The organism is Pontibacter qinzhouensis (genome assembly GCF_008017455.1).
Classification (GTDB): Bacteria; Bacteroidota; Bacteroidia; order Cytophagales; family Hymenobacteraceae; genus Pontibacter; species Pontibacter qinzhouensis.
The window spans coordinates 1-52,381 of the sequence record NZ_VRTY01000003.1 but is presented as its reverse complement, the minus strand read 5'-3'; the positions used below and the strand labels follow the sequence as shown (position 1 = coordinate 52,381).

Genomic DNA, 52,381 nt, shown 5'->3' with positions numbered 1-52,381 from the left:
TGTAGCCGATGGAAGATCGTAGGTTAAAAGTGATGTTGCCGAAGCTGCCCTGGCTTTTGGTCTTTAGCTTTGCTCTTTCCTGCCAGGCATTGCCAGCGTCCGTAAAAGCCTGTATGACGTGCAGTTCGTATTCTCGCACCTGCTCGGCAATGTACTTGCGAACGGCTGAAAGATTGAAGTCTGCTTTTATCATACTTTTAAGCTTATGTTTAGCTGTCCTGCCGGCCGTGAATGAACAATGCCCTTGAACACGTTGGTAATCTCTACCGGTGTGCCTGGTGCCGGAACGATGGACCCTAACGGCATGTAAATGGTGCCTCGTTGTTGGTGCATCTGATTGTCCACCCCTTCAAACTCGCTAGTCTCGCGCGTGTCTTCATACCTGCAGGGCTGCTCTACCATATTACCAGGTAAGCCCGGTATCAGGTGCCCGTTGGCATTTTTGGTACTGTCGGTGCCAGGGGTGTAGAATCGGAGCTTATGCGGATACTGAAGAACCATTACCACATGTAAGTAGGGTTCGCGTTGATCGTCGGCTTTGTGTGGTCTGGTACGCCATGACTGGCAAGAATGGCACTCCTGATACTCAGAAGGACGCTCTTCTCGCTGATGGATACCTGATAACCACCCTCCCGTATGTCAGCAGAAGTAATGAGCGTTAGAATCAAGGCAGCAGCGCAAAGGTCCACAGACTTTCTATTTGCGATGGTGTATTCTCCTTCAGGAGACAAACCCGCATCTATCAAGGCTTTGGTGTAGGCTGTTTCCCGTAAAGGATAATTAGCGCCTACCACGCTCTGTACTGCTTCTAAATTCGTCATTACTCTTTGATCCTGCGTTCTACAAGGCCTCTCTTCACCAGGTCGTTAAGCCTGTCTTCTCCGAAGCGGTTTACACTTTGGCCTACCTCGTAAACCTTTGTGCTGTCGCTCTTATCCTTGAACCTTCCGGAAACGATGTAATCATATTGAACCTCGGTTGATTCGTTAGCTACTTTAGCCTCAGAATCTTCTTTCTTTGACTTAGCCATGATGCTTAACCTGCTGGAGTGTCAGTAGTAGTGTCGAATGTGTAGATTGCCTCTACGCCTGAGATAACAGGGACAACGCGAGCCTGTGCGTTGATGAATTCGGCCAGTGATGGACGGTTCACGCGGAATTGGCTTGCCAGGATGAAACCGTCTGCCGTAGTGTAAGTAACACCTTCTACCGGGCGGGTCATTTCAGCGAGTCTAGCCCATACATAAGCGCCTAACTGGTTTGTGGTAACTGCTACCATTGTTCCGGCTTTCCAAGGCTTAACAGGCGTGTTAATGCCGTTTCTCTGGAGCCTAATGCTACGGTCAACCGCTACAAACTGGAATCCGAAACGACGCTGCATTACCTGGTTTACCTGGTCACTGTCCAGAACCGGGACATTGCCACCTGTGAAGCCAGAGAGGAAAGCAAAGTATTGCTTCACCTGATTGCTCTTAGCAATGTTGGCCAGGGTGGTAGGATCGGTGTAAATGGTAGTGATGCGGTTGCCATCCAAAGAAGCCTTATCAAGCATTACTTTGATCTGGTCCATCGGTAATGAATCCGGATCATCGAATGAAGTCGTTGCTTCAAACTTGTTAGCAGCCAGATAGCCGTAATCCATGCGTATGCCGGTGCCTACGTTGTTAACGTCAGTGGCAACGGTTACACCAGTTGAAAGACCTTCCAGGAACATGAACTCCAGACGCTCATAAATACCAGTGATAGCATTTGGCAGGTCTTGGAACAGGTAGCGAACAATCGCCGCTTCCGGTGTGTTCATGGCAATCATGGTGTCAATCTCCGTGAGCTGTGTTTCGTTTAGCTGAAACTCCATACCCATCTTAGCGATTTCACCAGTGGCAGAGCCTAAAGAGCCACGCTTTTTCAGGGGCAAAGGTGAATCCATTGCCACGATGTCAGCCGCTACCAGGTTGTTGTTCATGGAAAGAGACTTCCAGGTGCCGGAAACAGAGAACTCAGGCCGTAACAACTGCCGGTGTAGATAGGTTAGCGGGTTGGTGGTGTCATTGACACGGGCCACCTGTGCAAGTACTAATGCTGCAAAGTACTTGTTAACCCATTGTATGTATGCCGATGTTGTCATTGTTAGTCTGCTCTAAAAGTGATATATAAGCCCTCTGTTGCATCTATGGCTGTTTTCATAGCTGAAGTAACCGGGTAAGGGCCAGCCACGTCATTCACAGTACCATTGGTCATAATACCCGCGAAAGGCTTAGACTTCAGGACAGTGTTGATTAGCACACCTGCGTAAGTGTGTCCTGCCGGTAGGGATGCGTAAGCAGAGCCTGAAATAGGCATAGGCTTGTACTCCCCGTTGGAGGTTTGCTTGATGATGAGGTGCCCGGCCTGGATAACTTCGGGCGTAAATCCCGTTACATCTAAGGTACGGCCGCCTCTAACTGCATCCAGGTTGCGAACGATAACGATTGAGTCGTTGCCTGTGTCAACCTGGTTTGGTTCGTTAGTTAAATCAGCTATTGCCATTGTTAAATTTTAGTTTAAAGTCCTACTGCCTCTATTTCGGCTTTGGAGGCTACTTTGCCGGTTGGCGAACCAGAGCCGGAAGGTGGCGTGTCATTGCCGAAGTTTTGCAGCTTCATTTCCTGTGCAAACTCTTTGTAATCTGTTGTGGTGGCCTCTATCCAGCTATCAACTTCATCTTCTGAGGTTGGGAGCGGTCGGCCTTTCAGGTAAGATTTAGGAACCGTTTTAAGACGCTCGTCAGAGAGTACCTTTTGCTGAACCGTTTGCGCTTGCTTCTCGGCTTTCAGGGTTTGTACTTCCTGCATCAGGGCTTTGGCCCATGCTGGCGTGTCGTCTGTTTTTGGTGGTTCCGGTGCAGGGACTGTAGGAGGCGTATCAGGGTCTTTCTTGGTGGTATCCCCTTTAGCTTTGGTTGCGGCCTCTGTGGCTCTGCGGTCTGCTTCTGAACTTGCCTCTATTAGAATGTCCTCACGATCTTCGATGTAAGCATCAATGTTTTCGTCAGTGTCAATCTTTTCGGCCCATTTAGTAGCGATGTTCTCTTTGAAGTTCTTAGAAAGGCTTTTGCCCTTGAGTCTTGCCTCAATTGCTGCCAATACTTTAGCCCTATCTGCCATTATGAACGGATGTGTAAGTTTACATATATTTTAACAGAAAGATATAACATTGGTTGCAAACATAGGGCGTAGTATACTAAAATTTGCATTTTACGTATAATTTAGCTATTCTTGTATTACAAGGTGTTACACTAGTCAAAGGATATAATTATGGAAAGAAATGAAGGCTCAGAGCCAATGGTAGTTTATCCGCTGCGTGTGCGGGTAGATCAGAAAGATGATTTAGATTATCTAGAAACGCTGGGCTATAAGCCTGCTCAACTTATCAGGATAGGTATTGATAGGGAAATCGAGAAGGCAAAGGCCAAAGAGGAACTGTATAAAAAAGCCTCCTAACTTGGAATAACACACCTACGGACTATGTTATTTATACACCTAAAAAGTGAGAAAATGAGCATGAAGAAGCGTATCGGTATACTCTTAATAATCATCATATACCTAGTGCCTGCTGCTTTTGCTTTTTATGCAGGTGTTACTTTACCTGTAATAGTCATTACCTATGTTGTTGCAGCTGTTTTTATGGCAATATTGGCTTTTGCAGCGTGGTTAATTGGTAGTTAAAAAGCGATAAAATGAAGGTTATTTTCTTAGATATAGACGGAGTACTTAACACAACCTCGCATTTGGAGCTTCTAAGAAAGAAGGCTATTAAGTGCCGGGATGAGTTCGGGCACCTGTTCTGTCCTGATGCTGTGGAGAACCTGGAATATCTTTCGCATGTATCCGGTGCAAAAGTGGTGATTAGCTCCACTTGGAGGGCAAGCGGTTTGAAGGTGATTAAAGACCTGTTCAAGTACCGCATGATTGAAGTAGACATTCTTTCTGTTACTCCCTTCCTGAACACTCCCAGAGGCGAAGAAATAGCGGCTTGGTTATCAGAGAATGATTATGTAACTAACTATGTAATTATTGATGATGATGCGGATATGACACCGGAGCAGGCACCGTTCTTTGTGCAGACCGGAGTAAAGAAAGGGCTTACAAGAGAGCTTGCCAATAAAGCCCTCACTATTCTAAATTCCTAACGGCTCTGTAAGGGCTATTACATTCTAAAAACAAGAAGATGATAGAAAAGATAATAGATATCGCCTTCAGTGGCTTCTGGAATTTTATAGGCATGACTGTTCTGTTGAATGGTTTTGCCTACTTCGTAGTTAATGCACTGCTAAGGATGTGGACTAGGTTAATGCGCTGCATCATGGTGTTGCGCAAAGGTTGGCCACCTGCTCATTTAGATGCAGATGGTGATTGGAAAAACAGTTAAACCAATAAAGGATGAAGCGCGCCAAAAGAGTATATTTAACTAACAAGTCTGGACAGAAGATAGGCTTGAACTCTAAACTAAGAAGGTATGAGTTAAAGCTTATCAAAGAGGCGAATTTATTCCTTGAAAATTTATCTAATCCAAGTGTTTGCGTTCAAGTTGAGTTCTCTCCTAATGTTGGCAAGAGTTATACTAAAGAAGAACTAGCCAAGATTGTCGTGTTTCCCCAATAGAACAGTTAAACCAATAGATAAGATGGCAGAAATTGATTCAAACTATGCCTGCACCTTTGTTGGATGTATTATAGGCTATTTAATAGGGTTTGTGTACGGGAAATATAACGAACGCTTTAAATGGAATGACTTAATAAGAAAAGGTATATTACCTAAACCAAAGAAAAGATGAAACAAGCAACCACTATTTTAAAAGGGCTAACAATGTTCCTTTTGCCGTTTATCTATATTGCTACATGCATCATACTCCTGCTGACTATTCGACAGGTAACAGATAGCCTTTGGATGCTGGCTTTTGCTTACCTAGTGGCTGGCTTGGTTATATTATTGTGCCTTTCTTTCCCCTGTTGGATTGCTTGGGAGGTTTGGAAGCCGTACAAAACTAGGAATGATTAATTTCCCCAATAGAGAAACAACCCCAATAATTGTAAGAAAGATGAAACGTGACATTCTGTTCAAGATCACGAACCCCGGCAAAGTCAGCATAAACACCGTTACTCTATTGGCAAAGTCTGATGAAATGGCAATAGTAGAAGCTGACCTGAATATAAAAGGCTGCGAGTTTCTTTTCGATGAGAACACGGAATCCGGCTTAGAGATAACCATTATGCACCCTGACGAAACAGGTGCTACTACCTTTCTGTTGCCTGAATTGAAAGGCTATACCGTTTACCTAGCTGCTACTGGAAGATACACATTAAGAATATGCCTGACTTCACTTTCCCTGAGTTCATGATCTCCGACGGGCCGCTCTGGTTTACGGTCCACTGCCGGTTTCAGCCTAACGATGCGCTTATAGCTATCATAGAGGCTATTCCCGGGGTAGAATGGGTAAGCATCAACGGTAAGTACGCTTTGAACATAGCCCACGGCAAGATGTTCCCTGCTGATGAGATGAAGCAGGAGGTGGCAAGTAGGATATTAGAGTTTATTGGAGAACCTAAACAGTAAAACTATGATAGGATCATTCACATTACAGATAGGCGTTAAAAGACTAGGGCAACCTTGGGAGAATATACGCTTCATTGATTACGAGACAGCAGATAGCCTAGAAGGCATTGTTGATCTTCTGTGTGAGGCTATGTGCTGGGAAGAAAGCGACAAATGGCCGGAAAGCAACAGAGAGTTTTTTACTAAGTTCTACTCCGACCCTGACAATTCAAAAGGCAACAACATCTTCCTCTTTACAGAATGGCCAAAGGATTCAGAGCATGATTCTAAAGCATCCGGTATCCGGGTACGAGTCGTAAGAAATTAATGCAAATTGTAAAGAATATAAAAATGGAAGATACCGACCAAATACAGAAAAATCTACAGGAGGCTTATTATCAAGGTTATAATGATGCTGTAAATCATGCCCAAATTCAGGACAAAATATTGAAACCTGAAACAAGAAGCCTCTTTGTTAGCTATAACGTCTACTCAGAAAGGTTAGCTAAAAACCACATTCTGAATACTGTCCTCAAAGAAACTAAGGCACCTGGTACGATTGAGGAAATCCATACAATAGAAAGGCAGCTAGAGACTCTGCATGTATCATTTCAGGCAAAAGTTTCAATTATCAACTTTATACAGCTATAACAGGAATGCAAAAAGCCCCCGATTACTCAGGAGGCTTTCACTTTATCCTTACTATTAGTACGGAATTGGTTTGCTCAATGCAAATTTAGCAAATTTATTCACTGATGCAATAACATACACCACAATATGTTTAATCGTCCAGTTCTTCTTTTGGCGGTCCCGGCGGCGTGTTCCCTATCACATTAGCCTGTGCCTCTTTAGCCTCCTTCCGGATGCGTTCTATCATCTCATCCGGGTAATCAGAAGTACCGGCCATCTCAATACTTCCTTGTTGATCTATTACCGGCTTGCCTCCGTTGGCTTTTAAGGCCAGTTCTATCCGCTCTGCTGCATCATCTATTCTGAATAGGCTGAATACCGGCTCTGCCTCTACATTGTCCTGTATGCCCAGGATGTCGCTGTACACGGCCAGTAGAAAGTTCATACACCTTTGTACCCCACGGCCAAACTCCCCATCCTGCATATCCCTTGCGGCCATGTGTGGGGAAATAAGCATCCGGTCCATTGCTGCGGCTGAAAGATCGCCTAAGCCTTTCATGGACTCCGCATCGAGCTTTGCAGAACGGGTAAGGGTGAAGATGTTCATGTCCAGCATGTCGAACTCCAGCTTACGGGCAGCGGTGTAATCGCCTGGGGAAAGGATTTTAGCGTCTGCATCGGCAGAACCTTCCATTACCTTTCCTGCAACGCCTTTGGCTGGCATGTTAAGAGCGGTGCCCTTCAGAAACATAATAGGGTCCCCGAAGTACTGGTTGTTGTCGAAGAAGTCAGACTGATTGAACTCCCTGGCTCTTATCAAATCCTTCACGTCGTCGCATTCTGGCAACTCCTGCCGCCAATAGATAACCGGTATCTTACCGTAGGGCAGTTCTTCTATAATACCTATCTCGTTGCCTTCTTCGTCCTTGCCTACCTTTGTGAAGTATTCCTCCATGCCTTTCTCGCCCTTTTTGAAGCGGCGAAGGGTTTCGGCTGTGTAGAGGTCGAAGTACTCCACATCGTCCACTTTATAGCCTCTACCGAAGGCAATCATGTCGTTGTACTTGTCGAACACCGGGTAAAGGTCGTCGCCAGTGCTTGGGCTTACGATCCTGTTCCTGAACTTCACCTTGCCTGGGGACTTCTCATCAACCTTGCCGTACCAGATCAAGGCCACCTCCGTTTCGGCCATCATCTTAATGGCTATCTCTTTGAGCTGATACTGCATCTTTGCCTTGCGCCAGGTCTGAAGGGCCGCTTCAAACACGGGAGATTCGGGCACATCTGACTTGAACGTAATCTTATTCCCTACTGCAAAGGATGCTCTTTGGTGGATAATGTACTTCTGCAGGGGAATGGCAATCTTGGCCGGTTCGGTGCTTTCCTTCTTCACAATGGGCGTTACACCGTCCTCTTCAAACTTATCGGTGGGGGTAAGCTTTAGCTTGTTGGGCCTATGGGTGGCACTTTTAACGTCGTGCAGGTTCGGGTCGTACTGCTTTTTGCCCTCTTCGTACTTATTTTCTTTCTTAGTGGCTGTTACTGCCTCAATGAGCTTATCGGCCTTTAGGCTGGCCAGTTCTTCTAATGTCATAATCTTAGTTCAGTAGGTGCATAAAATTGGACTTCATGCCAACAGGTTTTAGATCAAAGTAGGAACGCATAGCAAAGTTGTCTGCAAAGTCAGGAGAGCGGCCCAAGATGTTTTTCTGTTCTTCCTTGGAGTTAATCTTCTTCTTCCCGTCCATATCTTGCGCCCCCTTTTTGATAGCGCGTAACTCTTCGTTTATGTACTCCCTTAATCGCTTTTGAGAGCCTTTGTTGCTGATAACCCGCTCGGCCACTTCTGGCACTACATAAACCTCTGCCTTGTTGATCTTATCGGCCACGTAGTAATAGCACTGCGTTTTAAGGTTAAAGAAATTTGGCTTTACTTTCTTGCCGCCTATCTCTACCTCCAAGGGAGTACCATTGTTAATAAAACTGTGCATGCCCGGCAACTGGTCCACTACCCCGCCGCCTATGCCGTCAGCATCGCAAACAGTCTGGGAGCGGGGCACGGCATACCGCTTTTCAAAGACCTTCACCTGTTCGGCTATCTCTGCTGTGCTGGAAATAGGGAACCAGGCCACATCCACTAGGCGCCATCCGTCCCAAACCTTAATAACGGCCAAATCAGAGCCGAAACGGGCCGCATCGACGGTGATATACTTCTTCCCTAATGGGATGTGTGTATTCGTGTACAGGTCGTTTATACGGTCGTTCAGGATCAAGGAATCACCACTAAGCTTAACCTTCCAGTTACCGCGTAACAGAGCCGCTTGTGTCGCTTCATCCAGCGTCATTAAGTTACCCAGATAGCCAGGGTCTGACTTTAACAGGATCTTATTGTCATAGATTGAACCAGGAATAAAGGTTACACTTTTCGGGTCCGTGTCTGCCAGTTCTGCGGTATAAATATGGGGGCATCTATCCTTTACCTCTTGGGCTGTGTCTCCCCAAACATACGCGTTACCATCTCTGGTGAAATACCGTAGCTTTCCTACTCTCTCCTTTATGGGATAACCAAAGTTAGGGTTTGGGGTGCCATCTTCTAATATCTCATCCTGATCGATCCACCATGAAATAAAATTAGCAACCCATGAATCAGGGTCAGGGTTGCAGGTTGCTCGAATGTAGGGTTTAATACCGGAAGTGGAACGGTTACGGGAAAGCATGTAAAAGAACATACTCTCTGAGAAGTGCGTTAGCTCATCAAAGCCAATAAAGACTATCTCAGAGCCTTGGTAATTAAGCTTATCACTTTCATACTGCAGGTGCTCAAAGTCTATCTTGGCCCCACTTGGGAACGCCCAATCTAAAAAGGTTTCCCTTGGTGCGCCTCCTGCATGGTAGTATAGATCCTGCGAAGCATCCCATAAACCACCGGACATTCTAATCTGTGGAGATGTTCTTCTGAATATTACGCCTGTAAACTTTGGATTTTGAACATGCCTCAATGGTTCTACTAAAAGAGAAAAGGTCTTGCCAACGCCGGCAGCAGCTCCACCGATGGCGATATCTGCTTTGGTTGATAAGACCTGCATTTGATAACCAGGTTGTGGACCGATTACCCTAGTCTCTGCCATTGTCCGGTAACTGGAATATGGTTACGTTGCTCTCTGGCTTCACCTGCTTATTATCCTTCTCAAACAGCCCATGGATACGGGCAAGGTTCGTTAAGGCAGCATCGGCTGCGTACATCTCTACTTTCGTGCCGTTCGGTGTAGGTGAAACGGATTTAATCCTTCCGGCTTCTTTATCCTTCACCAGTTTCGCAAGGTCCAGTTCTGCCTGTTCAATCAGATAAGGCTCACCATCTACTAATCGGGTTGCATCTGGGTTGCGCTCAAGTTCTATTTCATACTTCAGGATTTGGAGTCTTCGCCGGTGCTGGCTGGCAAGGTGATCTTTCGTGAATTCTTCTTCATTAATCCCGGCTCTCTGAAAGAACTTCTCAGCATCTTCTATCTCTGCTTCGATTTCGCTTATAAGAACAGATAGGTGCTTTTGTACTTGTGGCGTGTGGTATACCTGCTTTACTTCGAAGTAATCATTCAGGGAGCTTCTGGCAATGTCAGATATGCCTTTTAGGGTTTCATCGGCTGTAAGTGAAAGAGTTTTAAGCCTTTCGTCTATAGCGGCCCTTATGTTGGGTTTTGTAAGGTTCTCACAAGCAATGTCTCTAGCTGAATCTTCACTATAGCCAGCAATACGGGCTGCTTCAGAGGCATTGTATCCGTTGATGCAATACTCTTCTACAAACCGATGTTGTTTTACTGTTAGTTTGTTCTCTGGCTTTGCTTCCTTCTTGCTTGCCATTCTTAAAATTGTTATATGATTTTTGTCTCCACCCGTGACGTTTTACGGGATAATTATATTTTAAGTGTTAGAGTTATTCTATTCCGCATGAACACCGCACACTGGCAAGCTATTTATCGGACTTCTGTATTCTGCTATTGCAGGCCGTTTTAAGACTTTACGAACAACTTTGGGTCATTCAGCACCTCCATCTGATTTTCCCAGATTAACGCTTATCTCTTTCTCCACTCCTGTAATGGGTAATATCAGCAGGAACCACTACTCCTGCTGATCTAAAATACCTAAAAACTGATCGAAGCAATTAATTGGTAGTACGAATATACAAATAAAATGGTACAAATAAGAATACTGCATACTATGACCTGTGTTATTTATATACTTTTTTAACCTGTTTTTGGGCAACGGCCGTGCTATTCGTGGCTACGCTTCGCTTCGGTGCTGCGCACTAAACCACTACTATCACTGTTGCGTTCCAGGTAGCCAAGGCACTATAATGTTTCAAAATAAAAACGCACTTCAGTATTTGTTTCATCCACCAGGCCATACTTTTTGGCAAACTTATATTGTGTGCTGTACTGGTTAAGGGAGTTAACAAACTGCTGTATGTTGCGCCTGAATTGCTCTAAGGTGAGCGAGTTCTTCTGAATGTTACAGCTTGCACAGGAAGGGTTGCAGTTGTTTATGTTCTCATTCTCCGGTTTTTCACATGTGCCGTTAACCCAATCTCGTACAATTGGCTCTATGTGGTCTACATGCCAGCCTTTTGGTAATAAGCCTCCGCAATAAGCACACCTGCCATTGTATTTGTTGTAAATGGTTTCTCTGTCTACTTTCTTCATTGGTTATACTCTCCTGGCTTTTAATAAATCTTGAATAGCTTCTATGCACATTTCAACCTCTGTGATCTCAATTATCTTTTTAATTCTCAATTCTACAGTAGGGCAAAACATTCTTTTCTCCCTTTTTAGCTCCTTCAGATGCTCCTTTAACAACTTTAAGGCTTTCTTCATTGTCTTTAGTCTTTAGGTGGGGTTAATCTAAAATCTCAAAACCTAAATCAATGTAGTTGTTGGCCCATTGTTCAGCAGCTTCTCCGGCTTCCATTTCTATTTGTTCAGGAGTGGCCTCGTCTTCTACTTCTATCTCTAATTTTTCTTCTCTTCTGGCTGCATATCCTATGCCTAACGATACTTCTATTTTTATCTTTCTCATACTAAATTCTTTTCACTGGTTATAGAGTCTTTATCAATCTCAATTTGGCAATCTATGAATTGCTCAGTTTCTTCGTCAGGAGCATAAATGCGAACCTTTGCATTCTCTGCTGCTCTCTCCAGTGCGGCTTTTTGCTTGATTAGGGCGTATTCTTCCATTGCCTTATGAACTGTTTCTAGGGTGTCGTATCCTTCCGCCATTGCAGCCATAAAGGATAGCCCTAATTCTTCTCTAGAAGCTTTATTTAAGCATTTTATTTGGAGCTCAGTATCTTCTGCTTTCATTTCTTAGGGGTTAAAGGGTTCTATGAGAGTAAAATCTTCTGGCCTATTACCGCATATCCTTGCAAATTCAGATTCTGTTATCTTGTACACATCATCCACCTCTGTGGCTTTTGCTGAAAAAACAGGCCATCCGGATTCTAAGCTAATAAGTAGAGCGGAACCGCCATCAGTAGTAGACAAAACAAAGTCATTGCCTCCTTCAGCCTTAAACTTCTGCCCTACAGAGTAGGTTCTTTTCGGCTTAAATACTTCTGCATCAGGGAACCACTCTTGTATTTTCTTAAAGAACCCCCACCCTTCCTTTTTGTAATTGTCAGAGTCTATTAACAAGTCAGCAATCCCGCTTAATTCCTTAATCTGCTGGTCTGATATCGGGTACACTCCCTTTCCCTTTTCTACCCATCTCTTAGATAGGCTACCCTGGCTTAGAAGGGCTTTTTCAGAACCGATGGTGTGATACTCTAAAACCCATTCTACGCCTGCTTTAAAGCCAGCATAACATGAATCAATTAAATGAGCGCTATCGCTATATCTATCGTTAGCGTAATTACCGGCTGCTTGTTGAATCTTTGTATATTCCATGTTCTATTTCTCCTAAAATACTAATGTTAAATGATTGATTATTAGGGCTACTGCCTAGGGAAGTTCAGATGCATGTAGCGTTTAGCAATACCGTAGGCATCACCTAAAGCTAATCTCTCTGGAACTTGTCTAATGTGGGCTGCATGGAGGTCTTTATTGATAAAATACAAGGTCTGCCAGATACCATCGCTGCCTGTCAGCATTTTACCAAACAACTCTCTGTTGTATTCCTCTTGAAAGGCTTTATGCTTGCCCATTATAGCCCAGAACTTATAAATGTGTGTTCTGTGCTGATAAGCAGAGTATGTTTTGATTATAGCCATAGCTGTAGGGGTATCCATTATTAACCGTAGATCACGCTTTAATACCTTCCTGTTCTTTTGCCATTTTTTGTGTTTCCAACTCATTCTGTTATTTCTCCTGTGGTAAAAGGGCTAATAATCTACGCTCTATTTCTCTCTGAATAATACCCTCTATTTCAGCTTGCGGGCCGCCATTAAAGAAAAGTTTCATAGCTTCATCTCTCATTGAAAGAAGTCTTTCCCAACTGAAACTACTGGCATTGCTTAGCAGTGATTGGTCGCCTGAAGGGTGGTGTTCCTGGGAGGCTATCTTTTGAATGCTCTTGAATTCTTCTGATTCTTCCAGCCACTCTACGCCGGTGGCAAATCTTTTCTTATCAAGAAGATCCAGTAGCCTAAGTATTTCTTCTCTGTCTGTTTTACAAAGGGTGGTTTGCATATAATAATGGGTTATAAATGGTTGTGAATTTAATTAGGGCGATGGCCGCGCTTTCGGGACTCGTTCTTTTTGCAGAAAAAGCAAAAAGGAACTCAAACATATCCCTCAATCGACTATCGCGGTGGTTATTAATCTACTTTGCAGACTCTTTATCTTATCAAGAATCAACTTATTGTGCTGCTCTACATCTATTAAAATAGCATCCATATGATCCCTAAGTGAACATCCTTTTACTTCTCTTACTGCCTCCTGAATCGTGTAAACACCTGCATCTGCCTGCCTTTCTGTATAACCGCAAAAGCCTGAGCAATAGTAGTAACCGCCTTTCCTGATATAAGCTTTTGCATCTGGATTTGAAATTAAAAGCTGCTCTAGCCTTTCATCCCTTTCTTCCCGCCTGTTATCTTCTTCAATCCTAATGAGGGTCTTTAGCTCACCATTGACTAAATATTTATCATATTCTTTGCAACGCACCAGAGGCATGTTCAAATAGGTGATTTCATCGCCTAGAAAGTTTTTAAGCCCATCATCCTTAATGCTGTCCCATGCCTGTTTTTTGGCCTTACCTTTTGTTTCGCCATAAAATGCATCGTCTGGTACAAACCAAGGCTCACCGAAGTTTTGTTTGTTCAATACCCATGCTTTCTCTTTTAATTCCATTATGCTGCTTTATTTATTGATTTCAACTGTAACTTATTAAAATAGGCTGGCTCATACTTCAGGATAAAGGCCAGCTTCTTAGGCCATGTGTGCTGCATCATCTTTGGTAGGGTGCCAGGATGTTTTGCCTCTCCTTTTCGCTATCCATATTTCTGCATGGTTCTTTAACCCGCAAAACTCGCAACAGTGGTTGGCCCTATCTAAAACCGCTGGCCTGATCTCTGTTTTCCAGTTGGGCGGGTATCGCTTATAATCTATTGGCATGTCTGGTGTCTATTAAAATTAATTTCGTGGCTTCTTATATAGCCGTGGTTGAACTATCTATTGTTAATGGTAGCGGAATAGGTCTGATACCTGAAAGTGTCTTATTCGAGCTTATTTGAGCCTCTCTTGTTTTGCTGACTTCTGATGGCTTCTCTTAATCCTTCCATCTTTTTATATTCTTCAGGGTATCGGGTTCTTTGCCAGTGGTTTTTATCAGACTCAAACTGTTCATACTCTTCTAAATCAAGCTTTCGTAACCCATAAGGCGGCCTGTGGTCAGGCTCAAAAGGTGCGGTGTTAGGTATACCAGCATGCGGCATGTTAGGCCAGCCGCCTTTAGATAGCTTATGCGCTCCTATCCCGGCATGATTGGAAATGTAAAAGACCTCTCCTGATTTGGTTGTAACTTGAATGGATGGTATACATGCACCTCGTGTTGCGTCTGTGCAAAGGAAGTTATACCAGTACAGCGGCTTTTCTTCGTTAAAATCTACAAAGCTGTGCCCGAATACTGTTTTTACTGGTTCTCCCTGCCATTGATATTTGTTGCTCATAATTTCTTAATCTTAAAACTGATTGTTACCTCGTATCCTTTGTGATGGCAGACGATTGTATTATCTCCGTATTCCAAGTACTGCGGCACCTTTAGGAGAAATCCATCAATCATATTTGAAACTTCGCTGCTCGTAAGGTCTAATAACTCCTTGCCTGATTTACTCTTTGTCTGTGGGGCTGCTCTGGTAGGCTTCTTGTGCAAAGCCTGATAATCTGATGCTTTCATGGGTTTCGTGCTTTTCAATTACTTGATGTATCTTCAGGGCTATGCCTGGGTGTAGGTCGGGACACTCTCTTTCTAGCATGTCCCTAATTTGGAAAGTGAGTGTCCAGGCTTTCATGCTGCTATTCTTGAATGTGGTTGCATCGTATGGCAGTTGCTGAACCTCTCCCATACTTCTGAAAGCTCAAATACGATCTGGTCTATGTGTACCCGCTCGTCAAAGGCTGCCAGCTGCCAGTGCCTGAGCAAATCTTCGTAGTCTGCCCGGATGCCATAGCCTGCCAGGTAGAGGGCATAGAACCGGCGTATCTCCACGCTGCTGTACTTCTGCTCTATCGTGTCCTTGTGGGATTTGAGTTTCCCGTACACCTCCTGAACGATCTGCTTTGCCTGCTGTGCGCTTATCCCGTACTTGTTGCAGGTGGCTCTTTGGGTGTTCCTCTGGTAGTAGAGGGCAACCGCTTGTTTCTCTTTTTGGGTCATGCCTGTAATCTCTTATGGTTGAACTGGTCTGGTAGTTCCTCCTCTCTGAGGTCTCCGCTGGCAACCAGGCGCATAGCCTCTAGGGTTACTTTTGAGGAGTGTATTACCTGTGAGGCTATGGATGAAATAGCCTTTGCCCTTCCGATTTCTTTTTCTACCTGATCTGCTGTTAAGTCGTCATCATTGAGCCTTTCCAGTTGTGCGAAAAGGTGGTTGTTAAGGTCTGATAATTTATTCTTTGCCATTTCTCTGTTTTATTAGGGTTTTAACTTTTCGTTTTAGTAGCAGCCTTGCCCTTATTGCCTGTATCAGCTCAGGGTGCTGCTTAATCTCATTTCTTAGGTGCTTGTCCTTCATGGTGCTGATAGCTGCCACGTAGTTGTCGGTAAGCCTTATGGCCGCGCTGTTCCTGATTGCGTTCTCCGCTCTGCTGATGCATTCCAAGTTTTCAATGTCGCAATTCAGCGGGTTTCGGTCTTTGAACCATATCACGAATCCTTCCGGTATCTCCCCCTTTTCCTGCCTCCAAACATAAGGCGCCATAGGCACAAAGGATTTTTCAGTTTTGATATGCTTTCTTAAAACTCCGTCCTGGTCTGGCCACTCCCTTGTGTCTCCTGGCTTAGAAACACCCCTTGTTTGCCACATCCACTTATGGGCGTTGTCCCAGCTGCCGTTGCGTTTGTTGCGCCAGTGTATCTCGTATAACTCCTGCTTTGTCCGGTGCAGGTGCAGGTAATTGCGCTTTTTCTCTATATGCTTCAGCGTCCAGGGCTTGCTTTTGGGCCATCGCTGCTCAAACACGGTGGCTATCTCTTTATCTCCCATCAGTCTGAAATTCTCTTTCAAAAAGGCTGTCTGCTCCTCTGTCCAGTAATCAAGCTTCATTCTTGTCAGTCCCATAGAATACAGGGCATAACGCACATGGTACAGCTTCACGCCTAACTCCTGCGCCATCTCCTTGTTGCTCTTTTGGCTAAAGTTGTCTTTTAGGTATTGGGTTTGCTGCTCTGTCAGATAGTTTTTGTATTTCATCCTGCCTGTGCTTTAAAAGTTTCTGTATTCTAATCAACCCCTCAAAATTCCCTGTTCTGGCTAAGTCTTGGGATATCCTGGTATGATCGTAAGGGGTAAGGTTCTCACGCGCTAATCTGGTTTCGTTGGTCTATAATCGGTAGTATCCATTCCCAAAACTGTTCTTCTGTTCTAATCACCACATAAGGAATGTTTTGCCTTTCGCACTGCTCCCTAAATTTAATCTGTGCATCTCGGAGTTTGCCTTTGAGTGTCTTAAACTCCGCTGCATAGGCTTTGCCATTCCAGAGTAAGATTGTATCTGCTACCCCTGGCACCAGGCCGGAGGCTTTGAGCTGCATTGCCTCGATGGGGTTTCGGGTGCCTCCGTTCGGGACCGCAAAGAAAGAGTAACGGGTTTCGGGGTATTCATTCCAAAGCTTCTGAAAGACGCTTGCCTGTAATTGTATTTCTGATGGATTATTTTTCATAATTACTATTCATTTAGTGAGGTTGCAAAATTTTTGCGTTTTGAAATTGCAACCCGTAAGAGATTGATAATCATAGTGTTTAGAGACTATTTTAGCAGGTTGCAATTTCAAGTTCACATAAAGCACCAGAGTATATAATACATTATAAAAGGGGGTGTATATGTCTGTGTGTGCTATATAAAATGACTGCTTATGTTTATTAGAATATTATTTGCAACTTTTGCAACTTTAGTATAACTATCTAATAGTTAGTTGTTTCAGGTTGCAAAATCGGTTGCAAAATCGGTTGCAAAAACTAAGAAGTTGCATTTTGTTTAATCTTAAACTCGAAACCTCTCAATGTCTGACCGCCGACCTTATATGCTTTATACTGATAGCCTAATTGCTCCATTGCTAGTTTAAGTTTGCGCTTGTCTATCCTGTGTTTGGAGCGTTCATAAAGCCAGCTTGCAATCCATGAAATTGATCTTCTTGTTTTGTCTACAAGGCCTGGTAGTCCTGGTTCGTCTGCTCTCTCGAAATATTCAATCACCAATTCTTTTTCAGCAAAGACCTCTTCAAACTCAGAAGAACCACAATTCAAAGCCTGAACCTCTTCTTTGGTAAGCTGCCAGTCAAACCCACGCGTGTAAAACTGGTATGCCTCAGCAAAGAGTGCGGTTTTATCTATGCTATTGTATAATTCGTGATTGATCGAAAGCACGTTAATAGGAATAATGCGCCTGTTTCCGGTAGGGTCTGATAGCACCTGTATATCATTGGTGGTACCGCACAGCACAGCCAGCCTTTGCAGGTCAACGTTATTCCTGCCGTATGGCTCCCTCAAAGAAAACGTCTGTTTAGATGTAAGTTCTTTCAGCCGTTTGGCCTCCTGCTTTGACTTGCCGCCCATCTCATCATCCATAATTAGAAGCTTCTGTGTCATTAGCAATTCATCATCTTTGCCAGCATCCAACTTTGATTCAGCATAGTATTTTCTGAGTTCAGGCGGTAGGAGCCTGCGGAAAAACTCTGTCTTGCCGGATCCCTGCCCCCCTGTCAGCACTAAAAGCAAAGGGCTATGCTTACCATGCGCTGCACTTACAATTCCTACCAGCCACTTTAAAATGTAAATGCCGACATCGTAGGAGTTATCAGTTCGGATGCAGGTAATCAGCTTTTGAATCAACCCTTCCTGGTAATCGTAGGCATGACGCTGGAAAAACTCTGTCAATGGGTTATAATCCGGTGTCATATCCGAATTAATAAGCCTGTCGCAAAGGTCAAAGGTCAGGCTATCACCTACCGCTTTTCGGGCTTGGAGGTAAATAGAGTTGAAATCTTTGGCCGTTAACTCTAACCCGTTCAATTCAATATACCTGCTGATAACATTGCGCCTGAAGGAGTAGTTAGTTTTCAGGAAAAGTTCAGCTTGTTCTACTATGGGTAAATCTGATTCATCCCTAGTATCTATGTTCTGACTGAAAACCTGCTTAACTATTGGCTCTGATTCCGCTGCCGGAATGCCATCGAATTGCTCTAGTAGGTTTATGGCACTGGCTTCATCTCTCCTGCTTCTTTTGGCCTGCTTTGCGGCTGTGGCAATTATCCTGGTACGGTCGGATACAATCTGTAACCCTGCCAGCTTTGCATAATAAAAGAACGTGGAAATACTGATACCTTGCCCTCTGGACTTGACACAGTACCCGTACTGCTTCACGGCTATATCATAGTCATACTTTGCATGAAACTGACTGATGGCTACAAAATAATCCTGCCCTGCTTCCTTGTACGCTGATGCTATAGCAAATCCTAAATTGCGCCACTGCTGATAATCTCCTGTAATATCAATGTTGTTATCAACAATCTGCGCTATGACGTTTTCAAAGTCTGAATCCGAATAAATGAATGTTGTAAGTTTTGGCTGCGCCTTCTTTGGTAGATAGGCTGTAAACTTCTGGCTGTTCGGGTTCAGGTACGCGTTCGGGTCGTATGTGACATAGCGCGGCCTGGAAACATCTTTACAAGCCGGATCACAGATTAAAGCGAACTTGTTATAGTAGTAACTTTCAAGTGCTAAAAATGCGTCTGCATGTTTTTTAGGGTCTATCTTAACAATAGCTGCAAGTCCGTTACCAGAAGCCGAAACCATACAAGCAAACGTGTAAGGGTCGTTTTGTATGTTCTGCTGTGTCTGTGGCAGGTTGGCAACTTTGTCAAAATCTATGCAGAGTAAACCTGAATGCTCTTCTAATCCATCGTTGGTCCGTTGTGAAAAAGTGCCGGATATTGTAACATAGGGTAGGTATCGCTGCTTTAATTTCTGTCTTTCGTCATGGTCGGCTTCTAACCTGATACGATGAATTATATCTTCCCACTCCCCATTTTTTACGGCATCAAAGAACTCTGCAAAAGCTATATTGTCAGGATTCTTTGTGTCGAATAGTGTTTTGAATTTAGATATTTTCATGCTCCTGATCTATTTGATAATCAACCCATCCCTCTTTATAACCTTTCAACACTGCGTACTCTTCAAGAGCGGGTCGGCCTCTCGGTTTAAGCTGATGTACAGCCCATCCGATTTTATAATTTTTGAGTATTCTGGTGGCTTCAATCTCCTTTACAGACATTTTATCCCACGCTTTGCTAAGATGCTCAGGACTGATTTCTACAAAGCCGGCTGATCTCAACAGTTCTTTTTCTTCATGCTCCTTTGTGTAGGTGAAACCGCAATAGGAACATGTTTTAACGCCTGCGGGTATGATGGCAGAGCATTTGTGGCATTCTTTAACGGGAGCCACACCCCCTCCTTTACCTGGTTTTTTAGGATTGAGAAACCTGTCGCGCCAGTTGATAGGCTCATTCCAAAGGCCGTGCTCTTTGAAGTTTGCGCCCATATCAATAATGATGAAGTCCTTTTTGCCTGGAGCCATACGGCTGCCCCTTCCGCAACACTGGAAATAAAGCGATGTGCTTTTAGTTGCCCTGTTGATAATGATGCAGGAAATAGAAGGTTCATCGAATCCGGTTGTAAGTACCCCCACATTGCACAAAACATTGAATTCGCCTCGGTTGAATGCCTTTAGAATACGTTTCCTCTCGGCATCCGGCGTAGTGCCATCTAAATGCTCGGCTGAAATTCCGGCATCCAGGAAGGCGTTCTTCATTTTAATGCTATGCTCGATGTTGATATTAAAGCAAATTGTTTTCCTGCCTGCTGCAAGCTGCTTATAGTGGGTAATGGCATCGTCGTACATCGTTTTCTTATCAAAGACATTCATCAGTGATTCATCGGTGTACTCTCCCATCTTTGTTTTCAGTCCGGTAATTTCCTCTTTTGCACCATATGTTATAGGCGGTGCCAGAAAGCCCATCTGAATGAGGCTCGGAATATCGATAGGCTCCACAATGTCACTGTAGAAGTCCTTTAGCGGAAATTCTTTTTTAGAGGAAATAGGAGTAGCAGTTGCCCCGATAATAAAGGCATCCTGAAAGTATTCTATAATCTTAAAGAAGTTACCTAAATGACACTCGTCTATAATGACTAAGGATATATTGCCTAAAGCAGAAACAAAGGATTCCTTTTTTACGCGTCTGTAAAAGGTTTCAACCATTGCCACGTAACACTCTGCTGTATAGAGGTGCTTTGTGTTGGCACTGATTACAAACGGGTTCAGCCCTACTTTCGTAAGTGCGCCGTCGGCCTGGGTCAATAACTCGATTCTATGAGTCAGAATTAATACCCTGCCGCCCTTCTCAACTGTCCGTTTTGCTAGATCACTAAAGGTAAATGTTTTTCCGGCACCAGTTGGTAAACAGAGGATTACTTTTTTCTTCTGCTGCCTAAATGCCTGCCTTAAGAGCGATATAGCTTCGGTTTGGTATGGTCTTAACTGCATAGTTTTATTGCTGAATGGTTTACCCCGTTACATTTAATCCGTATGCAAATGTACGCAATTGTATGCAATAGTTTCAAATATTTTGCATATATTTGCATACGGATGTATAATTGTTAATTTTGTGTCAGTTATAACTAAAAACTCAATATTGTGGCAAAGTCAATTACATATCCTGTTCGATTTCCTTCTGACATTTATGATTCACTAATGTCTGATTGTAAAGCTGAAAAGCGTTCTCTGTCAGCTTTGATGAATAAATTGGCAGAAGAGTATCTTAAAAGCATTGGCAAGTTTCCACCACCTAAAGAATAATTATTATGTATTATGTGTATTCCCTTTCAGACCCTAGAGATCAAGCCATTAGGTATATTGGCGTAACCATCAATCCTAAAGAGCGTCTTATGTCTCATTATGGCGATACATATGGTAGCAGAGCAAAGCTTGACTGGATAAGGGATTTAAGAGCCAATGAACTGTTACCCGTAATGGATATTATAGAAGAATGCTCTTGTAATATTGATGCTGCTCAAAAAGAGAAATACTATTATGATCTTCATAACAAGGGTAATTTAGTTTGTAATGATCCGGCTAACAGTCCGTATGTTTTCAATTTGGCAGAGAGCAAGAGGGCTGAAAACCTTGTTACTACTAAGTTTTCTAATGAATCCCTTAAAATTCTCCGCTTAATCGCTGCCATGACTGATGAAAAACAGTATGAGGTAATTGATAGACTTACTCAGCAGGAGCTGGACCGCCTAACCAAAAAATAGGTTTTAGGCATTACAGTAGACTAACCCTCTCCTTTCCTTTTTACTCCTGCTGCTACAATCATTGCGACTAAGCCGAAGTGTGTAGCGGTTTCAAGCAGCGAACTAGTAGAGGCTATGTAATAGGCCCAAAGTGCTGTTAGAGGGTAAACTACATACCACTTATAGAGCATCTTCATACTAATCCTCTCCTTTCTCAAATTTTCCGCAAGCAGGCCAGTTCACTCTGTGGTCTGTGCCTGGTCCGTTGGTGTTGCCTCTAAGCTCACATTTGTAGTAGGTGCCTGCGTATTGCTTCCTGTAGATGTGCTTGCAATTCTTGCATCGTTCGCCTTCCGGACCTTTGCCAAAGGATTTTAAAAGCGGGTTGCCCTTCTTGTTAGATACGGTTATGACCTCTCCAAAAAGGTTTTCATAGGTGGTCTGTTTTTTCATATCTTATGCTGCTCTTTTAAGTTGTTCTTCTCCTAATAACATTCTTCTTTCACCCCCTAAATACTGCCTTCGTTTCTTACTATTGTACTTACCTGGCTGATAAGGCTGCGAGTAGTCGGAATACACCGGTAGTGTTCTTTCTTCTTCTTCTGCCAGTATCCTAGCTTCCTGATCTGTTAAGAAGCTGAAGGGGTTGTAGAAAGGCTCAGAACTCATAGCTGTTATATTCCTCGGCTATCTTCTCGTGGTGGTTCCGGTCTACATCCGAAGTGTGCACTGTGTACCCTTCTCCGGCTATTTCCACGCTGTAGAAGCCATGTTCGAACTTCAGGACCGGCAAAGGCTTATCTTTCACATGCGCGTCAAACAGGGGCTTAGAAATGCCGAATTGGGTGTGTGTTAGCTTCTCGTTTATCTTTATGGTTCTTGGTGTCATAGTAGTCGCTTAAAGGGGTTTCACTATCTCGTCATATTGCGCCATGCTTGTTTCAGCATACTTTTTATTAGGCTGCTTAATGGCATGCAAGGAGGTTGGTACAGTTGCACCGCTTGCTGGCCATCCTTTTTCTACCAGCATCTTTCGCCATAATGCAGAGGCTAAATGCATCATGTGTCCGTAACCTATTCTATCTCCAAGCTCTTTTACCTGGGCTGCTTCTCTTTCAATTTGTGTCATAAGCTTTTCAGTTTTTCTTTTGGTACTTCTTTCTCGCATTCTCTGCATATAGGATTGCTCTCTTTCACTAAGGGAAACTTGCAGGTGCAGGTGTCTTTACTTTTTTTGGTCATTTTTAAGCTGGTAGTAGCGTTCTAGCTTCTCGGTGTGGGTTTGTTTCGCGTATTTGGTCATGTGTTCGCTGTAGCTCTTGTTTCGGGCTACAAACTTACTTTCGTCTAGTATGCGTTCTCCTGGATTAAGATGGATCATCAGGGCTATAGTATTTTGATTACTGGATAATCCCCTGTAGACGATACAGGCATTATTCCTACATCGTATTGGCCTGCTTTGAAGACAATGGCTTGCGTTTTGCTTGTATATTTTATTAAAGCGATAGGCTCATTTAACTGCACAAGCTTGTAGAACAGCTTTACATCAAGCGGAGTATCGTAGATTGTAACATAGGCAGTGCCGAATGTTGTATTGCCTGTTAACTCCTTATGTTCTGCCTCCGCAATTCCTGAACCATAGCAAACAGGGCAATCATCTTCCCTTTCGTGGTGCTCAAACTCCCACGTCACCTCACCAAAACCTTCGCATGTGCCGCACTCCTGCGACTTCTTTAAAACTCTGTATTCAGGTTCTGTTTTAAGGGCTTCTATCTCTGAAACGTTAAAGTCAATAGCAATACTTTTGTTAGCACCATCAAACACAAAACTAGAAATTGGCTTTTCTAGGGTCGCTGCTTGGCTGCAATACAGGTCTTTTGGCGTTCTAATAATGATGTGGCCATTTGTAGCGTATACATAGCCGTTTTGCTCAAATGGGGCTTCTGTGTACTCCCTGAAAATTCCAGGGGCACAGAAGCTTTGGAATAGTTTCTCTTGCGTTATTTCTTTAGTTTCCATTGTTGTTTTTTTTGCATTAGTGATGTGAAAGGTTTAGCCCTTCAGGACCGGAGCGAAGCGGAGCACGAAGGAGCCTGGCCCTTTAGGGATCGCCCAGATATTGATTTTGAATACACAATCCCCCCATCCGGCAACTCTATAACTTCCCCATACTTCCATAGGTCATAGAAGAAGATAGCTATAAGGGTAATGATGCAAATAATGGACATTGCGAGTAATAGGATGAATGCTGTCATGGGGTTATTTGATTAAGGTTGATAAGATATTAGCTACAAGTTGTTTCCTTTCTGCTGCTGTAAGCGTGTTTGGAGCAATACTATTAGAATTTATATACTTCATTATTTGCATCTCCTCCAGTGGTGTGACCTGCACTCCATAACAGTCTATGGTTTTCATATTGAGTATATTGGTAGTTCTATTATATAACCATCAATCTCCAAATCATCTCTTTCATCCGCTGCTGCATCAAATGAAGGAAATACTTTCAATGCACCATCGTCATCTGTGTGCGCAATGTCTGCTGTGTAGTAGAAGCGCATATCAGCGTTTGGCTCCTGCGTCAGAAGGATTATATGTGGGGTCATGGGGTTATTTGGTTATAATGGTTAACAATACATCTAAATAAATAGGATGCCACTATTGGCATTATTGCGTTTCCGTGGGCCTTAGTTCGCTCCATCCCGTTGGGAATGTCATTAAGGCTTCGGAAAGCGCGGGGTTTGGGTATATCGGATCGTGTTCGCCATCCCGGATGTACTCCCTGAAATTGCCGTGATAGTTCTGGCTCTGAAAATATCGGCTTTTGCCGCTCCCCTTGCTGTCCGATACCGTTGGTGTGGGCAATACAATAAACTCTTTCCCTACCCTGTTGCACTCCAAATGTGGTGCCCGATAAACATTGCCATTCTGCATCGTACCCGATTTCGGAAAGCGGATATAAGACATTTTCAAATCCTTTTTTGAGAAGCTCTGGGGAATTTTCAATGACCACGTAAGCAGGTCGGCCTTCGTCAATAATGCGGAGCATCTCTGACCATAAGCCGCTTCGCTCTCCTGTGATTCCCCTGCCTCTGCCTGCAATGGACAGGTCTTGGCAGGGGAAACCCCCTGAAATAATGTCAACTGCTGACGGGTGTCGTAATTCTCTGATGTCTTCATGTTGAATTGTGTTAGGGAAATGTTGTTTTAAGATTTTTCTGTTATAGCTATCTATCTCACAATTCCATATCGTAGATATATTATTTGCTGCTGCCCCAATTTCAAAACCTCCGATGCCAGAGAACAGGGAGCCATGAGTTAATGACATAGGTTTCTTGCTTTCTTCTGGTTAATAATTTCCTGAATAGTTTTCGTTAAGTCTGCCAGTTTGCAGCAGGTGGTAAGGCGTGGTACTTTCATGCTTGCTCCCTCCTCCCTTCTACCCACAGATACCCACCCGTACCTACCAGCGTAGCACCTACCACTAACAGTATGATTGTTTCGTGTGGCTCTTGTACAATTTGGGATAGTATAAGCATCAGTGCCCCTATCAGAGAATAGCTTTTAGAAGTGGTTTTGTTATCTTTTACTTGCATGGCTTTGTATTTTTGAGTTCTACGGCCTGTGTTGCGGTGGCTTTATTTTTCGCTGCCTCTCTTAACTTTTGGAGGTTGCTTAGGAAGGTCTGGTAATCTGTGCTGGTTCTCATGCTGCTTTTCTTTTCGGGTATAACATTTCTTTCCTGTATCTGCCATTATCAATACACTACCTTAATGGTCTCTCCTTGAATCTTGACAGGTGGGTAGAGTTTGGTAGCGTCTCCTGATTCCTCGTCTACTAGTACCAACCCTGTAACCGGAATACCTTGCAGGAACTTCTGGCGCGCCTCTAGTGCTACTTTGGCTTCTTTCAGATTAGCATCTAAGGTTGCCAGCTCCTCATCATTACAGTTAGAGTAATCGTACCGGCTTGGGGTAGATACTATCTGTGCTTTGGCTCCCCACATTTCAGCACCTTTGGTACCATGCTTTGCGGCTTCATCTTGTGCAGGTTTGGCAAGGCCTTTATTTACCTCAGCGAAATACTCATTTATCTTTTTTGTCTCGATGTAGACTTTAAGCGGATCTTCTTTGCCGCCTTCCACTATGTCAGTTACTAGCTCTTTTGCTAATTGAGTAGCCTCTTTCTTGCTGAGTTTCAGCAGTTCTTCGATTTTAATATCCATGTTGTGAAATTATTTTGATGTGTGTAACTTGATAATGTAGTAGCCCCTGTCCTGCTCAAAGGTGGCTTTATGCTGCATTTGATTTGGCTTTAGATCGTTCTTCAATCAGGCCTTCTAATTGCTTAATCCTCTTATTTGCCTGGGCAATGGTGTATCCCTTTGCAAGTTTGGCTTTACCGGCTTTGGCTTCTTCTTCCTTAAAGGCGGTGTTCGCTAGGTGTATTTCAATCAATTCAATTTGATCGGATGTAGCTGGTGTTTCTGCTTCGTGTTTTGTGCCCCATGCAATCAATTCCTGCAACTCTTTATAGATAGTTTCAAAGTCTGCTAAAGGAATGTAGCCTTCATAGTTCGATTCAATATCCTGAACTCTATCCCTGAATGAAATAGGCACATGATGTGAGTTCAGAAGGTTACGGATAAGGTCTTTTTGCTTCTCTGTGGCTACCGGTGTTGGCTCATTTGCAGGCCGCTCAGGAGCTTTTGCCTCAACAGCGGTAAATGACTTGCCTTTTTCGGCTACTGCGCTTTTAAACGATTCTACTTCCTTTAATTGGGGGTATTTGTTCCAAACCTGCACAGTACACTCCTTATCAGTACACGCTTTTACCTCTTTAATAGCTCCATTCAATACCTTTTCGGCTGCAATCTCAGCTTGCTTTTTCAGTTCAGGATTATCTATGTCGTCCTCGTCTGTGGCTATGTGAAAGAATTTAAGCAGGAAATAGCGTTCAGCATAAGTTAAAGCAGAACCTATGCCCTTATCCCAATCATTCTGACCGTTTGCCCCGAACTCGTTTACATCTTTCTCCCCTGTCTCACAATCAATCCAGGTAAAGCGAATCACTACCTTAGTTAGTATCTCTGATTTCGCTCCTTTGGCGGTATTATAATCCTGTCGGGTATTATCAAAGCTTACGATTTCCTGTTTCAGTAGCAGCCCGTATTCGTTCATCAGGGGCTTGATATGCTCCAGCACCTTTGCGCCTGTCACATATTCGAAACTGAAAGATTTCTTATCCTTGCCTAAGCCTACGACACGTTTCTGTATCTCCAGGAGCTTCTGATATAGGTTTAATTTCGGTGTATCCATTATTCTGATTTTTGTGCGTAAAATTCTAAGTCAGTAGTGTACTCTATACCAGTTGTTCTACTGGTATAACAGGTAGTGCAGGAAGAGGTAAGGAGTAGAAGGAATAGGAGTAGCTTCATTTATAATAGCTTTATGCCTTTGACACAATTCTTGGCATCTTGCTGGATATTCTCGTAAGCCATTTCTAAGGCTTCTTCATAATCCAATCCGTAATCTCTTTCGCTATTCTTTCTGATTTGAGCGGTTGTTCCGTAACCTTTTGCAATCATTTTCAGGGTCAGGAGCATTTTGTTGTAATTTTCTTTCTGTTTTGGTGTCATAATTACTTTCCAAACTGGCTGTTAAAGGTTCTGGTGCTATGCTTCACATGATCTGGCTTAGGCTTTTCATGGCAGCTCTTATCAAAGGCGCTCTTACTTGTTAGAGACTTAGGGTTACAGCCAGCAAAAGCAAGGGCTGTTAATAGAAGTGTGAAGAATGATTTCATGTGTTTGGTTAATCATTAGTTTATTCTGTAACCACCGAAGAATTCAGGCTGATCGCGGTCTAAATCAGGATCACGCTCTGGCACCTCCTGAAGTATAATGGCATCGTGAATCCCATAGCAGTTGTTATCTTCAAACCTTTGCTCCGGGAAATCTTCATTCTTTTTAAAGGCTTTCTTGAACTGCTTTCGGAGTTCAGTTAAGTGCTGGTAAACCTCCTCTTCTGAGCAGCACCCAATATGAATTGTTACATTTATGCCAAAGTCTGAATGAACAATAGGCTCAATTTTTTCTGTAGTAAGCGGATTGATATTTTTCATGTGCTTGATTAATCATTAGTTTATGCTGCTACTAAGTTTCTATGTTCTGTAAGAATGGAAGTAAGTAATCCATGTAGTTTCTGATAATCTGCTAGTTCAGGGTGGTAATGGCTTTCAAGTACACATTCCTTACCGCTGAACACCTCTACAGCAATTCCTACATCCTTGCTGTAGTACCACATCCTGGCAGATAGGCCGGTTTCCTCGTTGATACCCTGCACACTGTCCAGAATATCGTTAATTACTTGTCGCTTCGTTATCATTTCACGAACACATTTTGAGCTGCACAATAAGCTACCAGGGCTATGACCCCTACCATTAAGATTACTGCTATCCAATAACCTGTATTGTCTTTTTGTTGATTTGTCATTTTAGGCTGCTGATATGGTGAACACTAGTATTTCTGTTTTAGGTAATAACCCCGCTCTACTCATGGCGGCAAGGGCTGCATTCTCCGGGCTGTCTCCGGCTCTGATGAATTGAAGCGTCTGACTCAGGGGCTGGTTGTAATCCCGGCCTTCTTTGTAATGGGCCGGGTCTGCTACTACTGGCATGCCGAGACTTCCTTTTTTGGGGTATAAGATTATTTCGCTCATGCTGCTTTTGTTAAGGTATAAGTATCTCTTTTGCCTATTCTGCGCTTTCTCTTGTGGTTCACCAGGTCCTGCCGTGAGAAAGTGACCGTTTTGCCGTTTTTGTTGAAGGGTATCTTCCTTTCCCTAACCCATACATGCAAGCTTGAAACTGAACACCCTAAAAACTTGCTTGCTGCCTCGTATCCCTTAATCTCATCATCTACCTGCGATATGTAGTCAGAGACAAATTCTTTGAACTCCCGAAGCTCCTGCCGAAGCTCTTTGTTCTCTTGCTGTAGTTGCTCTATGATACCCATTGTTATTCTCTTTCAACTTTAAGGTGGGACAACTGTACCGTAGATGGGATATTGAAAAGGCTGTTAATCTTATTATGTATCAACTCTCTGCCTTTTTGAGTCCAGCACATTTGAAGGGTAGTTCTATTTGGGTCTGATTCACTAGGGATGTTAACAGTCCTCATTTCTGTGTATCCCAAGCCTGAATACTTTTGAGTAAGAACCCAAACGCCGCCTACTTTATACTGCACTCCTTTTTCTTTAAGCTTGGCATTTAGGGACTGTGCAGATATCCCTAATTCTTTTGCGATTAAGGTAATAGGCATGCTATTCTTCGCATCAAGAACCTTGTCATAAAATGCGGCTTTAGGGGCTTGTGATTTAATTAGTTGCTCTTGCTCTGTGGTTTGCTGCAACAGCTTTTCGTTATCAGCTTCTAACAGGAATGTCTTTTGCTCAAGCTTCTGCAACTTCTCAGCAGACATTATAAGAGCCTTAGCTAAAAACTCATCATCTGTGAGCGTAGCGGTAACACTATGAACAAGCCTTTTAGCCGCTTGGAATGACTGAACCAAACTAGTCTTGAATTGAACTACCCGTTCTGAATTTCTGGAAAGAGTAGAAATAAAAATCGACTGATCTTCGGTTAAGTAGGCTAAAGTCAAAGGTTTGCCTCCGTTGGGCAACGGTCGCGTTTGAAACGCGATTGCTCCAAATGCTTCCTCAATCTCGGGTTGATACTTGGTAATTGTTTCAAGCAAATTTTTATGCTTGATGCCTAGTTCGTTTGCCATTATTGTGCTTTCTATTACCTGCACATCGTTGATTGTTTGAATCTGTAAAAGGCTCATAGTTAGGCAGCATTAGAGGTTATCATTTTCATTGCTTCATCTAGCAAGGCTTTTACAGGAGAAGCAGCTTTTGCCTTTCTGATTACCAGGGTTAAAAAAGCCTGCATTACAACTTCATTATCTGATCTTCCATGTGCCACGGCATAAACTTCACGCTTCACCTCTTTTTCGTCCTGAACATCATACTTGTGTTCATCTCTTAGAATGTCAATCACCGCAGGAGCATAACCGTGTCCGGCTGTTTTCCTAAGTTTTTCTAATGTTTCTTTGTCAGGCTTGTACATGTTGTTCTAATTTTGCTTATGTTTGTAATACTTCTGTAAATATATGTTCAAATACTGAACATTGCAAGCAAAAGTTTCAAAATTAGAACAAATAATTTCTAATATATTTCATTTTTAGAACATTGAAAAGTAAAAGCACTATAGGCCAAAGGCTTATAAAAACAAGGGAATATGTAAATCTTAAGCAGACTGATGTAGCAGAACTGGCGCATATAGCCCGCTCTTCTATTTCAAAACTTGAAAGTGATAAAGCCGAAAAGTATTTAGACTTAGCAATGTTCTATAGTAGAACATATAACATATCCTTGGACTGGCTTATTGATGGGATTGGAGGGGATGAGGTGATTTTAAAAGAAAATTCTAGCCTTAAAATTTTGGGAACAGAGCAATATAAAGAAAAGGGAGTGCCAGAAAACGCCATACCTCTTTATGATATTGATATCAATGCAGGAAATGTGCAGCGGCTAATTGACGATAATAACAGCATTCCTTTGGTTGGATGGATACACTTGGAGGAAATGAGTTCTACAGAAGGTTTACTAGGTGTTCGAGCGAAAGGTGATAGTATGGCCACATTTATAAATAGTGGAGATGTGCTATTGATTAGGAGAATTCAAGACAGAAGCTTTATCCCATTGGGGCTTACCTATGTATTAATAGGAGCAGAAATGTCTGCTGTTAAATACATCCATGATGAGCTACCTGGGGAAAAATGGTTGCTTACTAGCCATAATGTTGAACACAAGCCATTCCCTGTAAAGAAAGAAGCCATTAAACATTTATTTGTAGTAGTAAAAGTATTAAAGGATTTAACTTATTAATTATGGATACACCTATACAAAACAAGTGGTATAATAAAACATGGTTAGTAATATTGCTCCTGCTGTTTATTTTTCCTGTTGGTATATACGCCCTCTGGAAATCAGAGAGAATAGGACAGCTTTGGAAGATTGGTATTACAGTATTATTAGTCCTTGGTATAATAGCTAATCTTAGCAAAGACAAAGACAAAAGCTCCAGCTATGGTGAACCTGAAGAAATTATTATAGCAGCACCCGACACAGTAAAAGAAGAACCCCTTACACAGGAGCAATTAGAAGCCGCTCTCGATGCCAACAAAGAGGAAATGCGCCGGCGGAGACTGAATGTTGCTGAAATGGATAAGAGAATAATGCAGGCAAGGGTAGATTTTCAACAGGAGTTAAGAAATCACTTTTTAGATGCCGGATTAGATATAGAGGTTTCGGTAAAAGGGAAAGAACAAGACGAGCTACACCTGAAGTACGCCTTATTTAATGCAGTCTGGAAAAGAAGATTTGAAAAAGAAGGCGTATTCAGCAAGTGGCATAACATGGGATTTCAAAAAATTGTCTTGACTGATGGCTATGATTACTATGATGGGGTAACCTGGAAAAAGAAATAAATGTCATCTTCATCTGCCACTTACAAAGTAACCATTCGCACGGACCAGGTAAACGATGAGGGTAAGAGCGCTGTGCGAATCCGCATCACCAAAGACCGCAAAACAGCCTACTACCATACCGGCATCTTCCTGAAGCTAAGCAAGGATGCCCGTAAAAGCGAGTGGAACCCCAAAGCCACCACCGAGAAAAGGAACTGGGTAGCCTCTAAGCACTTTGATAGCGGGTCTCTTAACACCAGGATCAAGACCATATTAGAAGGCCTCCAGGCAATCGAGACAAAGCACCCTGCCTATACCAGCGCCCAGATTCGGGATGCCTACGCCCAGCCGGAAGCGGCGAAGAAAACCGGTTTCATCGCCTTCTCTGAAGAGTGGATCATAAGGAAGCGGAACCACGGACAGTACGGGACCGCCAGCACTTACATAACCCAGATGGGTTACTTCAAGCGCTTTTGGGGGGATCGCCCCGATGATCCGGCAAAGCTCACTCCTTATATTATATCAGAGCTGGTTCATTTCCTCCGGACCTGTGACACCAGGCGCGGCAAAGGCTACGATGCCAAAACCATTAATGATGCCTTCGGGGTATACCGTAGCTTTTTCAGGAACGCGGTGCTCGAAGGCTGGATTCCGCCGGCGCCGAACCCTTTCAGCATCCCACTTGTTGAAGAGGTGTTGAAGCAGGTAGAGCGCCCTAACGTAGACCAGATATATTCCTTAATCAAGCTGGAGGGGTTAACGCCTGACTTAGTGCATACACGCAACCTGTTCCTGATGCAGTTTTTCCTGCACGGGGCGCGGGTATCGGAAGTATACACGCTGAAATGGTCCAACGTCAACAGCACGCACATTATATTCAAGCCCAGGAAAAGAGCCAAAGAGGTGAAGATTATTCCCCGGCATGAAGGCATCGAGTGGATTTTAAGCCAGTACCCGCAGCAGGGTAATTATATTTTCCCGTTCTTTGCAGAAAAACACGAAAAGGCAAAAGGAGAAGAATTGCGGCTCCTGATGCGGAACCTGAACACCAGGATTGCCAACAGGCTAAAAATCATAGCTAAGATGGCTGGACTGCCACACCTTGCCTCACACATGCAGCGCCATACCTTTGCCGATCATGCCTGGGAGCTAACGAAGGATATCAGGAAAGTTCAGGGAATGTTGGGGCATAGCGAAAGTAAGACAACTGAAGGGTATATGACGAAATTAGGGCAGATAAGCAAGGACAATCTAAGCACCTCCCTATATTCAGGTGTACAGGAAAACATCAGGGAAACAATTTCAGGCAAAGGGTACAGCGATGAACTACAGAAAGAGCCAAAGGAATGAAAATAGAAACTAATTATAGCCTACAGTTGCAGGTAAATACAGCAAGTAGAAAAGTTGCATTTTATACATTAGGTTGTAAACTCAACTACTCCGAAACCAGCACGATTGGGCGCATTTTCCAGGAGCGTGGTTTTGAGAAGGTTGAATTTACTGATACGCCAGACATTTACGTGATAAACACGTGTTCTGTAACAGACAACGCAGATAAGAAATGTCGGAAAATAGTGAAGGAGGCGCTGAAGCATTCTCCTGATGCCTTTATTACCATAGTAGGTTGCTATGCCCAGCTGAAACCGAAAGAGATAAGCGAAATACCGGGTGTTGACGCAGTGTTAGGTGCAGCTGAGAAATTTCAGCTGGTAGATATACTCGATGGGTTCGAGAAAAAAGAGAAGCCACAGGTTTTTGCCAGCGCCATCAGCGAAGCCAACACGTTTCATAACTCTTACTCGTTTGGCGACCGCACCCGCACGTTCCTGAAGGTGCAGGATGGCTGCGACTACTCCTGCACGTTTTGTACCATACCCCTGGCGCGTGGCAACAGCCGCTCCGACAGTATTGCCAATGTATTACGCTCTGCCCACGAAATTGCCGAATCAGGAGTTAAGGAAATTGTGCTGACCGGTGTGAACACCGGCGATTTTGGTTTGCAGGAAGGAAAGCGTGTTGAAACGTTTTTTGAGCTGGTGCAGCAACTCGATCAGGTGCAGGAAATTGACCGTTTCCGGATATCGTCTATAGAGCCAAACCTGCTTAGCAACGACATTATTGCCTTCGTAGCGCAAAGCCAGCGCTTTATGCCGCACTTCCATGTGCCGCTGCAGTCGGGCTCCAACAAAATACTTAAACTGATGCGCCGCCGTTACCTGCGCGAGCTGTATGGCGACAGAGTGGCAACTATTAAGGCTCATATGCCGCATGCCTGCATTGGCGTAGATGTTATTGTAGGTTTCCCTGGCGAAACAGAAGCAGATTTTCTGGATACCTACAATTTCTTAAACGAACTGGATGTTAGTTACCTGCACGTTTTCCCTTATTCTGAGCGGCAGAACACGGTGGCACCTGGTATGGCAGGCAAAGTAAGCCTGAAAGACCGCAACCGCCGGGCCGATATGCTGCGCATTTTATCGGAAAAGAAAAAAAGGCATTTTTATGAGCAGAATGTTGGCCTTGAGTTTAATGTGCTGTTCGAAGATGATGTGAAAAACGGTCAGATGGAAGGCTGGACCGAAAATTATGTACGTGTAGTTGCCAAATACGATCCCGTTCTGGTAAACGAAACAAAACACGTGCGCCTGACAGCCCTGAATGCCGAGGGTTTGATGGAAGCAGAAGAAACATTTGCCGAAGTATTGAAACATTAGAACCATTTAAAACCACATAAAAAATTAACCTGTGAAAGTAAGAAACTACGCTTTAGGCCTGACCATGGCCTCTTTGCTGCTGAGTGCCTGCAACAACGACAAAAACACCCAGGCCACTACGGGTGCCGCTACAACGGCTCCTCAACAAGCTGTAACTGACACAACTGCAACTGGCGAAACAGCGGGTATGGCTGCGGCAGAAAAGGTAGTTTATATTAACACCGACACGCTCCTGACCAATTACCAGTATTTTAAGGATGTGAGTACCAGATTGAAAGGCAAAGCACAGAAAACAGAAGCCAACCTCCGATCGCAGGCCGATGCTTTTCAGAAGGAAGTGGCGAAGTACCAGCAAACAGGTGCCGGCATGACGGCTGAACAACAAGCCTCTACTGAGCAAAAGCTGGCTCAGAAGCAACAGCAGATACAGGAGCGCGGCCAGAAAGCGGGCAACGACATTGCTGCCGAAGAAGCTGAAGAAATGAAAAAACTCTATGATCGTGTGGAGGCTTACCTGAAGAAGTTCTGCGAGGAGAAAGGATATAAAATGGTGTTGAGCTACGCCCGCGGCAACAGTGCCATTTTGTATGGCGTTAGCTCCCTCGACGTAACATCTGAAGTACTGACAGGTTTGAACCAGGAGTACGAGCAGGAGAAAAAGAAGAAGTAGACTTTTTAGACTTAGCAGTCATGGTTTAAATCTTAACCCTTGACACCAACTTGGGCTATTTACCTTTGGAAGGCCTTTTTCATTAGAATAATTGCTACTGGCGGTCATCGGTTTCTGATGGCACTGTTCATAAAAAAGAACGTCTTAACCTGATAAGCCTGATGGCTGGGTTAAGACGTTCTTTTTTACTAGCTGGTGTAGCAGGTGCGGATGAGAGCACCATCTTCAGCAGTAGCAGAATAGTAGCATTTTGATATTACGGGTTAGTAGACCACAGGCTGGCTTCCTTAATAAGAATACGCCTGTTCAGTTTTAACTGCGCAATCAGGAGTTCGGCCAGGTCTTCTGGTTGCATCACTTTACCTGGGTCTCCGTCTGTTAGTTTATTTTCATAGGCTAGTTCGGTGGCTACGGTACTTGGCGTCCAGGCGCTAACCCGAATGTTATGTTTGCGCACCTCCTGCATCAGCGACTCGGTAAGACCCATAACTGCAAATTTGGAAGCGCTGTAGGCACTCGTGAGCGCGGTGCCCCGGAGCCCGGCTGTTGATGAAATATTGAGAATATCGCCTGTTTTACGTTCTATCATGCCTGGCAGAACAGCCCGTGTGGTATTGTAAACACCCATCAGGTTCACCCTGACGATTTTCTCCCACTCCATCGGGCTCAGTTCCAGGAACTTCCCGAAAGAGGCAATGCCAGCATTATTGATGAGTATATCTATCGGCCCTAAGTCTAACTGTACTTGCTCCACAGCAGCCTCTACCGCGCTTAAATCAGTTACATCCGCTTTCACAACACTGGTTTCTACCCCAAGATTTTCCAGCTCCGCAGCAACTGTCTTTAACTGACTTTCGGTACGTGCCAGCAGGCCTATGTTAACACCTTCCTTTGCTAAAGCCATTGCCATAGCTTTGCCTATACCCTTACCGGCTCCCGTTATCAGCGCGTTTTTTCCAGTTAATGATTCCATATAAATATTAAATTAAAATGTTACTTACTTATTAGAGCCTGCCTTTGTTGTTCCTGTAGGGCTATGCTACCTGAGAGCAGACATCGGATGCATGGCAGGTCTCCTGACTTTAGTACGATGTAACTACCCTGCTGTTTTCCAGCTGATACACAAACCGCTGAAAAATAGCAGAGCTTAGCCGAATTTTACCAGCTAGGTTACCAGATTGTTGAGCAATCTCACTTTTCTGCATGTATCTGTTGCTTACCTTTGCTTCTGAAGCCGGTTACCTTTACTTACTTTTATAGTGCCAGCGAATGATGGAAAAAGTAACGCTAAGGTTTAGCTAAAAGTAAATGGTCATAGGAGGAGCGCCTTTTATTCTGAGACAGTTGGCGCTTAAGGAAGTTATACCCCAACCTGCTGTTTAGGAACAACTGATGGCAACTTGGTGCAACAACAGGTTAACCTTTTGAAGAAGTTTTATTTTTTGCCACCTTCCCTTATCTTTTTCCTCATGTTAAAAGGAGCAGAATTTCTAGCTAAAGTAGGTTTAACGTCGCAAATTATAAAGACTGCCTTAGCTGCAGCAATATCCTGGTTTCTGGCTACTTCGCTGCTTCAGGATGAGTACCCGTTTTTTGCTCCGCTTGCGGCTGTGCTAACTGTGCAGGTAACGGTGGTCGATTCCCTTGAAAAAGCTTCGCATCGGCTTATAGGCATTATTTTGGGTGTTGTACTGAGCATGCTGATCGGGCACTGGTTTAATATCAGCGCCTATTCCATCTTCTTCGTTATACTTATTGGCATGGCACTCACGAATGCTCTCCGCATGAACCCCCAGATTGTGTCGCAGGTAGGTGTTAGTTCGTTGCTGGTGCTGGCATTTGGCCATAGCCATGGCTACGCTACCGGAAGAATAATAGAAACAATGGTTGGCTCGGTTGTCGCCATTGCCATAAATGCCCTTATAGTACCTCGCAACGCCATACCCGATGTGGAGCAGGCCATTGTGCAGCTCAGCCAGAAAGCAGCTACTACTTTGCACTACCTCTCGCTCATGCTAAAAGATGAGGTAAAAACGGCTCAGCACGGAAAGCCTATTGTAGACGAACTGGTAGCCCAAACAGAGAAAAGTATACAGGTACTGCGGCTGGCAGAGCAAAGTTTAAAGTACAACCCTTTTCTGGTTCATAAACGGACCCGCTTAGGCCGTTTATCTATTGGAATCCGGCACATGGAGCACATAACGGTACAGATAAGAGGCATCAGGAGAGGGTTAGCTGATTTGCGGTCTGCAGGTTCATTTAAAGCAGAGTATCCGCAGATAGAAGGTTTGGCCTCTGCTATTGCAGCAACATCGGTTTGCATACCGGTGTTCGGTCAGATTTTGGCAGAGCCATCTGTGAGCCAGATGACAGAGCTGCAAAACAACATGAAGCAAGCCAGAAAAATGCAGACTGCCTGCCTGGCGGACCTGAAAGAAGTAACTTCGCTAACAGTGCTGCGTGATATGGGTAGCATCCTAACTGATCTCAGCCGCATATTGGCCGAAGTAGAACGCTAAAGTCAGTCAAGCTTATAGCATAAAATCATTTATGAGAAGCCTGGACTTCAAAAGACAAAAGGAAGCTTTTCGTGTTGTAGAACAAAGGTAAAGCTGTTTCGTCTTTTGAAGCACACAAGCCGGTTTGATCTCATAAATGCAGCCATTGTTTTGGCTCAGGTAAACGGTACTATTCCTGCTTCGACAGGCCGTTTAGCAGGATGGTGATAATTGTTTCTTCGAGGGCTTTTGCAGATACGCCACGGTTCGGACGGTACCATAACTCTACCCATCTTACCGCAGATAAAATGGTGAAGAGCGACACAGAGATGTTTACGTTATGAAACTCGCCTGCTGCCACGCCTTGTTCCAGAATAGCCGCAAATCTTTTCTCGTATCCTCTCCTGATTTCTTTAAACTCTTTTAGTTTATCTTCCGGCAGAAACTTCCAATCGTTGTTGGCAACAGATACGGCAGCACCATCTTCAATCATCATCTTAATGTGCAGTTTTATCAGCGCCTTCAGTTTGTCCGTAAAAGAGTCTTCGCTCGATTCGATGCGAGTAAGCTGCGAAACGTAGGAGTTAGCTATATGGAAGCAGATGATTTCCAGAATTTCATCTTTAGATCGGATGTGGTTGTACATGCTGGGAGCTTCCATGCCTACTTTCTCGGCTAAATCTCTCATAGAAGTGCCACCGTAACCTCTTTCCTTGAACAACTTAGCTGCTTCTTCAAGAATTACGTCCCGCTTACTTTTCTTAAATTTTTTAGACATTTGAGATCGTTATTATTTACCTTTTATAATTTAAGTCTGATTATTATCAATTAACCAAAAATTTGGCTCAATTATTTGCACAAAACTCTATATAGTGAATCAAAATTAAAAAAGTTTTGCAATGTTATAACGCAATCAGGCACAAAAGCATCAGATATTTCGCATTTTATTTGAAAAAATGTTATGATTTAAGGCTTGTTCCATTTTTTGCTGTTTTTGCAGCTACTATACTTGCAGATTTTTAAAACCAACCGGCTACGCTCCTAATTTCTGACTGTTAGTTTTTTGCCAAAATTCTTAAAAATTTAGATTCGAAGCTTCAATAGGGGGTACTTTATATTAATACTATAAACTGCTTCTTATCCCTCTTAATTTTAAATTGGTACATGCAAAAATAGGCCTTTTTTACGAATATACCCCTCTATTAAACCCATGTAAGCTAAAATTTTACTATTTTAAATAAAATACTAATAATAAGACTATTTTTCTTTTGTTAGTTACTGTTTTACTAATAAACTATGCCTATTATTAGTTAGGCTAAAATATTGAATTTTAGTTTAGCCTGCCCTATGTCTTGTATGTATTTTAAAATACAACATTTCTTTTAACTGTCTATCCAGGTAACCTTCTCTGAAGAAAGAGCACTGCCAACTGCTGAACGATATTAATTAGAGCGTGTGTAGTGATTTTAGGAGCTAAAAATTTTTAATATACCTCAAACTAAAGCATCTTTAAGCTCGAAAAACAAACTCTAATGATTATAGAATCCCGTGCGTATGCCCGAGCTGCTATCCTTGGTAATCCTTCGGATGGCTATTTCGGTAAAACTATCTCGATTATCGTTAAAAACTTTGGGGCACATATTCTGCTTTACGAATCGCCTGAACTGGTTATAGAGCCTCAGACACAGGATATTAACCAGTTTAAAAACATTTACGAGCTCCACGATCAGATCGTACTGACGGGTTACCATGGCGGTGTGCCGCTGGTGAAGGCTGCTATTAAAAAGTTCTGTGAGTTTTGCACCAAACAAGGCATTACGCTCCCTAACCGTAACTTTACCACCCGCTACAGCGCTTCTATTCCGAGGCAGGTTGGTTTATCTGGTTCCAGTGCCATCATAATTGCTACCTTAAGGGCGCTTTCTGAGTTTTACAAGGTAGATATACCAAAGGTGATGTTCCCAAGCCTTGCCTTGTCGGTAGAGGTGGAGGAATTGGGTATAACAGCTGGCTTGCAGGATCGCGTTATTCAGGTGTATGAAGGGGCCGTGTACATGGACTTCGACAAAGAATACCTACAGAAAAACGGGCACGGCATTTATGAAGAAATAGACCCTGCCCTGCTGCCGAACCTGTTCATCGCCTATAAAACCGAACTGGGGAAAGTGTCGGGCACAGTCTTAAACAACGTGCGCAGTCGATACGACAAAGGCGAAGAGTTCGTGATTAACACCCTCGCCTCTATTGCCGATTTGGCCGGGCAAGGCAAGACAGCACTGTTAAACGGTGACCGGAAGCTGCTGCATGAGCTCATGGATGAGAACTTCGAACTCCGGTGCAAAATCATGAACATCAGCGATAGCAATAAAGAGCTTGTGAAAACAGCCCGTGCACTTGGGGCATCCGCTAAGTTTACGGGTTCGGGCGGCTCTATTATCGGTGTTTACTATGGCAACGAAATGCTCAACAACCTGGTAACCGCTTTCAAAAAAATAAATGCCCGTGTCATCAGGCCAACGGTTGTTTAGCAGGCGCAACATACCTTGCGCCAGGTAGAGTGCTACAGGCGCAACCCTTGGCGCAAAAACATAGTTTTACCTTTTGGAGGGCTATTTCATTAGCAACATGTAACATCTGTGCGAGCAGGTGCTTTTATAAATACGATTTTAATCTGTTATTACTTTTAGAAATGATAAAAAAAGCTGTTATACCTGCCGCTGGTCTTGGTACCCGCTTTCTGCCCGCTACGAAGGCTCAGCCTAAAGAAATGCTACCCATTATCGATGCCCCAACCATACAGTACGTGGTGCAGGAGGCTGTTAATTCTGGCATAGAAGACATCCTGATTATATCCGGTAAAGGCAAAAGAGCCATAGAAGACCACTTTGACCGCAACTTTGAGCTGGAGGAGCGCTTGCAGCAGAAAGACGAGGAACTCTACAAGGAAATGCGAAAGCTTTCTGATATGGCGAACATCTACTTTATCAGGCAAAAAGAAATTGTGGGCCTTGGCGATGCTATTTCCTATGCCCGCCAGCATACCGGCGACGAACCTTTTGCCGTACTACTCGGCGATACCATTGTAGACTCCGTTATTCCGGTTACCCAGCAGCTAATGGATATGTATGATCAATACCACTCCTCTATTATTGCTGTTGAAACCGTTCCGGCCGATAAAGTAGACCGTTATGGCATTGTGGGCGGAAAAAGAATAAGCGACTCCATTCTGCAGTTAGATCAGTTTGTAGAGAAACCATCTGTTGAAATGGCCCCCTCTAACCTGGCCATTGCCGGCAGGTATATCCTGACTCCTGAAATATTCAGGGCCATAGAGGAAACCCCGAAAGGCAAGAACAACGAAATTCAGCTGACTGATGCTCTTGAGAACTTGCTGAAGCGCGAGAAAATTTACTCGCACACCTTTGAAGGAACGCGCTACGACATTGGCAACAAACTCGATTTTTTGAAAACGACTGTTGAGTTTGCACTGAAGCGCCAGGAATTCGCAGATCCGTTCTTCAACTTCCTGAAAGAAATTGTAAGCTCTCACCAGGCTTACCTGGACAAAACAAAGACTTTGTAATAGCAGAAAGGCGCCTCTAAAAGGCGCCTTTTTTGTGCCTCTCCTGCAGCGTTGTACATCGGGCACCGTCTGGAGGTACTACAACGAAGTACTGACCGAGAAAGAGCTGCAGAAGGGGTTCGTCCTGACCTGCACAGGTTACCCTACAGGCGGCGATGTTGTTATGCAGGTTCCCTAAACAGCACAGCTACAGGATGCTTTGCAGCAGTTTTAACAGGTTAAGCGGTAAATTATTCTAATGATTTGGTCCTTCAGAAACAAAATCAGGAATTTTGCTTCAAGGGTCCGGAACAGAAAGAACCACCCGTAGCGCGCAGCTGCACACAAAGGGTGGTTCAGCTAGTTAAACCTATTATAGGTGCAGCAATTTAGTGTAGTTTTTGGGGCTGCAAAGAAAAGTTTGGAGGCAGATTTACTCCTCATTTTTCTGATTCTTAAGATACCGAAAAGCTATGCTTGCTTCACCAGTTGTATCTCGCACAGCAACCGGATTTCGTCGCTTACTACCACGCTTCCTGCTTCGGTTACGGCATCCCATGTCAATCCAAATTCTTTCCGACTAATTTTACCTGAAATGGTAAAGCCGGCTTTGGTTTGGCCGTAAGGGTCTACCACTATGCCGGCATACTCTACCTGTACGGTAACAGGTTTGGTGTTGCCTCTTATGGTCAGGTCGCCGTGTAGTTTGGCCTGGTCCTCGCCTGCTTTTTCGTAACGCTTACCTTCAAATTTAATCTGGTCATGATTTTCAGCATCAAAAAAATCAGCTGATTTCAGGTGCGTGTCTCGTTGATCGTTGTTTGTGCTGATGGAATTAACGTCGGCCGTAAACACGATGTGAGAAGCTTTTTCAAAGTTGTCCTCATCGGTTTCGGCCTCTACTTCAAACGATCCGAAATACCCGGTTACGGTCGTAATCATCAGGTGCTTTACCTTAAACTGAACTTCGCTGTGCGCCGGGTCTGATACCCATTTTGTCTTTGCCATAGTTTCTGTTATTATAATGTACGAGTTAATATCGGCATGAATGAGGAAGTAAGCTTAACCTACTTGCTTTAAAATTTTTCCACTTAAACCCTTTTTAGATGTCTTAACATCGGGTTTTCTACTCAACCTTAAAATTTATTGATAGTTTAAGTTGATCTTAAGCAAGAAAACAGCCACCACTCTATTAGTGGCGGCTGTTTTTAATTATTTATACAGGAGCGAGTAATATTCATGTGCCATGCGGTTGGCATCGAACATCGGAACAACATCATTCATGCTCTTCTTTACAATGCTGAGCCATTTTGGCCTGTTGCGGTAGTAGGTCGGAATAATTTCCTCTTCCAGCACCGTCATCATGTTCAGGTAATCCTGGTCGTCCTGGAGCGTGTCTGGCAGCGACGTATCCACGATTGGCAGCAGGTAACTGTTTTCGCCATGTACGCCAAACTCCGGAATCCAGCCATCTTGTACCGAAAAGTTAATGGAGCCGTTCATGGCTGCTGTCATGCCACTGGTGCCGGATGCTTCCCTTGGGCGGCGTGGCGTGTTCAGCCAGACATCGGAGCCTTGTTTCAGCTTTCGGCTAAGTTCAATCTCATAACCTGTAAGCACAGCCATGTTGTTGCGCTTATAAGAGAAGTTTACCAGTTTGTTAAACACCTCTACGGCACCATAATCGTATGGGTATGGTTTACCGGCCCAGATTACCTGAATCGGCTCGTCCTGTCGGCTCAGCAAATCGAAGAAGCGGTTCATGTCGCGCATCAGCAGGTCGGCGCGTTTGTAGGCGGCAAATCTTCTTGCCCACACAATGGTTAAAACATTTGGGTCGAATAGTTTACCAGTCTGGTCGGCTACGACTTCAAAAAGCGTCATTTTCATTTGCCTTTTGCGCAGGGTCAGCAGCTCGTCGTTGTCGTTTTTGCAGGCGTGCATCATCACACTGTCCATCCAGAAGGGTACGTTCTGGGCGTTGGTAATGGCTTTAATATCGCAGATACCTTCGTTTTCGTACCACATGTGCTGTGCCACCTTACCATGCAGCTGCGATACCCCGTTCGATATTTTAGATAGCCGCAGCGCTGCCAGTGTATGGTTAAACATGGGGCCGTGCATGCCGGTCAGGGTGCGGGCTTCTTCTAAAGGAATATTCCCGAAGAAACTCATGCGGTTAAGCAACTGAATATCGTGCTCCTCGTTTCCGGCTTTTTCAGGGGTGTGCGTTGTAAACACCATGCGTTTCTGCAGTTCCTTTACATCGCCGCCAAACTGTTCGAGCAGGTGAAAGGCAAGCGGCAGGGCATGGCCTTCGTTCATGTGGTAAATATCGGTGCCTCCAAGGGCATCTACTACTTTTGCTCCGCCAATACCCAACACTATGCTTTGCGAAATGCGGGCATTGGTTTCAACATCGTATAGTTTATGCGTAATGGTACGTGCCAGGTAATCGTTTTCCGGTATGTCGGTCGTCAGGAAATACATCGGTACGGTGCCAAACGTTTCCGGCTTCAGCACCATGGCTTTTACGAAAACCGGGTGACCGTTTACTACCACTTTTACGGTTATGCCGGAGTCTTCCAGAAACGAATAAAATTTCTTCTGAAACACCACCCGCATCGTCTGGTCTTCGTTACGCATCTGGTCGTAATAGCCGAATTTCCAGAGTATGCCTATGCCAATCATGTTCTGGCGCAGGTCGTGCGCGCTACGCATGTGCGAGCCTGCCAGAAAACCAAGGCCGCCTGAATATGTTTTCAGGGCCTGGTGAATACCAAATTCCATACTAAAATAAGCTACACGCCTATTATATTTATCATCAATGTCGTAAGGATGATACCATCTATCGTACTTCGTCATAAGCATTTTATTTACGGAGTTATTACCAGATTAAATTTGGGTAGCTGTTAATAATGTTGCTGCCGCTGTTGGTTTATTTACCAGTTTATAAAGCAGCAGAAGCAGCGACTTTATAAATTAAAATAAGAAATTAACAGGTGCAGCCTTAGTTGCTACACCTGCTGAACAGGGTTTATATACGGAGGCACCACCAGAACGATACTTGTACTTAAATACCTCCTATGTAAATATACTAATTTGAAAATATAGTAGAAGTGTCTGTACCTTAAATTTCCTGCTCGAAGTTGGAAAGTTTGCTAAGTCCTTAATTTCAGGCATTTGTTTGAAAAATTTATGGGTTGTTTCAGGTGCAGGGATAGGTTATCTGGTAGGGCATTATTGTTTTAAATAACTCATGAAGAATGTTGTGCCATCGTTTTTAAAACTTTCAACCCAAATCTGCCCTCCCTGAATTTCTACCAGGCTTTTAACTATGGAAAGGCCGATACCAACTGATTTTTCGCCTGAAAGCCCTACCCTGCTGGCTTTTGTAAAACGATCGAAAATAAACGGAATGTCTTCTTCAGGTATACCTACACCATTATCATGAAACATAATCAGGAGGCGCGACGGCTCGTCTTGTACTGTAATTGTAATTTTACCGGTTGGCGGCGTAAACTTAATGGAGTTTGCAATAAGGTTGTTTATAATCTGGTCGAACTTTACCTCATCGGCGAGTGCGAATGCTTTGGTTGGCCCCTTTAGCTCAAATGTTTGGCTGATGCTCGAGCTGGCGGCATAAGGCTCAATAACTTGTCTGATTTTATCTACTATATCAACCCGGTCTAAATCTGCACTGATCTTATGAGACTTTAAGTGCTCCTCGCTCAGAACATCTTTAATAATATTCACACACGATTCACAGGCTTGTTTTATAAAGCGGGTGTAATTAGACAGCTCGTCGTATACCTGTTCCTGATGATCTTTTTCAAGTGCCTCCGCAATGCTTTGCACAATTGCCAGCGGCCCTCTCAGGTCATGCGCCACAATTTCAAGGGCCGTATTTTTTTTCCGGGTAAACTCGACCAAATAAGCCAGGTATTGCTCCCGTAAGGTTATGTCTTCTACTATACCCGTTACCGATACCACCTGCTGTTGCTCATCCAGAACCGGAAAAGCATCTAATTGAATAGTTTTATCATAGGAATCCGGAATTTGGAGCCGAAACTCCAGGTGGCATGATTGGCCTCGTAACAAAAGCTCATAGTGCTTTAGTAGCACCGGCATGTCATCCGGGTGGATGAGAGTCAGTAACGTATCAGGGTTTGCTAAGAACCCTTCATAGCTTCCTCCCCAGATTTTCTGAATTGCCTGGTTCAGGTAGTCGAAACGCTTTGTTTTAAGGTTGTATGAAAAGAAAATCTTAGAACTTGATTTTCCAATATTTTCTAGCATTTGAATGTCCATAGGTGGATGTACAGTTGTCGGAATGCATAAATTTGTTCTAGTAGCAGTACGGAAGTATATTGCTATAGTTCTATGGTGCAGCGCTAAGCTCTGTCTCCAGCTAAACTCGCTGTTTTTTACGATAGCTACAATAGCAGAGGATATACCTAAAGCACGGGTGGTGGAGGAGCCATAAAATTAAAATCCCGGTGAGTTACAATTCCTGCAGCCCTCCGGGATTCTTTTTATATGATGCTACTCTCCTACTACAGGACAGCTCATGTTTCTTATTTAAAAGAAAGCGCCGTTGAGTCTGTATGAGATTTAATGTATTTAAATAAAGCCCGGATCAGGAGAACAATACCAGTCATTTCAAGGGCTTCTTCTACTGTGGTAATGAGCGCATAGTTTAAGTTCTCTTCGCCGTAAGCCGATGAATAGGCACCTCCTAGCAATTCTACACCCAATGCCCCGCCTACATAAAAGATAGCAGCCGTAGCAAACCTGATTTTGTATTTGGTAGATAAGCCTAAAAAGAACTTCAGGAAGTAAATACCAAAGCCGCCTACAAATAAAAGCCCCACAATTACCCAGGAGAAGTAGAAGATGCCTGTAAACTCGAATGCTTCGCGCAGTGGGTTAATCATACGTTCGTGTGTGCCGGTTGCTTCGTCGAAGGCCAGGTACATAAACAGGAAACCTAAAATGGTCCAGTGGCGGGCAAAAGTATCGTTTATCTTTTTCTTGTGTAAGGCTACCACTCTAAATAGGAAACCTGCAAAAAGTAAAATTAAGGCTGAAAAATAAGAAGGCACGTTTCCTTCGGTATCGAGGTTGAAGTTAGGTACAAAGCCATAAGCAGAGTCGTATCCATACACGTGCAACAAGACAGAACCAATAACGCTGAATACAACTAAAATAGCTGTAACAACAGCAAGAGTTTTTACAATAGCCGAAGTATTTATCGATACCCCAATAGCAGATTTTTGTGCTAACCGTGGTTCGTTGACAGCGACAGTGTCTTCGTTAAATGCTATGTCGTTCAAAAAGGCGGTGTCGTTTCGAAGTGTAGAATCTTTCATGTGTTATATTTTAATTGACTCACATTTTAACGACACTTTTAAAGTAATGTTAAGCTTTTGTTATCTTTTTTGAAATAGTTTATATAGGATTATCTATATATGTTCTGCTGATTAGGTTTGTTAACAAATTCATTATCAATATATTAAACAAATAAAATATAGCCTTTATAAAAATAAGTTATATCAGATATTAGTTTATAATAAATATATAATACAAAATCATGGGTTTGTTATTTCCAACAAAACATAAAAAATATTCTATTTTTTGATAGTTGATCTATTCCTTATAATTTTTAATCAATGCAATTATCGCCTCAACTTCAGCAAATATTTTTTAGAATCGGATTAGAAATTGAACATCTAGCTTTGCCCAAGAGATATAACTGTAATACAGGCCGGATGTTCAAAAGAAAGTCCTGCAGCAAGTGTAGTTCTAAAACTTGCTGCAGGACTTTATAAATTATTAACCTGAAGATGGAGCGTAAGGTTAACACTCTGATAAATTATTCAAATAAAAACTGCCTTCAGAAGGGTGTCTGTTAAAAAACCGCCAAGGGTGTGGCCGGGCATCAGGCTAGTTTTGCTTCTAGAGCTTCCACTTCTTCCATCAGCTTTTCCCATTTCAGGTTAGTGGCGGCCAGCTCTTTCTGCACGGCTTCAAATTTCTGGGAAGCCTCCTGCAGCAGGCTCACATTGCCAAAAACTTTCGGGTCTGCCAACTGAGCTTCGTATTGTGCCAGCTCACCTTCGAGTTTCTGTACCTGCTTTTCTACCTCGTTCAGCTGCTTGTTTGCCTGTTTCAGCTGGTTATTCAGGGCGTTATATTCGGAACTGTCGCGCTGCTGCCGTTTCTCTTCTTTTTTAGCGGGTACCGTAACAGCCGGGGTTTTCTTTTCTTCTTTTTCGCGCCGTTCCATCCAGGTCTCATACTCATGATACGTGCCGGGATATTCTTTTAACTGGTAATCGTCGATGTACCAAATTTTGGTGGCTACGTTCTCTACAAAATACCTGTCGTGCGATATAACGATAAAGGTACCTTCGTACTGCTCCAGTGCCTGAATCAGGATATTGACCGACATCATGTCCAGGTGGTTTGTCGGTTCGTCGAGCATCAGGAAATTGGCTTCTGAAATCAGGGTTTTAGCCAGGGCTACCCGCGACTTTTCACCACCAGACAATACCTTTATTTTCTTGAAAACAGTTTCGCCGGTAAACAGGAATGAGCCGAGCAAGGTACGCAGTTCCATCTCTGTTTTTTTAGATCCGGCCTGCTGTAGCTCCTGCAGAATCTCATTATCGACGTGCAGCGACTCCAGCTGGTGTTGCGCATAAAACGACATAATAACGTTGTGCCCCAGCTCCCGGTTTCCTTTAATGGGTTCTGTTCCTGCAATAATGCGGAGCAGCGTAGATTTACCTTTACCGTTGGCACCCACCAGGGCAATTTTATCGCCACGCTCCACATGCACGTGCGTGTCCCTGAAAATCATTTTATCGCCGTAGCTTTTGCTCATGTGCTCCAGCCGCAGAATATGCCGGCCTGGCTGCACTTCAAACTTAAAGCTGAAATTAACACGCGCTGCCTCTGGTGCCACATCCTCTATCCTATCCAGCCGGTCGAGCTGCTTCATGCGGCTTTGCGCCTGCTTTGCCTTCGATGCCTTTGCCTTAAATCGTTCTATAAAGCGTTCGGCCTGCCGTATCTGGGCCTGCTGGTTCTCGTAAGCGCCCTTCTGGATTTCGTTGCGCATGGCTTTTTCCTCTTCGTAGAAGCTGTAGTTGCCGGCATAGAGGTTCAGCTTACTGTTAGAGACCTCCACGGTGGTAGTGGTGGTGCGGTCCAGAAACTCCCTGTCGTGCGATACAATTACCACTGCTCCTTCGTAGCGCTCCAGGTACGTCTCGAGCCACTTAATAGAGGGCAGGTCGAGGTGGTTGGTAGGTTCATCGAGGAGCAGCAAGGAGGGCTGTTGCAAGAGTATTTTGGCCAGCATAACCCGCATGCGCCAGCCACCCGAGAAGGAGGCTAAAGGCTGCTGTAGTTCTTCAGTAGAGAAACCCAGGCCTTCCAGAATAGCCTCTGCGTTTGCTTGCATGGTATAGCCGCCCAGCGCCTCGAAACGCTCCTGCAGGTTTGCCAGCCTGTCTACCAGCTCGTCATGAAAATTATTTTCGAACTCAATTAACACTTTGTCTATTTCGGCCTGCAGCGACAGCGCCTCTTCAAACGCCTGCATCGCCACCGAAAGTATGCTGGCGTGTGTCTGGTAACTGAGCAAATCCTGGTTCAGGAAACCGATGGTAGTTTCTTTGCTCATCTGGATGCTGCCACCATCGGGCTTATACTCGCCTACAATTATGCGGAGCAACGTAGATTTACCAGTACCGTTGAGGCCGATCAGCCCGATTTTATCTTTGGGTTTGATGTGGAGGTTGGCATCCTCGTACATCGGGCGACTTCCAAAATGAAAGTTAAGGTTGTTAATGGAGATCATGAGCGCGCTAAATAATGAAACTGCAAAGGTACTTAATTTTTCATGAAGTTATTTCGCGCAAATAACCTCACTTTAACAGTAACAACCAACCTGAGCAGAAACCTGCTAAGTAACTACCTGGTGCTCCGCCATAATACAGTGTATGAGGCTGCCGTTGTACCGCCTCCTGATGACGCTGCCACAGCTGCTGAGCACTAATAATGAAGGATGCGAAGCCGTGGAAGGCTATAGATAAAGTGGAAGGTATACTGGTGGCGAATTGTCCGGTTTTTATTTTTAACTTAAAGTAAGTAAAATTGCCTTTCCTTACATCTCCGAAAACACGTATAAGGTTCATGCTTAGATCATCGGTTATTTACAATACCTTCATTCTCAGGAAAGCAACAATACAAAATGCCATTTTTACCGTGGCTGCCGCTGTGTTTGCTGCTACACCTGCACCCTGTTATTTCTAATTTCAGTCTGACCCATGATAGCAATTACTTCGCTTTTAGATAAAGTTTACTCCGATCGTGTTACGGAGCTAACGGAGCTTCTGGAAAAAAAATTTGGGTTAAAGGGCGTTAAAATGTCTCCGTACCCGCACCTGACCTTCCTGACTGCTGAAATTCCTGATCTGGATGAGATGAAGGAGTACCTGGAGCGGGTGTGCCTGGAAACACCGGTTTTTAATGTGCGTACGACGGGCCTTGGCATTTTTCCGGGAGCGGCACCTGTAATTTACGTGCCGGTTTTACGCACCTCACGCCTGAACCTGTTCCATGGCAACATTCACCGCGATATTGCTGAAATGAGCGTGGAGATGAGCGTGTATTACAATCCGAATATGTGGCTCCCGCATATTTCTTTGGCTCTTGGAGACACAACGCCCGAGATACTGGGACCTGTTTTGAATTTTCTGAACACCTACAATTTTAACTGGGATATTTCGCTCGACAACCTCACCTTGATGCGGAAAAGCGGCGATTTTTACCTTAAAGAAGAAGAATTCCAGTTTAGCAGACGAGAACTTATTACTTGATCTACTTTTAAGTATATGCAACTAAACATTCTTGGCTAGACCCTTGGCTAAATTCTGATGTAAAACCTTCTGAAGACTTTTTTCATTCGAATAATTCAGAATCTAAGACTGCGATCAGTTACGCCAACCGGACAAAACGTATTTGATTTCAGGTAGCTAACTACATGCTCATTACCCTTGACCCTAATTAGCCAGTTTTACCTTTGGAAGGGTATTTTCATTTGAATAATTTAGTGTAAGAAGTAACTGATTCAGCTTAGTTGTCCTTTAGCTGCCTTGTTTGTTCTTGGCTTACATTTGATTATTGCAGAAAGTAAATTTACCTAAATGGCTTTAAAGTAGAGCTAAAGAGGCAATTCACCTCCTACCTCCTTAACAGCTTATTTTTACTATCTCCTTATCCATTATCGCTGAACACATTCATCTTGTAGAGCAGAGAACCTGAGGCGCAACTCTAAATTACCAACTTATGACGCCAAGTTTTAAAGGGTGAAACCTGATGGTCGTGCCGCAAGTGTAGAAATAACTACCCGGTTAAATTTCTAATTCATTACAAACTACCACTTATTAGATCTGTGCAAAAATATTGTGCCTGCTACGCCGATAGCCAGAGCTTACGTTGCCTAACTCCCACAGTAGATAAATAGGCTTTTCCCAGTTACAGGGCAATTAGCGTGCCTGCTCTCCCTTCAACTTTATGTTCGGCGGTAATGCCTCATCTGTTTAAAATATTATTTTTGCTTTGCTACTGCTGCTCCGGCGACTGCAAATTTTAAACGGTTCGCGCTTTTTGGTCGTAATTCAATACACTCTATCTAATGCAAACACCGGACAGGTGGTTAGGTTTATCAAATCAATAAATAAAAGATTTCTCGAAAGTAAAACTATGAGCACAAACGAGCGAAAGAACAAAGGTGAAATGTCATCTCGGAAGGTAGATGAGAACAGCAAAAACAGGCAATTAGATGAGTTCCGGGAAGACTCCAAAGACCAGTTTATGACAACGGACCAGGGGGTGCGGGTAAACCACGTCGACGACTCACTGAAAGCAGGATTCCGTGGCCCAACCCTGATGGAAGACTTCTTGTTTCGGGAAAGAATGACACACTTCGACCATGAGTCTATACCGGAGCGGGTGGTACACGCCAGAGGTTCGGGAGCTCATGGCTTTTTTCAGCCCTACAACGACTCGATGAAGGAGTTTACCAAAGCCAAATTCTTAACTGACCCTAACGTAAAAACACCTCTTTTTGTACGTTTCTCGACGGTGGTCGGCTCCAGAGGCTCTGCAGACACCGTGCGCGATGTAAGAGGTTTCGCTACTAAATTTTACACGGAAGAAGGAAATTACGATTTAGTTGGCAATAACATACCCGTGTTCTTTATTCAGGATTCTATTAAGTTCCCGGACCTGGTGCATGCCATTAAGCCAAGGCCGGACCACGAAATGCCACAGGCCTCTGCTGCACACGATACCTTCTGGGATTTTGCATCGCTCATGCCCGAAACCACACACATGCTAATGTGGGTGCTCTCCGACAGGGCCATTCCTCGCAGCTTCCGGATGATGGAAGGGTTCGGGGTGCATACCTTCCGGTTTATAAATGCTGCCGGCAAAGCCCGTTTTGTAAAGTTCCATTGGAGGCCACTCCTGGGTACGCACTCGCTTGTTTGGGACGAGGCGCAGAAACTAAATGGAAAAGACCCTGATTGGCTGCGCCGCGACCTGTGGGAAGCAATCGATATGGGTGATTATCCTGAATTTGAGCTGGCGGTACAGATTGTGGAGGAAGAAGATGAGTTTAAATTTAATTTCGACCTCTTAGATGCTACCAAGATTATTCCGGAAGAGTTGGTGCCGCTTCGGCCTATTGGCAAAATGACCTTGAACCGCAACCCCGATAACTTTTTCGCCGAAACAGAGCAGGTTGCTTTTCACCCGGGTAACCTCGTACCGGGTATCGATGTAACAAACGATCCGTTGTTGCAGGGCCGCCTGTTCTCGTATGTAGATACGCAAATAAACCGTTTTAACAGCGCCAATTTTGCAGAGGTCCCCATTAACAGGCCAGTGGTGCCAGTGCACAATGGGCAGGGTGCCGGTTTTATGCGGCAAACCATTAACAAAGGCAAAGTAAATTATTGGCCAAACTCGCTCGCAGAAGGTCATCCGAAACTTGCATCAGAAGAAGAGGGTGCTTATGTGCATCACCAGGAAAAAGTTGAAGGCCATAAAGTACGCGCGCGCAGCGAGAGCTTCAAAGACCATTTCTCGCAGGCAACCCTTTTCTGGAATTCCATGACGGAGCCAGAGAAGAAACACCTCGTAGAAGCCATACATTTTGAGTTGGGAAAGGTAGAAACCATTGCCATAAGAGAGCGGATGGTGGCCAACTTTAACAAGGTGGCACCAGACCTGGCACAAAGAGCCGCTGAAGGCCTGGGCATTGAGGTAAAACCAGAAATGGCAACCGAAACAACTGGCAACTTCGCAAAAGATAAAGCTTCCGAAAAAATCAGCGAAGGCAAAAGCGTGTCAGAGTCTCCGGCTGTGAGCATGGAAATTGGGAAGGTCGAATCCGCTAAATCAAGGCGAGTAGCTATTCTGCTTGAAGACGGTTATAACCACGACGAGGTGATGGCGATAAAGCAGGCGCTGCAAAGCGAAGGTGCACAGGCCAAAATCGTGTCGAAAGTATTCAAAAACCTGAAATCATCTACCGGAGAAGAAATAGCTGTAGACAAGAGCCACATTACCACAGGTTCTATTATGTTTGATGCCGTATACGTGCCTGGCGGACAAGCTAGTGTGGAAGCCATGAAAAAGCAAGGGGATGTGCTGCATTTCCTGAACGAGGCTTTCAAACATTGCAAGGCAATTGGCGCTTCCCGCGAAGGTATAGACCTGCTGCTAGCCTCTGATGTGGCTGGTGTTCAGGTAGCCGAAGAAGCCTCTGCGGATATCGTATCTGATAAAGGTGTTGTTTCGGCTCGCGCAGCAGCCTCTTTAGATGCTTTTGGAGCCTCTTTTCTGGAGGCAATTAAAAAACACCGCCACTGGAATCGTGAAGAAAAATCTATGGTACCAGCTTAATTCTTACCTATACATTTTTTCATTACAAAAGCCGCCATTGTGCGGCTTTTGTATTTTTATTTAAACTGCGTACTTTACTTTATTTATCTGAGTCAGAAGGGAGCGTTTCTACTCCTGCCGGCTATTGAGCGGCTTCTGGCCACCATCCAAATTAAATTATTGAATTAGGCACTTAAGCAATAACCATTTTATAGGGATGTGGAGGAGCGGCCACCATCCTTTTGAGGA

The 52,381-nt window shown here is 43.9% G+C and carries 73 protein-coding genes (1 of these 73 cut by a window edge); 22 read left to right on the top strand and 51 right to left on the bottom strand.

The window, feature by feature from the left end:
• The 7 genes in view from FVR03_RS01340 to FVR03_RS01310 are tightly spaced (at most 14 nt apart) and all read right to left on the bottom strand, a layout consistent with a single transcriptional unit that may run on beyond the window.
• Window positions 1-193 carry the 5' end (the start) of a hypothetical protein gene (locus FVR03_RS01340; RefSeq protein ID WP_147919960.1) on the bottom strand. 242 nt of this gene lie to the left of the window's left edge, so only the first 193 of its 435 coding nucleotides appear in the window; its start codon is at window positions 191-193; its stop codon lies beyond the left edge, outside the window.
• On the bottom strand, window positions 190-501 hold the full coding sequence (locus FVR03_RS01335; protein WP_147919959.1) for a hypothetical protein: 312 nt from the start codon (window positions 499-501) through the stop codon (window positions 190-192). Before FVR03_RS01335 ends, FVR03_RS01340 begins: the two co-directional genes overlap by 4 nt.
• Window positions 501-821 (bottom strand): DUF6706 family protein, encoded by a 321-nt coding sequence (locus tag FVR03_RS01330; protein ID WP_147919958.1) that lies wholly within the window; start codon window positions 819-821, stop codon window positions 501-503. The genes FVR03_RS01335 and FVR03_RS01330 overlap by 1 nt, the downstream gene beginning before the upstream one ends.
• Entirely contained in the window at window positions 821-1,030 is a 210-nt protein-coding gene (locus FVR03_RS01325; RefSeq protein WP_147919957.1) for a hypothetical protein, read from the bottom strand. The genes FVR03_RS01330 and FVR03_RS01325 overlap by 1 nt, the downstream gene beginning before the upstream one ends.
• A gap of 5 nt (window positions 1,031-1,035) precedes the next feature.
• Window positions 1,036-2,124, bottom strand: a complete 1,089-nt coding sequence (locus FVR03_RS01320) for a major capsid protein (protein ID WP_147919956.1) — start codon at window positions 2,122-2,124, stop codon at window positions 1,036-1,038.
• Between the two features lie 2 nt (window positions 2,125-2,126).
• Window positions 2,127-2,525: a hypothetical protein gene (locus FVR03_RS01315; protein WP_147919955.1), complete on the bottom strand. Its 399-nt coding sequence runs from the start codon at window positions 2,523-2,525 to the stop codon at window positions 2,127-2,129.
• Window positions 2,526-2,539: 14 nt separating this feature from the next.
• Entirely contained in the window at window positions 2,540-3,142 is a 603-nt protein-coding gene (locus tag FVR03_RS01310) for a hypothetical protein (protein WP_147919954.1), read from the bottom strand.
• A 150-nt stretch (window positions 3,143-3,292) separates the two neighbouring features.
• Here FVR03_RS01310 and FVR03_RS01305 point away from each other — a divergent pair, with 150 nt between their 5' ends.
• The 8 genes from FVR03_RS01305 (at window position 3,293) to FVR03_RS01275 (ending at window position 6,220) form a co-directional block, all read left to right on the top strand.
• The gene (locus FVR03_RS01305) at window positions 3,293-3,478 is read left to right on the top strand and encodes a hypothetical protein (protein ID WP_147919953.1); all 186 of its coding nucleotides are present in this window, start codon (window positions 3,293-3,295) and stop codon (window positions 3,476-3,478) included.
• Between the two features lie 24 nt (window positions 3,479-3,502).
• Window positions 3,503-3,703 carry a hypothetical protein gene (locus tag FVR03_RS24200; RefSeq protein WP_222707159.1) on the top strand — a complete coding sequence of 67 codons (201 nt, stop codon included), beginning with the start codon at window positions 3,503-3,505 and terminating at the stop codon, window positions 3,701-3,703.
• An 11-nt stretch (window positions 3,704-3,714) separates the two neighbouring features.
• The gene (locus FVR03_RS01300; RefSeq protein ID WP_147919952.1) at window positions 3,715-4,167 is read left to right on the top strand and encodes an HAD domain-containing protein; all 453 of its coding nucleotides are present in this window, start codon (window positions 3,715-3,717) and stop codon (window positions 4,165-4,167) included.
• A gap of 38 nt (window positions 4,168-4,205) precedes the next feature.
• Window positions 4,206-4,406 carry a hypothetical protein gene (locus FVR03_RS01295; protein ID WP_147919951.1) on the top strand — a complete coding sequence of 67 codons (201 nt, stop codon included), beginning with the start codon at window positions 4,206-4,208 and terminating at the stop codon, window positions 4,404-4,406.
• A 669-nt stretch (window positions 4,407-5,075) separates the two neighbouring features.
• Window positions 5,076-5,375, top strand: coding sequence for a hypothetical protein (locus FVR03_RS01290; protein ID WP_147919950.1), 300 nt, complete (start codon window positions 5,076-5,078; stop codon window positions 5,373-5,375).
• Window positions 5,345-5,590, top strand: a complete 246-nt coding sequence (locus tag FVR03_RS01285; RefSeq protein WP_147919949.1) for a hypothetical protein — start codon at window positions 5,345-5,347, stop codon at window positions 5,588-5,590. Before FVR03_RS01290 ends, FVR03_RS01285 begins: the two co-directional genes overlap by 31 nt.
• A 4-nt stretch (window positions 5,591-5,594) precedes the next feature.
• Entirely contained in the window at window positions 5,595-5,897 is a 303-nt protein-coding gene (locus tag FVR03_RS01280; RefSeq protein WP_147919948.1) for a hypothetical protein, read from the top strand.
• Between the two features lie 23 nt (window positions 5,898-5,920).
• A complete protein-coding gene (locus FVR03_RS01275; protein WP_147919947.1) occupies window positions 5,921-6,220 on the top strand; it encodes a hypothetical protein in 300 nt (99 codons plus the stop codon).
• Window positions 6,221-6,350: 130 nt separating this feature from the next.
• On the opposite strand, the gene FVR03_RS01270 is transcribed toward FVR03_RS01275, so the two are convergent.
• The 19 genes from FVR03_RS01270 to FVR03_RS01185 form a co-directional block, all read right to left on the bottom strand.
• Window positions 6,351-7,793 (bottom strand): phage portal protein, encoded by a 1,443-nt coding sequence (locus FVR03_RS01270; protein WP_147919946.1) that lies wholly within the window; start codon window positions 7,791-7,793, stop codon window positions 6,351-6,353.
• Between the two features lie 4 nt (window positions 7,794-7,797).
• Window positions 7,798-9,285: a terminase large subunit domain-containing protein gene (locus FVR03_RS01265; protein WP_187269997.1), complete on the bottom strand. Its 1,488-nt coding sequence runs from the start codon at window positions 9,283-9,285 to the stop codon at window positions 7,798-7,800.
• A gap of 28 nt (window positions 9,286-9,313) precedes the next feature.
• Window positions 9,314-10,060: a terminase small subunit gene (locus tag FVR03_RS01260; RefSeq protein WP_147919944.1), complete on the bottom strand. Its 747-nt coding sequence runs from the start codon at window positions 10,058-10,060 to the stop codon at window positions 9,314-9,316.
• A 488-nt stretch (window positions 10,061-10,548) separates the two neighbouring features.
• On the bottom strand, window positions 10,549-10,899 hold the full coding sequence (locus tag FVR03_RS01255; RefSeq protein WP_147919943.1) for an HNH endonuclease: 351 nt from the start codon (window positions 10,897-10,899) through the stop codon (window positions 10,549-10,551).
• Window positions 10,900-10,902: 3 nt separating this feature from the next.
• Window positions 10,903-11,070 (bottom strand): hypothetical protein, encoded by a 168-nt coding sequence (locus tag FVR03_RS24195; RefSeq protein WP_187269996.1) that lies wholly within the window; start codon window positions 11,068-11,070, stop codon window positions 10,903-10,905.
• A gap of 22 nt (window positions 11,071-11,092) precedes the next feature.
• Window positions 11,093-11,272, bottom strand: a complete 180-nt coding sequence (locus FVR03_RS01250) for a DUF7167 family protein (protein ID WP_147919942.1) — start codon at window positions 11,270-11,272, stop codon at window positions 11,093-11,095.
• Window positions 11,269-11,556 carry a hypothetical protein gene (locus FVR03_RS01245; RefSeq protein WP_147919941.1) on the bottom strand — a complete coding sequence of 96 codons (288 nt, stop codon included), beginning with the start codon at window positions 11,554-11,556 and terminating at the stop codon, window positions 11,269-11,271. Before FVR03_RS01245 ends, FVR03_RS01250 begins: the two co-directional genes overlap by 4 nt.
• Before the next feature lie 3 nt (window positions 11,557-11,559).
• Window positions 11,560-12,138 (bottom strand): hypothetical protein, encoded by a 579-nt coding sequence (locus tag FVR03_RS01240; RefSeq protein ID WP_147919940.1) that lies wholly within the window; start codon window positions 12,136-12,138, stop codon window positions 11,560-11,562.
• 47 nt (window positions 12,139-12,185) lie between these two features.
• A complete protein-coding gene (locus FVR03_RS01235; protein WP_187269995.1) occupies window positions 12,186-12,545 on the bottom strand; it encodes a hypothetical protein in 360 nt (119 codons plus the stop codon).
• Window positions 12,546-12,549: 4 nt separating this feature from the next.
• The gene (locus tag FVR03_RS01230) at window positions 12,550-12,879 is read right to left on the bottom strand and encodes a hypothetical protein (RefSeq protein WP_147919938.1); all 330 of its coding nucleotides are present in this window, start codon (window positions 12,877-12,879) and stop codon (window positions 12,550-12,552) included.
• Between the two features lie 105 nt (window positions 12,880-12,984).
• A complete protein-coding gene (locus FVR03_RS01225; RefSeq protein WP_147919937.1) occupies window positions 12,985-13,539 on the bottom strand; it encodes a hypothetical protein in 555 nt (184 codons plus the stop codon).
• Between the two features lie 365 nt (window positions 13,540-13,904).
• Window positions 13,905-14,357, bottom strand: coding sequence for a hypothetical protein (locus FVR03_RS01220; RefSeq protein WP_147919936.1), 453 nt, complete (start codon window positions 14,355-14,357; stop codon window positions 13,905-13,907).
• Window positions 14,354-14,584, bottom strand: a complete 231-nt coding sequence (locus FVR03_RS01215; protein ID WP_147919935.1) for a hypothetical protein — start codon at window positions 14,582-14,584, stop codon at window positions 14,354-14,356. The genes FVR03_RS01220 and FVR03_RS01215 overlap by 4 nt, the downstream gene beginning before the upstream one ends.
• Before the next feature lie 111 nt (window positions 14,585-14,695).
• Window positions 14,696-15,064 carry a hypothetical protein gene (locus FVR03_RS01210; protein ID WP_147919934.1) on the bottom strand — a complete coding sequence of 123 codons (369 nt, stop codon included), beginning with the start codon at window positions 15,062-15,064 and terminating at the stop codon, window positions 14,696-14,698.
• The gene (locus FVR03_RS01205; RefSeq protein ID WP_147919933.1) at window positions 15,061-15,309 is read right to left on the bottom strand and encodes a hypothetical protein; all 249 of its coding nucleotides are present in this window, start codon (window positions 15,307-15,309) and stop codon (window positions 15,061-15,063) included. Before FVR03_RS01205 ends, FVR03_RS01210 begins: the two co-directional genes overlap by 4 nt.
• On the bottom strand, window positions 15,296-16,099 hold the full coding sequence (locus FVR03_RS01200) for an HNH endonuclease signature motif containing protein (RefSeq protein WP_147919932.1): 804 nt from the start codon (window positions 16,097-16,099) through the stop codon (window positions 15,296-15,298). The genes FVR03_RS01205 and FVR03_RS01200 overlap by 14 nt, the downstream gene beginning before the upstream one ends.
• A 104-nt stretch (window positions 16,100-16,203) precedes the next feature.
• Entirely contained in the window at window positions 16,204-16,569 is a 366-nt protein-coding gene (locus FVR03_RS01195; RefSeq protein ID WP_147919931.1) for a VRR-NUC domain-containing protein, read from the bottom strand.
• Window positions 16,570-16,864: 295 nt separating this feature from the next.
• Entirely contained in the window at window positions 16,865-19,018 is a 2,154-nt protein-coding gene (locus FVR03_RS01190) for a VapE domain-containing protein (RefSeq protein ID WP_147919930.1), read from the bottom strand.
• The gene (locus FVR03_RS01185; RefSeq protein ID WP_147919929.1) at window positions 19,005-20,447 is read right to left on the bottom strand and encodes a DEAD/DEAH box helicase; all 1,443 of its coding nucleotides are present in this window, start codon (window positions 20,445-20,447) and stop codon (window positions 19,005-19,007) included. The genes FVR03_RS01190 and FVR03_RS01185 overlap by 14 nt, the downstream gene beginning before the upstream one ends.
• A 150-nt stretch (window positions 20,448-20,597) precedes the next feature.
• Here FVR03_RS01185 and FVR03_RS25135 point away from each other — a divergent pair, with 150 nt between their 5' ends.
• Together FVR03_RS25135 and FVR03_RS01175 are read left to right on the top strand one after the other, a co-directional pair.
• Window positions 20,598-20,759 (top strand): ribbon-helix-helix domain-containing protein, encoded by a 162-nt coding sequence (locus FVR03_RS25135; protein WP_147919928.1) that lies wholly within the window; start codon window positions 20,598-20,600, stop codon window positions 20,757-20,759.
• Window positions 20,760-20,764: 5 nt separating this feature from the next.
• Window positions 20,765-21,217, top strand: a complete 453-nt coding sequence (locus FVR03_RS01175; protein WP_147919927.1) for a GIY-YIG nuclease family protein — start codon at window positions 20,765-20,767, stop codon at window positions 21,215-21,217.
• A gap of 177 nt (window positions 21,218-21,394) precedes the next feature.
• Here the strand turns inward: FVR03_RS01175 and FVR03_RS01170 are convergent, their stop codons facing one another.
• From FVR03_RS01170 to FVR03_RS01090, 18 genes are all read right to left on the bottom strand, one after another.
• A complete protein-coding gene (locus tag FVR03_RS01170) occupies window positions 21,395-21,649 on the bottom strand; it encodes a hypothetical protein (RefSeq protein WP_147919926.1) in 255 nt (84 codons plus the stop codon).
• A 3-nt stretch (window positions 21,650-21,652) separates the two neighbouring features.
• On the bottom strand, window positions 21,653-21,865 hold the full coding sequence (locus FVR03_RS01165) for a hypothetical protein (RefSeq protein WP_147919925.1): 213 nt from the start codon (window positions 21,863-21,865) through the stop codon (window positions 21,653-21,655).
• A complete protein-coding gene (locus tag FVR03_RS01160) occupies window positions 21,855-22,085 on the bottom strand; it encodes a hypothetical protein (protein WP_147919924.1) in 231 nt (76 codons plus the stop codon). Before FVR03_RS01160 ends, FVR03_RS01165 begins: the two co-directional genes overlap by 11 nt.
• A gap of 9 nt (window positions 22,086-22,094) precedes the next feature.
• On the bottom strand, window positions 22,095-22,325 hold the full coding sequence (locus tag FVR03_RS01155; RefSeq protein ID WP_147919923.1) for a hypothetical protein: 231 nt from the start codon (window positions 22,323-22,325) through the stop codon (window positions 22,095-22,097).
• 96 nt (window positions 22,326-22,421) lie between these two features.
• Window positions 22,422-22,577, bottom strand: coding sequence for a hypothetical protein (locus FVR03_RS24190; protein ID WP_187269994.1), 156 nt, complete (start codon window positions 22,575-22,577; stop codon window positions 22,422-22,424).
• Between the two features lie 5 nt (window positions 22,578-22,582).
• Window positions 22,583-23,215, bottom strand: coding sequence for a hypothetical protein (locus tag FVR03_RS01150; RefSeq protein ID WP_147919922.1), 633 nt, complete (start codon window positions 23,213-23,215; stop codon window positions 22,583-22,585).
• Between the two features lie 392 nt (window positions 23,216-23,607).
• Window positions 23,608-23,799 carry a hypothetical protein gene (locus tag FVR03_RS01145; RefSeq protein ID WP_147919921.1) on the bottom strand — a complete coding sequence of 64 codons (192 nt, stop codon included), beginning with the start codon at window positions 23,797-23,799 and terminating at the stop codon, window positions 23,608-23,610.
• The gene (locus tag FVR03_RS25130) at window positions 23,796-24,521 is read right to left on the bottom strand and encodes a DNA cytosine methyltransferase (RefSeq protein WP_147919920.1); all 726 of its coding nucleotides are present in this window, start codon (window positions 24,519-24,521) and stop codon (window positions 23,796-23,798) included. Before FVR03_RS25130 ends, FVR03_RS01145 begins: the two co-directional genes overlap by 4 nt.
• 88 nt (window positions 24,522-24,609) lie before the next feature.
• Complete coding sequence (locus FVR03_RS01135) at window positions 24,610-24,789, bottom strand: hypothetical protein (protein ID WP_147919919.1); 180 nt, start codon at window positions 24,787-24,789, stop codon at window positions 24,610-24,612.
• 161 nt (window positions 24,790-24,950) lie between these two features.
• Window positions 24,951-25,418, bottom strand: coding sequence for a hypothetical protein (locus FVR03_RS01130; RefSeq protein WP_147919918.1), 468 nt, complete (start codon window positions 25,416-25,418; stop codon window positions 24,951-24,953).
• 67 nt (window positions 25,419-25,485) lie between these two features.
• Window positions 25,486-26,511, bottom strand: coding sequence for an ERF family protein (locus FVR03_RS01125; protein ID WP_147919917.1), 1,026 nt, complete (start codon window positions 26,509-26,511; stop codon window positions 25,486-25,488).
• Window positions 26,512-26,630: 119 nt separating this feature from the next.
• Window positions 26,631-26,831: a hypothetical protein gene (locus FVR03_RS01120; RefSeq protein WP_147919916.1), complete on the bottom strand. Its 201-nt coding sequence runs from the start codon at window positions 26,829-26,831 to the stop codon at window positions 26,631-26,633.
• A 182-nt stretch (window positions 26,832-27,013) separates the two neighbouring features.
• Complete coding sequence (locus tag FVR03_RS01115; RefSeq protein ID WP_147919915.1) at window positions 27,014-27,316, bottom strand: hypothetical protein; 303 nt, start codon at window positions 27,314-27,316, stop codon at window positions 27,014-27,016.
• Window positions 27,317-27,336: 20 nt separating this feature from the next.
• Window positions 27,337-27,579 (bottom strand): hypothetical protein, encoded by a 243-nt coding sequence (locus tag FVR03_RS01110; protein ID WP_147919914.1) that lies wholly within the window; start codon window positions 27,577-27,579, stop codon window positions 27,337-27,339.
• A 108-nt stretch (window positions 27,580-27,687) separates the two neighbouring features.
• Window positions 27,688-27,912, bottom strand: a complete 225-nt coding sequence (locus tag FVR03_RS01105; protein ID WP_147919913.1) for a hypothetical protein — start codon at window positions 27,910-27,912, stop codon at window positions 27,688-27,690.
• Window positions 27,909-28,208 carry a helix-turn-helix domain-containing protein gene (locus tag FVR03_RS01100; RefSeq protein WP_147919912.1) on the bottom strand — a complete coding sequence of 100 codons (300 nt, stop codon included), beginning with the start codon at window positions 28,206-28,208 and terminating at the stop codon, window positions 27,909-27,911. The genes FVR03_RS01105 and FVR03_RS01100 overlap by 4 nt, the downstream gene beginning before the upstream one ends.
• A gap of 2 nt (window positions 28,209-28,210) precedes the next feature.
• On the bottom strand, window positions 28,211-29,038 hold the full coding sequence (locus FVR03_RS01095; RefSeq protein WP_147919911.1) for a phage antirepressor KilAC domain-containing protein: 828 nt from the start codon (window positions 29,036-29,038) through the stop codon (window positions 28,211-28,213).
• 2 nt (window positions 29,039-29,040) lie between these two features.
• Complete coding sequence (locus FVR03_RS01090; protein ID WP_147919910.1) at window positions 29,041-29,322, bottom strand: hypothetical protein; 282 nt, start codon at window positions 29,320-29,322, stop codon at window positions 29,041-29,043.
• A 122-nt stretch (window positions 29,323-29,444) separates the two neighbouring features.
• Between FVR03_RS01090 and FVR03_RS01085 the strand changes: the two genes are divergently transcribed.
• From FVR03_RS01085 to FVR03_RS01065, 5 genes are read left to right on the top strand one after another with little or no spacing between them, the layout of a single operon-like run.
• A complete protein-coding gene (locus tag FVR03_RS01085; protein WP_187269993.1) occupies window positions 29,445-30,143 on the top strand; it encodes an XRE family transcriptional regulator in 699 nt (232 codons plus the stop codon).
• Window positions 30,144-30,145: 2 nt separating this feature from the next.
• Window positions 30,146-30,745: a hypothetical protein gene (locus tag FVR03_RS01080; protein WP_147919908.1), complete on the top strand. Its 600-nt coding sequence runs from the start codon at window positions 30,146-30,148 to the stop codon at window positions 30,743-30,745.
• The gene (locus FVR03_RS01075) at window positions 30,746-32,074 is read left to right on the top strand and encodes a tyrosine-type recombinase/integrase (RefSeq protein ID WP_147919907.1); all 1,329 of its coding nucleotides are present in this window, start codon (window positions 30,746-30,748) and stop codon (window positions 32,072-32,074) included.
• The gene (gene mtaB, locus FVR03_RS01070; protein WP_147919906.1) at window positions 32,071-33,438 is read left to right on the top strand and encodes a tRNA (N(6)-L-threonylcarbamoyladenosine(37)-C(2))-methylthiotransferase MtaB; all 1,368 of its coding nucleotides are present in this window, start codon (window positions 32,071-32,073) and stop codon (window positions 33,436-33,438) included. The genes FVR03_RS01075 and mtaB overlap by 4 nt, the downstream gene beginning before the upstream one ends.
• A gap of 31 nt (window positions 33,439-33,469) precedes the next feature.
• Window positions 33,470-34,108 carry an OmpH/Skp family outer membrane protein gene (locus FVR03_RS01065; RefSeq protein WP_255473992.1) on the top strand — a complete coding sequence of 213 codons (639 nt, stop codon included), beginning with the start codon at window positions 33,470-33,472 and terminating at the stop codon, window positions 34,106-34,108.
• Between the two features lie 256 nt (window positions 34,109-34,364).
• Here FVR03_RS01065 and FVR03_RS01060 read toward each other — a convergent pair whose 3' ends face one another.
• Complete coding sequence (locus tag FVR03_RS01060; protein WP_147919905.1) at window positions 34,365-35,081, bottom strand: 3-ketoacyl-ACP reductase; 717 nt, start codon at window positions 35,079-35,081, stop codon at window positions 34,365-34,367.
• 496 nt (window positions 35,082-35,577) lie between these two features.
• Here FVR03_RS01060 and FVR03_RS01055 point away from each other — a divergent pair, with 496 nt between their 5' ends.
• Window positions 35,578-36,627 (top strand): FUSC family protein, encoded by a 1,050-nt coding sequence (locus tag FVR03_RS01055; protein ID WP_187269992.1) that lies wholly within the window; start codon window positions 35,578-35,580, stop codon window positions 36,625-36,627.
• Between the two features lie 169 nt (window positions 36,628-36,796).
• Here FVR03_RS01055 and FVR03_RS01050 read toward each other — a convergent pair whose 3' ends face one another.
• Window positions 36,797-37,384 (bottom strand): TetR/AcrR family transcriptional regulator, encoded by a 588-nt coding sequence (locus FVR03_RS01050; protein WP_147919903.1) that lies wholly within the window; start codon window positions 37,382-37,384, stop codon window positions 36,797-36,799.
• A gap of 754 nt (window positions 37,385-38,138) precedes the next feature.
• Here FVR03_RS01050 and FVR03_RS01045 point away from each other — a divergent pair.
• The 3 genes from FVR03_RS01045 to FVR03_RS24185 all read left to right on the top strand — a co-directional run bounded on the left by FVR03_RS01045 (window position 38,139) and on the right by FVR03_RS24185 (window position 40,367).
• A complete protein-coding gene (locus tag FVR03_RS01045) occupies window positions 38,139-39,134 on the top strand; it encodes a mevalonate kinase family protein (protein ID WP_147919902.1) in 996 nt (331 codons plus the stop codon).
• Between the two features lie 161 nt (window positions 39,135-39,295).
• Window positions 39,296-40,189, top strand: coding sequence for a UTP--glucose-1-phosphate uridylyltransferase GalU (galU, locus tag FVR03_RS01040; RefSeq protein ID WP_147919901.1), 894 nt, complete (start codon window positions 39,296-39,298; stop codon window positions 40,187-40,189).
• A gap of 34 nt (window positions 40,190-40,223) precedes the next feature.
• Complete coding sequence (locus FVR03_RS24185) at window positions 40,224-40,367, top strand: 2Fe-2S iron-sulfur cluster-binding family protein (RefSeq protein WP_187269991.1); 144 nt, start codon at window positions 40,224-40,226, stop codon at window positions 40,365-40,367.
• Between the two features lie 272 nt (window positions 40,368-40,639).
• On the opposite strand, the gene FVR03_RS01035 is transcribed toward FVR03_RS24185, so the two are convergent.
• The 5 genes from FVR03_RS01035 to FVR03_RS01015 all read right to left on the bottom strand — a co-directional run bounded on the left by FVR03_RS01035 (window position 40,640) and on the right by FVR03_RS01015 (window position 48,038).
• Window positions 40,640-41,176 carry a YceI family protein gene (locus FVR03_RS01035; protein WP_147919900.1) on the bottom strand — a complete coding sequence of 179 codons (537 nt, stop codon included), beginning with the start codon at window positions 41,174-41,176 and terminating at the stop codon, window positions 40,640-40,642.
• A gap of 204 nt (window positions 41,177-41,380) precedes the next feature.
• The gene (gene glgP / locus FVR03_RS01030; RefSeq protein WP_147919899.1) at window positions 41,381-43,033 is read right to left on the bottom strand and encodes an alpha-glucan family phosphorylase; all 1,653 of its coding nucleotides are present in this window, start codon (window positions 43,031-43,033) and stop codon (window positions 41,381-41,383) included.
• Window positions 43,034-43,408: 375 nt separating this feature from the next.
• Complete coding sequence (locus tag FVR03_RS01025) at window positions 43,409-44,479, bottom strand: PAS domain-containing sensor histidine kinase (RefSeq protein ID WP_147919898.1); 1,071 nt, start codon at window positions 44,477-44,479, stop codon at window positions 43,409-43,411.
• Window positions 44,480-44,745: 266 nt separating this feature from the next.
• Complete coding sequence (locus FVR03_RS01020; protein WP_147919897.1) at window positions 44,746-45,540, bottom strand: DUF8692 domain-containing protein; 795 nt, start codon at window positions 45,538-45,540, stop codon at window positions 44,746-44,748.
• A 569-nt stretch (window positions 45,541-46,109) separates the two neighbouring features.
• Window positions 46,110-48,038: an ABC-F family ATP-binding cassette domain-containing protein gene (locus FVR03_RS01015; RefSeq protein WP_147919896.1), complete on the bottom strand. Its 1,929-nt coding sequence runs from the start codon at window positions 48,036-48,038 to the stop codon at window positions 46,110-46,112.
• 42 nt (window positions 48,039-48,080) lie between these two features.
• Between FVR03_RS01015 and FVR03_RS24180 the strand changes: the two genes are divergently transcribed.
• The 3 genes from FVR03_RS24180 to FVR03_RS01005 all read left to right on the top strand — a co-directional run bounded on the left by FVR03_RS24180 (window position 48,081) and on the right by FVR03_RS01005 (window position 52,153).
• On the top strand, window positions 48,081-48,236 hold the full coding sequence (locus tag FVR03_RS24180; RefSeq protein ID WP_187269989.1) for a hypothetical protein: 156 nt from the start codon (window positions 48,081-48,083) through the stop codon (window positions 48,234-48,236).
• Window positions 48,237-48,507: 271 nt separating this feature from the next.
• A complete protein-coding gene (locus FVR03_RS01010) occupies window positions 48,508-49,059 on the top strand; it encodes a 2'-5' RNA ligase family protein (protein ID WP_147919895.1) in 552 nt (183 codons plus the stop codon).
• Between the two features lie 886 nt (window positions 49,060-49,945).
• On the top strand, window positions 49,946-52,153 hold the full coding sequence (locus tag FVR03_RS01005; protein ID WP_222707158.1) for a catalase: 2,208 nt from the start codon (window positions 49,946-49,948) through the stop codon (window positions 52,151-52,153).
• Window positions 52,154-52,381: the final 228 nt, after the last annotated feature.

What these genes read in the sequence shown, in the direction of transcription:
- FVR03_RS01335 (WP_147919959.1), bottom strand. Translation starts at nt 501, where the DNA reads ATGGTTCTTCAGTATCCGCATAAGCTCCGATTCTACACCCCTGGCACC.
- FVR03_RS01330 (WP_147919958.1), bottom strand. Translation starts at nt 821, where the DNA reads ATGACGAATTTAGAAGCAGTACAGAGCGTGGTAGGCGCTAATTATCCT.
- FVR03_RS01325 (WP_147919957.1), bottom strand. Translation starts at nt 1,030, where the DNA reads ATGGCTAAGTCAAAGAAAGAAGATTCTGAGGCTAAAGTAGCTAACGAA.
- FVR03_RS01320 (WP_147919956.1), bottom strand. Translation starts at nt 2,124, where the DNA reads ATGACAACATCGGCATACATACAATGGGTTAACAAGTACTTTGCAGCA.
- FVR03_RS01315 (WP_147919955.1), bottom strand. Translation starts at nt 2,525, where the DNA reads ATGGCAATAGCTGATTTAACTAACGAACCAAACCAGGTTGACACAGGC.
- FVR03_RS01310 (WP_147919954.1), bottom strand. Translation starts at nt 3,142, where the DNA reads ATGGCAGATAGGGCTAAAGTATTGGCAGCAATTGAGGCAAGACTCAAG.
- FVR03_RS01305 (WP_147919953.1), top strand. Translation starts at nt 3,293, where the DNA reads ATGGAAAGAAATGAAGGCTCAGAGCCAATGGTAGTTTATCCGCTGCGT.
- FVR03_RS24200 (WP_222707159.1), top strand. Translation starts at nt 3,503, where the DNA reads ATGTTATTTATACACCTAAAAAGTGAGAAAATGAGCATGAAGAAGCGT.
- FVR03_RS01300 (WP_147919952.1), top strand. Translation starts at nt 3,715, where the DNA reads ATGAAGGTTATTTTCTTAGATATAGACGGAGTACTTAACACAACCTCG.
- FVR03_RS01295 (WP_147919951.1), top strand. Translation starts at nt 4,206, where the DNA reads ATGATAGAAAAGATAATAGATATCGCCTTCAGTGGCTTCTGGAATTTT.
- FVR03_RS01290 (WP_147919950.1), top strand. Translation starts at nt 5,076, where the DNA reads ATGAAACGTGACATTCTGTTCAAGATCACGAACCCCGGCAAAGTCAGC.
- FVR03_RS01285 (WP_147919949.1), top strand. Translation starts at nt 5,345, where the DNA reads ATGCCTGACTTCACTTTCCCTGAGTTCATGATCTCCGACGGGCCGCTC.
- FVR03_RS01280 (WP_147919948.1), top strand. Translation starts at nt 5,595, where the DNA reads ATGATAGGATCATTCACATTACAGATAGGCGTTAAAAGACTAGGGCAA.
- FVR03_RS01275 (WP_147919947.1), top strand. Translation starts at nt 5,921, where the DNA reads ATGGAAGATACCGACCAAATACAGAAAAATCTACAGGAGGCTTATTAT.
- FVR03_RS01270 (WP_147919946.1), bottom strand. Translation starts at nt 7,793, where the DNA reads ATGACATTAGAAGAACTGGCCAGCCTAAAGGCCGATAAGCTCATTGAG.
- FVR03_RS01265 (WP_187269997.1), bottom strand. Translation starts at nt 9,285, where the DNA reads ATGCAGGTCTTATCAACCAAAGCAGATATCGCCATCGGTGGAGCTGCT.
- FVR03_RS01260 (WP_147919944.1), bottom strand. Translation starts at nt 10,060, where the DNA reads ATGGCAAGCAAGAAGGAAGCAAAGCCAGAGAACAAACTAACAGTAAAA.
- FVR03_RS01255 (WP_147919943.1), bottom strand. Translation starts at nt 10,899, where the DNA reads ATGAAGAAAGTAGACAGAGAAACCATTTACAACAAATACAATGGCAGG.
- FVR03_RS24195 (WP_187269996.1), bottom strand. Translation starts at nt 11,070, where the DNA reads ATGAAGAAAGCCTTAAAGTTGTTAAAGGAGCATCTGAAGGAGCTAAAA.
- FVR03_RS01250 (WP_147919942.1), bottom strand. Translation starts at nt 11,272, where the DNA reads ATGAGAAAGATAAAAATAGAAGTATCGTTAGGCATAGGATATGCAGCC.
- FVR03_RS01245 (WP_147919941.1), bottom strand. Translation starts at nt 11,556, where the DNA reads ATGAAAGCAGAAGATACTGAGCTCCAAATAAAATGCTTAAATAAAGCT.
- FVR03_RS01240 (WP_147919940.1), bottom strand. Translation starts at nt 12,138, where the DNA reads ATGGAATATACAAAGATTCAACAAGCAGCCGGTAATTACGCTAACGAT.
- FVR03_RS01235 (WP_187269995.1), bottom strand. Translation starts at nt 12,545, where the DNA reads ATGAGTTGGAAACACAAAAAATGGCAAAAGAACAGGAAGGTATTAAAG.
- FVR03_RS01230 (WP_147919938.1), bottom strand. Translation starts at nt 12,879, where the DNA reads ATGCAAACCACCCTTTGTAAAACAGACAGAGAAGAAATACTTAGGCTA.
- FVR03_RS01225 (WP_147919937.1), bottom strand. Translation starts at nt 13,539, where the DNA reads ATGGAATTAAAAGAGAAAGCATGGGTATTGAACAAACAAAACTTCGGT.
- FVR03_RS01220 (WP_147919936.1), bottom strand. Translation starts at nt 14,357, where the DNA reads ATGAGCAACAAATATCAATGGCAGGGAGAACCAGTAAAAACAGTATTC.
- FVR03_RS01215 (WP_147919935.1), bottom strand. Translation starts at nt 14,584, where the DNA reads ATGAAAGCATCAGATTATCAGGCTTTGCACAAGAAGCCTACCAGAGCA.
- FVR03_RS01210 (WP_147919934.1), bottom strand. Translation starts at nt 15,064, where the DNA reads ATGACCCAAAAAGAGAAACAAGCGGTTGCCCTCTACTACCAGAGGAAC.
- FVR03_RS01205 (WP_147919933.1), bottom strand. Translation starts at nt 15,309, where the DNA reads ATGGCAAAGAATAAATTATCAGACCTTAACAACCACCTTTTCGCACAA.
- FVR03_RS01200 (WP_147919932.1), bottom strand. Translation starts at nt 16,099, where the DNA reads ATGAAATACAAAAACTATCTGACAGAGCAGCAAACCCAATACCTAAAA.
- FVR03_RS01195 (WP_147919931.1), bottom strand. Translation starts at nt 16,569, where the DNA reads ATGAAAAATAATCCATCAGAAATACAATTACAGGCAAGCGTCTTTCAG.
- FVR03_RS01190 (WP_147919930.1), bottom strand. Translation starts at nt 19,018, where the DNA reads ATGAAAATATCTAAATTCAAAACACTATTCGACACAAAGAATCCTGAC.
- FVR03_RS01185 (WP_147919929.1), bottom strand. Translation starts at nt 20,447, where the DNA reads ATGCAGTTAAGACCATACCAAACCGAAGCTATATCGCTCTTAAGGCAG.
- FVR03_RS01175 (WP_147919927.1), top strand. Translation starts at nt 20,765, where the DNA reads ATGTATTATGTGTATTCCCTTTCAGACCCTAGAGATCAAGCCATTAGG.
- FVR03_RS01170 (WP_147919926.1), bottom strand. Translation starts at nt 21,649, where the DNA reads ATGAAAAAACAGACCACCTATGAAAACCTTTTTGGAGAGGTCATAACC.
- FVR03_RS01165 (WP_147919925.1), bottom strand. Translation starts at nt 21,865, where the DNA reads ATGAGTTCTGAGCCTTTCTACAACCCCTTCAGCTTCTTAACAGATCAG.
- FVR03_RS01160 (WP_147919924.1), bottom strand. Translation starts at nt 22,085, where the DNA reads ATGACACCAAGAACCATAAAGATAAACGAGAAGCTAACACACACCCAA.
- FVR03_RS01155 (WP_147919923.1), bottom strand. Translation starts at nt 22,325, where the DNA reads ATGACACAAATTGAAAGAGAAGCAGCCCAGGTAAAAGAGCTTGGAGAT.
- FVR03_RS24190 (WP_187269994.1), bottom strand. Translation starts at nt 22,577, where the DNA reads ATGATCCATCTTAATCCAGGAGAACGCATACTAGACGAAAGTAAGTTT.
- FVR03_RS01150 (WP_147919922.1), bottom strand. Translation starts at nt 23,215, where the DNA reads ATGGAAACTAAAGAAATAACGCAAGAGAAACTATTCCAAAGCTTCTGT.
- FVR03_RS01145 (WP_147919921.1), bottom strand. Translation starts at nt 23,799, where the DNA reads ATGACCCCACATATAATCCTTCTGACGCAGGAGCCAAACGCTGATATG.
- FVR03_RS25130 (WP_147919920.1), bottom strand. Translation starts at nt 24,521, where the DNA reads ATGTCATTAACTCATGGCTCCCTGTTCTCTGGCATCGGAGGTTTTGAA.
- FVR03_RS01135 (WP_147919919.1), bottom strand. Translation starts at nt 24,789, where the DNA reads ATGCAAGTAAAAGATAACAAAACCACTTCTAAAAGCTATTCTCTGATA.
- FVR03_RS01130 (WP_147919918.1), bottom strand. Translation starts at nt 25,418, where the DNA reads ATGGATATTAAAATCGAAGAACTGCTGAAACTCAGCAAGAAAGAGGCT.
- FVR03_RS01125 (WP_147919917.1), bottom strand. Translation starts at nt 26,511, where the DNA reads ATGGATACACCGAAATTAAACCTATATCAGAAGCTCCTGGAGATACAG.
- FVR03_RS01120 (WP_147919916.1), bottom strand. Translation starts at nt 26,831, where the DNA reads ATGACACCAAAACAGAAAGAAAATTACAACAAAATGCTCCTGACCCTG.
- FVR03_RS01115 (WP_147919915.1), bottom strand. Translation starts at nt 27,316, where the DNA reads ATGAAAAATATCAATCCGCTTACTACAGAAAAAATTGAGCCTATTGTT.
- FVR03_RS01110 (WP_147919914.1), bottom strand. Translation starts at nt 27,579, where the DNA reads ATGATAACGAAGCGACAAGTAATTAACGATATTCTGGACAGTGTGCAG.
- FVR03_RS01105 (WP_147919913.1), bottom strand. Translation starts at nt 27,912, where the DNA reads ATGAGCGAAATAATCTTATACCCCAAAAAAGGAAGTCTCGGCATGCCA.
- FVR03_RS01100 (WP_147919912.1), bottom strand. Translation starts at nt 28,208, where the DNA reads ATGGGTATCATAGAGCAACTACAGCAAGAGAACAAAGAGCTTCGGCAG.
- FVR03_RS01095 (WP_147919911.1), bottom strand. Translation starts at nt 29,038, where the DNA reads ATGAGCCTTTTACAGATTCAAACAATCAACGATGTGCAGGTAATAGAA.
- FVR03_RS01090 (WP_147919910.1), bottom strand. Translation starts at nt 29,322, where the DNA reads ATGTACAAGCCTGACAAAGAAACATTAGAAAAACTTAGGAAAACAGCC.
- FVR03_RS01080 (WP_147919908.1), top strand. Translation starts at nt 30,146, where the DNA reads ATGGATACACCTATACAAAACAAGTGGTATAATAAAACATGGTTAGTA.
- FVR03_RS01075 (WP_147919907.1), top strand. Translation starts at nt 30,746, where the DNA reads ATGTCATCTTCATCTGCCACTTACAAAGTAACCATTCGCACGGACCAG.
- mtaB (WP_147919906.1), top strand. Translation starts at nt 32,071, where the DNA reads ATGAAAATAGAAACTAATTATAGCCTACAGTTGCAGGTAAATACAGCA.
- FVR03_RS01060 (WP_147919905.1), bottom strand. Translation starts at nt 35,081, where the DNA reads ATGGAATCATTAACTGGAAAAAACGCGCTGATAACGGGAGCCGGTAAG.
- FVR03_RS01055 (WP_187269992.1), top strand. Translation starts at nt 35,578, where the DNA reads ATGTTAAAAGGAGCAGAATTTCTAGCTAAAGTAGGTTTAACGTCGCAA.
- FVR03_RS01050 (WP_147919903.1), bottom strand. Translation starts at nt 37,384, where the DNA reads ATGTCTAAAAAATTTAAGAAAAGTAAGCGGGACGTAATTCTTGAAGAA.
- FVR03_RS01045 (WP_147919902.1), top strand. Translation starts at nt 38,139, where the DNA reads ATGATTATAGAATCCCGTGCGTATGCCCGAGCTGCTATCCTTGGTAAT.
- galU (WP_147919901.1), top strand. Translation starts at nt 39,296, where the DNA reads ATGATAAAAAAAGCTGTTATACCTGCCGCTGGTCTTGGTACCCGCTTT.
- FVR03_RS01035 (WP_147919900.1), bottom strand. Translation starts at nt 41,176, where the DNA reads ATGGCAAAGACAAAATGGGTATCAGACCCGGCGCACAGCGAAGTTCAG.
- glgP (WP_147919899.1), bottom strand. Translation starts at nt 43,033, where the DNA reads ATGACGAAGTACGATAGATGGTATCATCCTTACGACATTGATGATAAA.
- FVR03_RS01025 (WP_147919898.1), bottom strand. Translation starts at nt 44,479, where the DNA reads ATGGACATTCAAATGCTAGAAAATATTGGAAAATCAAGTTCTAAGATT.
- FVR03_RS01020 (WP_147919897.1), bottom strand. Translation starts at nt 45,540, where the DNA reads ATGAAAGATTCTACACTTCGAAACGACACCGCCTTTTTGAACGACATA.
- FVR03_RS01015 (WP_147919896.1), bottom strand. Translation starts at nt 48,038, where the DNA reads ATGATCTCCATTAACAACCTTAACTTTCATTTTGGAAGTCGCCCGATG.
- FVR03_RS24180 (WP_187269989.1), top strand. Translation starts at nt 48,081, where the DNA reads ATGAAGTTATTTCGCGCAAATAACCTCACTTTAACAGTAACAACCAAC.
- FVR03_RS01010 (WP_147919895.1), top strand. Translation starts at nt 48,508, where the DNA reads ATGATAGCAATTACTTCGCTTTTAGATAAAGTTTACTCCGATCGTGTT.
- FVR03_RS01005 (WP_222707158.1), top strand. Translation starts at nt 49,946, where the DNA reads ATGAGCACAAACGAGCGAAAGAACAAAGGTGAAATGTCATCTCGGAAG.